The organism is Geodermatophilus sabuli (assembly GCF_010686765.1).
GTDB lineage: Bacteria > Actinomycetota > Actinomycetes > Mycobacteriales > Geodermatophilaceae > Geodermatophilus > Geodermatophilus sabuli_A.
Genome location: NZ_JAAGWF010000022.1, coordinates 56900 through 112034 on the forward strand (window position 1 = coordinate 56900; position 55135 = coordinate 112034).

Genomic DNA, 55135 nt, shown 5'->3' on the forward strand with positions numbered 1-55135 from the left:
GTGGCGGGGGGCAGAGGGGGACCTCCTCAGCCACCGCTCGTGACGGAGGACAGTGCGTTGGTCACCGCGGCGACGATCGCCTCCCGGAACGGGATGAGGATGGCCAGCACCAGCGCCGCCGTCATCACCGTGATCATGACCCAGCCCGGGACGTCGCCCCGCTCGGGATCCTCGCCTCGGAGCCGCTCGGCCAGCGCGGCCAGCGCCGCCAGGACCCCCGTGAGAGTCGGCATCGTGCGTCGTCCTTCCTGTCGTGTCCGCGGGCTCATCGCGCCAGCGAGACGATGCTGATCAGCCCCGGGAACAGGGCGAACAGAACGGTCACCGGCAGCACCCTGCCTGTCCCATACCGTAACGTTGATGCATGACCTCAAAGCGCGTCGTCCTCTACGCCCGACTGTCGACCTCGTCGGACGAGTCGGTCAGCATCGAGCGCCAGCTAGAGGCGGGACGCGACTACTGCCGGGCGAAGGGCTGGGAGGTCATCGGAGAGCACGTAGACGACGGCGTCTCGGCGAGCGCCAACGCCCCAGAACACCGCAGGGGCTGGCAGGCCCTCCTCAACCGCCCGCGTGGGTCCTTCGACGTGGTCTTGATCTGGAAGGTCGACCGACTGGCCCGCAAGGTCATCGACTTCCTGCACGCCGATGAAGCCCTACAGGCCAAAGGTGCGGCGGTCGCATCGGTCAGCGACCCCATCGACATGAGCACGGCCACCGGTCGGGCGTTCGCCACCATGCTTGCCGTCTTCGCGGAGATGGAAGCCGAGGCCATCCGAGCGCGGGTGAAGGCTGCCCGGCGGGCTCTGGTCAAGGCGGGACGGGTCCCTGGCGGAGCAGCACCGTTCGGCTACTACAACGCGCCCAATCCTGACGGGCCGGGCAAGGTGGTGGCAAAGGACCCTGACACCATCGGTTTCGTCACGCAGGCAGCCGCTCGGGTGCTTCGCGGTGATTCGATGAACAGTGTGGCCGCCTACCTGGACGAGGTGGCACCGCGCACGGGCCGAAAGAACTCGGCTGCCTACTGGACCATCACTGTCACAAAGCGCATGTTGCAGAATCCTATTCTGGCTGGCATGACGGCTCACAACCCCGGCAACACCGGCAAGCAACGCGGCACCGAGGTTCTGCGCGACGAGACGGGCATGCCCATCATTCGTGAGGACCTGGCGATTCTCAGCATAGAGGAACACCGGGCACTCACAGCTCGCCTTGCCGTTAGCGAGCCATACACAACACCGAATCCGTCCTACCTGGCCGGCCTGGTCTGGTGCGGGCACTGCAATCGCAGGATGTACCGCAATGCCAAGAGCATGAACGGCAAGAAGGTCCGCGTCTTTCAATGTCAGGGGAAGGAAGGATGCGGCCAGCAAGTCACCAATCTGGAGAGTATCGTCGAGAAGACGTTCTTGGACCGCTTCGGCAGCTTGCCGATGATGAGGTTGGAGCGTAGGGGAAGCGACCGGGACTTGGCTGAGGTCCATCACCAGATTTCCGACACCCTCGCTCGCATGTCCGAAGACGGCGCCGACGACGACGCACTGTTGGAGCGCCTTCAAGCTTTGAAGAGCCTCCGTTCAAAGGCGCCGGAGCCAGACCGCTTTGAGCCCATCCTGGATCAGACCGTCGCAGAGTGGTGGCAAACAGACCGACGAGAGGCATTGCTGAGCTACTTCACGGGCGTTCGACTGACCAGGGGCAAGGGAGGGCGCAACTTCGACCCCACCCGCCTGACCCTCATCGAGACGAGGCGAATTCGCATAGATCCTACGGTTGTCCCAATGGACGACCCGGACGCAATTGCTGCGGCTATTCGGGAGTCAAAGCGGTCCCCAGAAGAGACTTAGGATTGTCCTGATGCCCACCCGGGGCGAAGGTGGCGGCGCGTCAACGGACGGCCCCCGCAAGGGCGACCCATACGACCCGCCACTGAGTGATGAATCGACTCAGGCGCTGAGTCAATCCATTGATGCGTGTTCCTATTATAACGTTGTGGTAACACCTTTCCCTGCGCGCCAGATTGAACACGCGTCAGCCCCGAGCCGATGCAGGTTGACCACTGCTTGTCGTAAGGGAGAACTGCGCCCATCGAGTGAACTGCTTAGACACTAAACGAACCCATCGACTAAAGTCCTAGCTATGAAGCAGAGGTCAACCCGAGTCGTCGCTTACGTCCGAGTTAGTTCGGAAGAGCAGGCGATGTCCGGTCTTGGGCTGGCTGACCAGCGTGCAACCATCCAGCGGGCCGCAGAGCTTCGCGGATGGCCTGACTTGACCTTTATCTCGGACGAGGGGTTCAGCGCCCGGAGCCTCGACCGTCCCGGTATCACCGACGCCCTCGGTCAGCTTGCTCATGGCCAGGCAGGCACTCTCGTGGTTGCCAAGCTTGACCGCCTCTCTCGCTCCCTCCTTGACTTCGCGCAGTTGATGGACACGGCCCGGCGACAGGGCTGGGAACTCGTCGTGCTTGACCTGGCTCTGGACACGAGCACTCCTAGCGGTGCCCTAATGGCAAACGTCATGGCCAGCTTCGCGGAGTATGAACGGGCCCTCATATCGCAGCGGACGTCAGCCGCGTTGCAGATGAAGAAGAGCCAGGGAGCGCGACTGGGCCGCCCACGCAGCTTGGACCCCGCCGTGTCGCAGCGCATAATGGCTGACCGCGCTGACGGATACTCCCTAACGGCCATCGCCAACGCTCTTAACAGTGACGGTGTGCCAACCGCGCGCGGAGGTCGCTGCTGGTTCCCAAGCACAGTCGCCGGGGTTCTGCGGTCAGTAGCGTTAGACCGTGAAGCCCAGGCCCGCTCTGCATAGGGCTAGTTCGGTCGCACGCCCGAGTGCGGCCATGTTGCTTATGAGGTCTCAGTTGCCTTGAATGGCTCGGAGAGATCTGACGGTGACGTCATTCCTGGGGGCAAGTCGTTTGGACCGGCCGGCAATCCAGACGCTTGACGTCGGCGGCGGTTAATCTCCTCCGCGTACCACCACATGGCAAAGATGATAGACTGCATCTGCGCGTCGGATACCCGGACTGGCTCACCCAGGGTAAGTTGCAGGTCTGGGCAATCGGCCAGTAGCCGCGCGTCTGCCGTGCCGCCCCGGTGGGCAACGACGTTTCGATAGCTTTTGGCGATGCGCAGGACGCTACGCACGTTGGCGTCAATGGGGCCGCCTAGGCCGATCGCATCAAGCACGGCTTCGAACTGACCGGCACCGATTTTCGCCGCTGAGCCTTGCTTCCGCTTCAACTCTTCGACGACGTGGCGCTTCTGTTCGAGGGCTCCTAAGGCCAGAAATTGATTCAGTTCAACCTGGATCCTTGGAAACCCATCGGCGGTCACTCGCTCCGGATGAAGGTCAAGCCAAGACACACAGACGTCATCAATCATGGCCTCTAGCGCTCCCCACAAGCCCATCAACGCGTGGTTGTGAAGGAGGGGGAACCCTCGCTCAATTTCTTGCTCCGCAACGTCAGCACTTCGCTCAGCATCTTCGAGTCGAGCGGCATCATCTTGGGTCCATGCTGTAGTGCCCTGGCCAGACAGGTCTTTGATCCGCCGATTGATTTTTCGATAACCAACAACGGCTCTGGCTCCGCGTTCGGTAAGTTCGATCAGAGACATCGTATCCGCCGCGTACCGAAGGAAACCTGCTATCGCTTCCCGAGTCCGTTGCGACCCCGGGGGCTCTGAACTAGCCCCGCCCTGCGCCGCCACAAGTGCGACGGTACCAGCGCTCTATAGCCTGCCGCGACACCGGCTTGCGGCCCGCCGTCTGCTGCCCCAGGCTGCGTGCGGCCTCCTTCTGGATTAGAGGCCTCGACGCCTTCGTCCGCCACCACAGATGGCCTTCTAAGAGCCCACCGATTGGATTGCTACCGTGCGGTTCCGGAACCGGCTCAGCGGCCCTGTTAGCGTAATCGATATGGAACGGGCAAGTCCATTGGCGGCAATTGCACAGGCCGGGTAGGCGGTCCTGAGGCGGCTGGCGAGGCACGCCGTGCGCGTCTTCACCAAGTCAATTCCCTGACCCGCACTGTCTTGTGGGCAGCGCTGACACGCATGTCGAACTCCCGCCCGGCGGGTAGGTCACGGCGCCACCCCGAATCGAGGATTAGGGCAATTGCCCTTTCCCGTTCCTCGTCCGTTAGTTCGTAGCCGGCGCCCATCTTCCCCTTCCAGTGCAGGGCCTCCCGCGCCCGCCGCTCCGCCGCCGAGTCCCCTGGCGGCCTCCCTGCGGGCAGCTTCTCCTTAGCCAGTCGACTAGTTCCATTGATAGTAGTTTGTTGCCTAAGATTATCGTTCCGTAACACCTTCTCTTCCTCAGTTAAGCCAGAGGGTCGGGAGGGCGCGTCAGCGTCCGACCCAACATCATTAATCAATTCAGTGAATGACTCTGGGTGCTTGTTTCCCTGGAACGGCTCCGACGCCGTGGCGTCGGGACGTTTTCCTTCAAGGACTCCTTCACCGGTTGCCTTCTCGGTTCCCTTAACGGTCACCTTTGGTGTTGGTTCTGCAGAGGGGGCGGCGGTTGGTTCTACCGACCCCGGGGAGTTGGTTTCACCGTCACAGGGGGCTGGTTCTAACGGCACCCCGGGGGTTGCCAATTCCGACCCCCTCAACTCATCGGCGGTCAACCAGCCGTCGTGGTCCTCGTCGTCCTGGCCGGTCTCTACCTTGGGCGGAACGTAGGTTGCCAAGACGTCGGCATTCACCTTGTAATGCCACGGCGAATCAGTGATCTTCTTGACCAGCAGAAGATTCTTATCCAATAGACTGCTTTTGGTCTTTCGATAAAGATCTACGCCCATATTCATCTCCTTCATTCCGTTTTCGTTTGACCTCTTGTAGACGCCGCGCGACTCCATCGTCATCAACATGAACTTTTCGTTGCGATTCAATCCGACCGCATCTCGGACATTCCACATAACCTGCACGCGCATGGTCGCCTTGCTGCTCATTTCATTCTCCTAGGGTAGTAACGACAAAGAGCCGACGGGGACCATCCCATCGGCTCTCTGCGTCTTTGCCTACTACCCCTAGTAGAATCTAAGTGCGAGTGTCCTCCTGCATGGTCTCAGTGGTGCTCTAGCTCGTATTCATTGTACAACATTGCGGCTCTTATTACAAGGATCTCTGAGGCGTTCCGGCATTGCCTTGGCTAATACGGTACGGGTGGCAAGGGGGGATGGCAATACCAGGAAATCAATCGACCTAGGAACTTGCCGTCTGGGATTTGTTAGGGGCTCACAGGAGCGCTGAGCCGGTCCAGCCAGCGCCCGGGGGGATCAGCCTGGGAGACGCGACGTCGACTATGCGGGCCGCCGGTACGAACCTCAGCTTAATCGGAGCCGCCGGTCCTGTGTCGCCAATACGGTCCCCTGTCGCTCACCGTGCCCTCTTGGGTTTTCTGCCCGGGGCCGCGTTGTGCTGTTGCTCTGGACGTCGCTGGTGTCAGCGTCGCCGAGCAGAGTTCACCTCTCCCGGGTGACCTGCAGCGTGTCCCTACGGAACGGCGCCGTCCGCCTCGCTACTCTCCGGGCTCAGACGTGAGCGAGGCGGAGGCGGGACGTGGGCAAGTCAGTACGGGTCGAGCAGGGCTGCAGGGACTGTAAGAAGTGCACTAACTCGGGTGCGGCCAACCTGGGGAGGAACACCGGCCGGGCCTCCATGGGGCTGATGACCTTCGGCATGTCCGAGGTCGGCATGCGGGCGTTCGCCAAGAAGTGCCGCATCTGCGATCACCAGCTCAGCCTGCATGAGGGGGCTGCAGCAAAGACGCCGCAGCCGGCCGTCTCGTTCATGGATCGCCTAGCAGCAGCTGCGCCGGCTCTTGCTGCGCCTGCGCCTGCGCCGAGCGGCCCACCGCCCGGGTTCTACACGGATCCTCAGGGTCTTGCGCCCATGCGGTGGTGGGACGGTTACGCCTGGACCGAGCACACCACTTCGGCTCCGCCGCAGTAGCCGCGTCCTACTCTCCGGGCGTGAAGGTCTTCATCAGCTGGTCGGGGGACGAGAGCCGGCAGATCGCGGAGGCTCTCCGTGACTGGCTGCCCATGATGTTCGAGTCGATCGAGCCCTACATGTCCGCGCGAGACAACGACGCGGGTGTCCGATGGGCGAACGTGATAGCGACCGAATTGGACGAGGGCTCGTTCGGCATCCTGTGCATGACGCCGGACAACCTCACCGCCCCGTGGGTGATGTTCGAGGCTGGCGCTCTGGGAAAGGCCGTGGATACGTCGCGAGTGGTGCCGCTGTTGTGGCGACTAAATCCGGCCGACGTCAAGGCGCCATTGACGCAGTTTCACATGAAGCTGGTCGACCGCGATGGCGTCTTTGACCTTATGAAATCGATCAACGCGAGTCTGGACCGCCCCCGACCAGACGTAACCCTAGAGGGGACGTTCAACGCCCTGTGGCCACGTCTCGAAGGAGATCTTGGGAACGTCAAGCCCAAGTCGGCGGAATCGCAGGCAGTCCTTCAGCGGACGGAGCGAGATCTTCTCGAAGAGATTCTGGACCTAGTTCGGGCTGGACAGCAGTCCAACTCTTCCTCATGGACGTTGGCAAATCGGATGAGACACGATCGAGATAGTGCGCGTAACGCGCTGCTTTCCGAGATCCAACAGAACCTTCCGAACGGGATAGACGTACATTCCCTAGCGCGCTCGGGAATGAGTGCGCAGACTATCTTCATTGCAGCAGACGAAGAGTCCGCAAAAGAGGCTAGCGCCATTGTGGGCAGGTATCAGAAACAGGCCAAAGAACTCGACATGTTACTGGAAGTCTCGAAATACGACTAGTGTCTGCGCTCATACGGGCGGTGGCGCGCCTTCGTCCCTGGAAGAGGGCGGACGAGGGCGGTTCCAGTAGGCCGTAAGCAGGGCGGCAGCTGCGACGAGTAGGTCAGGCAGCCGGTTGCCGAGCAAGGCAACGAAATCACGCATAGAAGTTCTACGGAGTTGCGACTCCACACTTATGACGCGTAACTGGATCGTTATCCACTATAGCAAGTTGAGACGGTCTGCCGTCACTGAGCGTAGGGACTTCTCCCCGGGGGCTGACTCGGTGACCTGAGTGAGATTCAGACGCGGTCTGCACGGCTGGTACAGGTAACAACCCGGGCTGGCCGCGCAGATTCGCTTCTGGATAGCTGGTGTCACGGAGACGGAAGCGGTCCGGCTTGATCAAGGCGTCGTACCGGCCGAGACCCCAGTCGTGCCGATGGGTCCAGCTGTGGTCCGCCATCCAGCCCCGGTGGTCATCCTGTCAACGAGCCGAAGCGGGTCGAACAGCTGGCGCTGCAGTAGACGCACGGTTTGGACACACGTTCCAAGCGGCCGCTGCGGGGGCAAGGACACTCGGCTCGCCCGGAGAGGTGAGCGAGTGGTGATCTGCTGCGGTCCGCGATGGACCCTTAGCGGATGACCTTCGCGGCCAGCTGCGCTGCCGTACCACGACGGCGCGCGTGCGGCGGATGGGTTATGTGGTCAACTTCGTGAGCTGGCCGCCCAAGAGGCCACCGAGCTGGACTGGTGGACGTTCCAGGTGACGGGTCCCGAGACCACGACCGGAGCCCATGGGCGGGTCTGGTTTGAGTGGACAGGGACGGTGGCACGTTGGTCGCGTGCCGGCTCCTGAGCTAGTCCTCTCCTACATCCAGACGCTGATCTGGCCGGTCGTGGTCCTCATCGCGCTCTTCCTCTTCCGGAACTCGATCCGGGGTCTCCTCAAGCGCATCAGCCAGTTCGACGCCTTCGGCGTGACGGCGACCATGGCCGAGGAGGCGCGTGACGTCGAGGCTGCGCTGGCCGTCGCTGCCCAACCGGAGACGGACGAGGGGCAGCGCAGAGACGTTCTCGAGTTCCTGGTTCAACAGGCGACACAGTTCGGCCGGGCACAAGAGGCGGCAGGCGGAAAGCCGGTAAGCGTGGCCGTTGACTGGTCCGGGGCCGCGCCGCGTGTCGTGACGGAGGAGCGAGACCTAATCAAGCGCCGCAGGGAGAACCTGCAGTTGCGTCGCCAGCGCATCGCCGAGGAGGCCATCCTGGCGAGGCAATCCGCAGAGATTGTTAAGGCCCAGAGGCTTAACCAGGAGTTGTCCGAGCTGGATGACGCCCTGGAACATCTCGAACAGCAGGAGCGCGATGAGCACGATCGAGGGCCACGTGAAGCCTCGTGACCTGCCTAGTTTGTGGCCCTTCATCTCACTGACAGCCGTACGTGATCACGCGAGACGGCGCTCGATCAGGCTGACGGGATCGGGGCACTGCGGCGGCGAAGTCGACGTGAAGATCCCAACGAGCACCGCGCCGACCGCTGCGCCATAGGACCATGAAGAAGGCTTGTTGCGGATCGGCAGCACTTATAGGCCGACCGGGACCACCGACGCCTCACGGCTTCCCTTGCGTGCGCTCGGCGTTCTGCCGGAGCTCTAGCGGTGCGCCCTCGGCGCGCCGTATGGTTCGGTGACTTGGCTCGGACGACGATGCGGACGCTATGAACTCCCAGGGTCAGCAAGGCAAGTGGCGCGGGTTGTGGGACATCACCAACCATCAAGTGATTGGCGGTCTGGTGGTCGCAGCGGTAGTCGCAATTGTCACCTGGCTATTCCTCAGTAGCGAAACCGAAGTGGAACAGCCAATTGCTGATGGGGCTTCACCATCAACCTCGACATCGGCTGCAACCTCGACTTCAACCTCGCCGAGTCCAACCGGACCCACGGCCCCGCCGCCCACCGCGCCCCCACCTGCGCCTGCAAGGGTGACCGCCGCCGACGAAATCCGATGGGACAGCGGCGGAACGTGGTGGTGGTGGAACGAGACCGTCCAAATGAACGGCCGAGACTACACCCGTGCGCTCATGAATTGCGGCAGCCCCGACAATCCCGCCGAATGCAGTTTCGTTTCCGCGAATTACGGGTCAATGGAGCTCGTTGTGCCTAGTCGGCGCTCTGCGCTTACCGCCATGCTTGGGCTCTCGGATGACTCGTCACAGGACTGCGACGTGGATGTGGCAATTGTACTAAACGGCGAGCCGTGGAGCAGCTTCTCGCTCAGTCGCGGCACCTACGAAGACCTTACCGTACCTCTTGATGGCATCCAGCAGGTTAAAATCGATACAAGGTTCGAAGGTGGTGTCGGTTGCAAAGTCGCTTTCGGTGACGCCACGTGGTCGTAGGCACCGGACGTAGCAACCGACTAGGCCACTCACCTCGGGCCCGGAGTTTGCCCGACTGCCGAGCAGTATCAAGCATCCGGTCCGTTGGGGTCAGCTAAGGCCGGCAGATGACAGATCACCAGCACGAACATGCCGGTTTTGAGACGGGTCGCACCAGTAAGACGACCCGGGACTGCGGTAGCGCGGCGCGCCCCTGTTCTACGAGGCGACGTGCTGGCTCCCAAGAGCCCAGCAGACGTCAGGACCGAGTAACGATACTCGCGTGGACGGATGGGTTTGACAGGTCGATCGCCGACCCAGGCGGGCAAAGATCCGCTCGGCGATGTCGACACTGACAACCTATGCGACGCGCAAGAGCCCCACGACTAGGACAAGGGTCCAGGCCTGCCGTACCGGTGCGGTAGTGGCGACCGATTCGCGTCGGCCGCGCCATCGGGGAAAAATACGCCGATTTCGGCCGCCACCTGCGGCCAGCGCTGCTCGTATGAATTGGCCGTGGTCCGGGCGAACTGCCGAGCGGCCAAGCCCGCCTCGGGATGCGAACCCGGAGATTCCGCTAACAACCTGGCCACATAGGTTTGCAGTCCTTTGAGTGCCGTATATTGGGGATGCGCGGAGTATCCCCAGTTCAGCTGGCGGCCGTGTCGGATAGCAGAGCGGAGCACTCGATAGGACTGACGCAACGCCGCAAGGGCATCCACTTGCGAATCCGTGAGGATGCGCTCAGTCGTGACCTTCACGAGCAGCGCCTCAATCGTGCCCTCCGCCGCAGTGGCCCTTCCGAGAAGTACCCATGGGAGATCAGCTGGCGCCGATGGATCCGCCCCCTCCTTCGAACAGTGAGCATTCCATGTTTTCCATATAGCATAGAACTCGCCGTAGGCGCGGTACAGGTCCGCTAGCGACGCCAGATCCAGCTCGCGCTGCTTCTTGGTTCGTTCCCACCGGTCACTCACGCGCTGCCCAACAAGCCAGCCACCGACAAGCGTGATTAGGACCGCCGCGACAGGCGTAAAGGCACGTATCCACTCGATCATTTTGATGTTGCTCCCCTAGTTCCACGCAGCGTTTGGCAGGTCGCGCGTGTCACTCGCCTACGTTCACGTCACACAGCCGGCACGCTATCTGCACGACGGCCCACCCCGCTGGCTTGTTCTGCTCCGCACATCAGCGACGCGGGAGGGTATCGGTGGTAATGGTGAACATGCTCGTTCCTGCCCCGACTCCGGCTCCGTTGACAAGGTGCTGGTTCTAGACAGGCTGTACGTGGAAGACCACCAGCTCCGAACGCTCTCATACTCTCTACCCACGGCCTTGCCCCCAGGCGAGCCAGGGGCAGCCCACCCCGTCAACCAAGACGAGGCGACGTGACAGGGCATTCGCCCCCTCGGATGTGGGTTCCTCGCCCAAGCCGATCCGCTCAGCGCCAGCTTGTATCGACGCCGCTTCCGGGCCCGTACTGGTCGACTAGACGCTTCCTGGCCCGTTCCCATAATAGGCCTGTCGCCACTTGGACACTGTCGGCGAGTGCAACGGCGGACTGCGCCTGAGCTTCATCCATATACTCTGACCAACCCCTCCGCAGCATTTCGCGACGCATTGTCGCCGGTGGATGGGAACCGAGCTTTTGGGCGCTCTCATCACCATAACGCAATAGCGAGACGGCCCGATCCATAACGTCCATGGCACTAAAGAATAGATCGCCCCCGGAGGCGCTCAACGCGGCGTCGTACCCGTCGCTCGACATCGCTGCGACGGAGAGCACCGACCCAAAGTGGTCGGCCACAATCTCTTGCCGCCACGAGTACTCCAGTTCGTCGGCGGCGAAGTCGCCTTCGGCTGGAATGTCGGGGGTGCTCTGGGGATCGAGGTGCCCTGCGATGACATGGCCGTACTCGTGGCCAAGGACGAACAGCTCCATCGACTCTCGAAAGACGGGAGCCAGGTGCGAATGGGGCCACCCGAGAGCATATTGTGGCGCTCGACTTGGGTCTCCGAAACGCGCGTAAGCGGCTACGGCTTGGAAGAAGCGCTCAGCGACCCCAGGTTCCGATGATATCCGACGCTTGATGTTCTCGGGGTCTGACGAGAATGAAAGATAGTCACCGTCCCCTCGATCCGCGTAAGGCATGGCCGCGGCCACGGCTTTACTGAGTAGGTTGGCGAAAGTGAAGAAGCTGGACTCAAAGAGAATAGCCTTCGCGGCGGATCCTGGCACACGGACGGTCATGGCGTTCACGCGCCCGGTAGGTAGAGTGGCAATCGTAGGCCACTCGGGCGCGCTCCTTAGGATACGACCTCCCGTCTGACGAATGCTTACTGCAAGGTCCTTCGCAATTTTATAGCTCGTTGGGTGCTCATACTTGGTAGGGCACTCTGCAATCAATTCTTCGCTGGATCGCACCCAGTCGTCTATGAACTTCTGGCGGTCGATACCCTTGGGTACCGCACCTACGTCGTACTGTTGCTCAGCCATGCGAGGTGCAATCTGCCGCAGTAGGGCATGGTCTGGCAAGGGGCGACCTGTCCGGAGATACGTCGCTCGTTGCAAATCCTCAACAAATTTCGATACAGAAACGCTCATGATCCCGGCAGCTGCGCGTCAGCTTGCGACTCCAACGTCACTGAGGCAACGTCCGCAGGTATGGCGTTCTCTAGAGCGCGCTGTACCACACTGCCTTCTTGGCCGATCAACTCGCCCGCAACGCCAGTCACCAGCTCAGATGCCTGTCCGAAAAGGCCCTTTGGCTCCTTCACCTCGACTCGCACCAAGCCGGTCGCTGTGATGATCACGATGAGGCCATACACGAGGTCGGGCGACCTGTATATCGCCTTGGGGGCACCATGACGAAGGTCGATGATTTGACCGCCACGCCGACTATCGACTAGATATGCGACCGTTGCGACAGCTGATACTGCGCCGATGATGCACAGACTTACGGTGGCGACGGGTTCGATGCCAACCTGGGGAATCTCCTCGACCGCAACATCATGCTCCCTTGCCACGCCTGACAGGTATGACATTTCATCTGCATCCAGGATGAGGATGCGAGATTCCGTCTCGACGTTCAAGATCAACCCTCCGGGACGCCGGGTCTTAGGATGCTAACGTGCCACGGGTCAAGATCGCAGAAGCATGGGGAGCGGCTGCGCGCGGAAAGACGCGATCAGCCTTCCGCCCGCTGGGTGCCGAGCAGTTCTACGGGGATGAGCAGGACAGCCAAAAGGCTGACGGCCCGCCGGGCCGGTGATCAATGTGGGGCTGTCATGGGGCCGTGGAGCTCACCCTTGGGCGCTGGCCAACGCAATCGTGCCCGTTCTGGACAGGTCGCACGAGGAAGACGACCGGGACCATCATCGCGATCTCCTTCCGGCCGCCGGACTCCAGCAGCCGGCGCTTGCCGGCCTCCCGCACGTCGGCCGCCTGCGCGCGCAGCACCTCGGCCAGCGGGGTGCCGCGCTCGATGGCGACGAGCAGGCCGTCGATGAACCGCGCCAGCGGGTCCAGCGAGGTCCGGTCGGCGACCTGCTGCAGGGCGTCGGCCAGCGGCAGACCGGCTCGGGCCCGCCCCAGCGCGGCGCCCAGCTCGCGCGCCAGCTCACCACCGGAGAGCCGGGTGACCCGCGCGATGGCCGCCGTCGGGCTCTCCCCCGCGGTGACCGCCAGGGCCAGCAGCTCCGCGACCACCGGGAACTCGGCGAGCAGCAGCTCCTCGCGGCGGCGCACCTGCTGGGTGAGCCACCAGTCGCGGCCGAGCACACCGCCGACCAGACCCGCGACGCACAGCAGCGCGGCCGACAGCACGTTGAGGCCGCCGGCCACCAGCGAGCCGACCGTCGCCACGAGCGCCGCCCCGAGCAGTCCGAGGCCGCCCCAGACCACCTGCTCGATGCGGACGTCCTCGACCGTGCCGTCGCCGCCGAGTGCGTCCAGGCGCCGCCGGACCGCCGTCCGGCCGCCCAGCACCCGGTCGACCAGCCGGGCGCCGTCGCCGACCACCGGTCCGAAGACCCGCCGTGCCGCGATCAGCAGGCCCGCCTCCGTCGCGGTGCCGAGCAGCCGGGACGGCGGCGGGGTGTCGTGCACGTAGGGCGCGAGCCGGTCCACCAGGCGGACCGACCGGAACGGCGGCGCGAACGTGACCACGAGGAGCAGCCCGGCCGCTGCGGCGAGCCCCAGCAGCATCCCCGCCAGCGCCCCGCTCACGAGCCCTCCTCGCTGGCGCTCGTCGGCCGCGTTCGCGGCGCTGCTGTGCTCGCCGGTGAGCTCGCGAGCTCGTTCACTGGAGCACCCGCAGGTCCTGCGGCAGCCGGCCGATCCGCAGCATCAGCCGGTAGGCGGCCAGGCAGACCGCCGCTCCGCCGAGCAGCAGCGCCGTACCGGCGGGCGAGTCGTAGGCGTCCAGCGTGGTCGACTGGGTCGCCAGCAGGAGCAGCACCACCCACGGCGCGGCCACCGCCAGCCGGGCGGCCTGCACCACCCAGCCCTGCCGCGTCTCCAGCTCCGCACGGGCGCGGGCGTCCTCGCGGAGGAAGGTGGACAGGGTCCTGAGCACGCGGCCCAGGTCGCTGCCACCGACCTCGCGCGCCACCCGGAGCGTCTCCACGATGCGGTCGCCGACGGGCTCGGCCAGGTCGGCCTTGAGCCGGTCCAGGCAGTCGCCGAACCGGCCGCTGGACCGGTAGTCCGCGGCGAAGCGCGCGAACGGGGGACGCAGCACCTCCGGTCCGCGGACCGACAGGGCCGACAGCGCCTCGGGCAGGGACAGCCCGGCACGGACGGCGGAGGCGAGGTTGTCGACGACGTCCGGCCAGACCTCCCGCAGGTCCGCCCGGCGCGAGGCGGCCAGCCGGCGCACCTGCAGCGCGGGCAGGGCGGCTCCGAACGCACCGAAGACCAGGCTCACCGTGACCGTGCCGGTGGTGAGCAGGACGACGACGAGGGTGAGCAGCCCGAGGCCCACCTGCAGGGCGAGCAGCTGCGCGGCGTTGATGCCGGTCAGCCCGGCCGCGGCCAGCTGCTGCTGCCGCCGCGACGCACCCCGGGGCCGGGACCGCCCCTGCGGCGCCCGCGGACCGCTGCGCCACACCAGCAGCAGCCCGACGCCGAGGAGCAGGCCGATCAGTGCGCCGTCCAGGCTCATCCGGTCCACCGGCCGGACGGGTCGTCCAGCAGCGCGGGCAGGTCGACGCCGTGGGCGGCGAACCGTTCGGGGTGCGGCGGATAGCCCGCTGCCCGGACCAGCCGGCCCTCCCGTGTGGTGAAGACGTCGGCCAGCTCCACCACGCCGTCCTCGGCCCGGCCCGGGACCGCGACGATCTCGCGCACCCGTCGCCGTCCGTCCGGATCGCTGCCGACGTGCACGACGAGGTCGACGCTGGCGGCGACCGTGGGGACGACGAACGCGTGCCCGATGTTCTCCCCGGCCAGCAGCGGCAGCGTGCACATCTTCACGACCGCCTCGCGGGCGCTGTTCGCGTGCAGCGTGCACATCCCGGGCAGCCCGGAGTTCAACGCGATCAGCAGGTCCAGGCACTCCTCCTGGCGCACCTCCCCGACCACGATCCGGGACGGGCGCATCCGCAGCGCCTCCTTGACCAGCCGGCGCAGCGGGATCTCGCCGGCCCCCTCGAGGTTGGGCTGGCGGGTCTGCATGGCGACGACGTCGGGCAGCGGGACGCGGAGCTCGAAGACCTCCTCGCAGGTCACCACCCGCTCCCGGGCCGGGATCGCCGCGCACAGGCAGTTCAGCAGCGTCGTCTTGCCGGCCTGGGTGCCGCCCGAGACCAGCACGTTGAGACCCGCAGCGACCGCCGCCTCCAGGAACCGCGCCGCCTGGACGGTGATCGTGCCGAGGGACACCAGCTCGTCGAGGCTGTGCGCCTGGAGCACGAACTTGCGGATGTTGACCGCCATGTGCCGGCGGGTGATGTCGGGGATGACCACGTGCAGCCGCGAGCCGTCGGGCATCGTCGCGTCCACGAACGGCGTCGACATGTCGATCCGCCGGCCCGAGGTGCGCAGCATCCGCTCGACCAGGTCCGCCAGCTGCCCCGGCGCCAGGATGGTCGTGGTCAGCTCGCTGCGGCCGCGGCGGGCGACGAACACCCGGCCGGGCTCGTTGACCCAGATCTCCTCCACCTCGGGGTCGTCGAGGTGGCGCTGCAGCGGTCCGAACCCGGCCACCCGGTCCAGGACGTCGCGGACCACCGAGTCGGGGTCGCCGATCGGCGGGAGCGCCGAGGTCATCGACCGCTCGGAGTAGTCGGCGACGACGTCCCGGACCAGCAGCCGCACCGGCGCCGGGTCGCTGAACGGGTCCAGCCCGCGGCGGCGGATCAGCTCACGCACCTCGCCGTCGACGACCTCCAGCGCACTGGTCGCAGTCGGCACGGCACCTCCGTCGTCATCCACCTGTCCGGACGACGGACTGTAAGAGAACCGGGCAGTCCGCCGCGGCTCGAGACGACGGTCTGTGGACGACGGCACGCCACGGTCACCCGGTCGGGTGACGACGACCGCGCCGCCGCGGTCGCCCCGTGCAGTCGGCGATCGGCCCGCCGCCGGGGGTCGCGAGGGCGATGCCGCAGGATGGCGGGCGGACCACCGGGCCACGGAGCGGAGCAGACATGGCGCACGACATCGGGCAGCAGCTGGCACGCACCGCGGCGGACGCCGCCCTGGCGCACGCCACGACCATCGGGCTGGCCGTCAGCGTCGCGGTCGTCGACGCCGCCGGCTGGGACGTGGTCGTCGTCCGCGGCGACGACACCCCGGGCTTCACCGCGGGGATCGCCCGCGTCAAGGCGGCCACCGCCGTCGCCTTCCGTCGCCCCACCGGGGACCTCGCCGCCATCAAGGAGTCGCGGCCGGAGGTGATCGACGCCGTCGCCGACCAGCTGTCCTTCCGGCCGACGACGCTGCGCGGCGGGCTGCCGCTGCTGCGCGACGGCGCCGTCGTGGGGGCCATCGGGGTCAGCGGCGGGACCGGCGAGCAGGACATCGAGTGCGCCGAGGCGGCGCTGGCGGCCCTCGACCTCCCGTAGCCCGGCACCCGGCGCGCGGATGATCGGCCGCACCCACCAGCCACGACGACGGGAGGCCGATGGCCGAGCCGCGGACCCCGCGCAGCATCTACCTGGTCCTGGGCTCGCTGATCGCGCTCGGGCCGCTGGCGAGCGAGCTCTACATTCCGGCCCTCCCCGACATGGCGGCGGTGCTGGCGACCTCGCCGTCGCTGGCCCAGGCGACCGTGGCGACGTGCCTGGTCGGCCTGGCGCTCGGGCAGCTGGTCGCCGGGCCGCTCAGCGACCGGCTGGGCCGGCGTCGCCCGCTGCTGGCCGGCGTCGCGCTGTTCGCGCTCGCTTCCGGCCTGTGCGCCCTGTCGACGTCGATCTGGGTGCTGCTGGCGCTCCGGTTCGTGCAGGGCCTGGCCGGCGGGGCGGCCGTCGTCATCGCCCGGGCGGTGGTCCGCGACCTCTACGAGGGACGGCGGGCGGCGCGGGTGTTCTCCCGCCTGATGCTGGTCTTCGGCCTGGCGCCCATCGTCGCTCCCCTGGCCGGCGCCCAGATCCTGCGGTTCACCGACTGGCGCGGCCCGTTCGTGGCGCTGGTCGTGATCGGCGGGCTGATCCTCGTGGGCGCGCGGGCCGCCCTGCCCGAGACGCTGCCACCCGCGGCCCGGCACACCGACGGGTCGGGAGCGCAGCTGCGCCAGCTGGGCCGGCTGCTCGCCGACCGCCCGTTCCTCGGGCACGTGGCGATCAGCGGGCTGCACGGCGCCACCCTGTTCAGCTACGTCACGATGAGCGCCTTCGTGCTGCAGGAGGAGCACGGCCTCAGCGTGCAGGCCTTCTCCGCCGTGCTGGCCGTCAACGCCGTCGGGCTGGTGCTCGGCGCCCAGCTCAACGGGTTCCTGGTCATGCGGCTGGGTCCCGGGCGGCTGCTGATCGCCGCGGTGGCGGGAATCGTGCTCGCCTCCACCGCGGTCGTGGCCGGCGCCCTCACCGGCTCCCTGGTCGCGCTCCTGGTGCCGCTGTTCCTCGCCACTCGTGCATGGGCGGCATCGGGGCCAACAACATGGCGCTGGCCCTGGCGCCGCACGCGTCGGCGGCCGGCTCCGCGTCCGCGCTGCTCGGGATGACCTCCTTCGGGGTGGGCGCGCTGGTGCCCCCGATCGCCTCGCTGTTCGGGGCGACCGGCACGGTCATGGGGACGACGATGCTGGCGATGAGCGCGCTGTCGCTGGTCCTGCTGCTGACCGTCGTCCGGCCGTGGCGCCGGCCGGAGCCGCTGGTGGGCGTGCCGGCCGGGCGGCCGGCCCTGGCGCAGCCGGGGGCCGAGGCACCACGCTGACGTCCCCCACCGGGAGCAGCGCCGAGGAGGAGCACCCATGAGGACGCAGACGTGATCGTCCGCACCTGGACGGGGGTGGTCGGCACCGAGCGCGTGCCGGAGTACCTCGCCTACGTGCGGGCCACGGGTGTCGAGGAGTACGTCCGCACCCCCGGCTGCCGGCAGGCCCTGCTGGTGACCCGCGCCCTGGACGGCGGCCGGTCGGAGGTGGTGGCGCTCAGCGTGTGGGACGACGAGGGCAGCCTGCGCGCCTTCACCGGTCCGGACGTCGACGCGATGGTGCTCTACCCCGAGGACCGCGACTTCCTGCTCGCCGAGCCGACCCTGACCCACCACCTCGTGGACGTCGCCCTCGAGGGCCCCGGTCCGCGCACCGACCCCGTCCGGGAGGACACCACGTGACCGCTCCGCGCGAGATCGCCGAGGCCTTCTCCGGGCACCGCTTCCGCGACGCCTACCCGGCGCTGGCCGACGACGTCCGCTGGATCTCCGTCGGGGAGGGCGAGATCAGCGGCCGGCAGGCGGTGGTGGACGCGTGCGAGGCCACGCTCGCCGAGCTGTCGACGGCGACGACGGACTTCCTCCGGTTCGTCGTCATCGCCGACGGGGACGCGGTCGCGGTCGACGCCGTCGGCCGCTACGTGGCCGCCGACGGGAGCACCAGCGTGGTCTCCTCGTGCGACCTCTACGCGTTCCGGGACGGTGCGATCGCCACCATCACGTCCTACGCCGTCGAACTGGACCCGGCGACGGCGTCGTCGCCGACCTGACCGCGTCCCGGGCGGGGCGACCGCCCCGGCGGGACGGGCGGCTCAGGTGACCGGCACCGCGACCACCACGACGTTGTCGGCGTAGTTGCCGGTGCGCTCGTCGAAGGCCCCGCCGCAGGTGACCAACGCCAGCTGCGGGGGTCCGTCGGCGCGGAACAACTCGGCCGGCAGCGCCGACTTGGCGAACGACGTCCGGGCGGTCACCGCGTAGCGGTGGGTGTCCCCCGTCGCGTCGGTGACCTCGACCAGGTCCCCCTCGCCGAGGTCGAGCAGACCCTCCAGCGGACCGGCGCCGTAGCGGGCGGAGTCGACGTGGCCGGCGATCACCGCGGTGCCCGCCGCGTCGCCGGGGACCGCGCCCGCCGCGTACCAGCCGAGCACCGTCGGGCGCTCGGGCAGCTGCAGCGCGCCGGACGCCAGCACCCCGACCGGCACCAGCGGTACCGGCTCCGGCGCGGCCGGCAGCGACACCGTCACCGGCGCCGCGGCGACCGGCGGCGGAGGCGGCGGGAGCTCCGGTGGCGGCGGCGGGACGGCGTCGGGCGTCTCGCTCGGCAGCTCGGGTGCCGCGGCCGCGGCCGCCACCGGCGGTCCGATGTCGGGCGCGTCGGCCCGGGGCGGCACGCGGGTGAGCGCGAGCCCCGAGCCGACGAGCACCGTGCCCGCGACCACCAGCACCAGGTGCCGGAGCCGCGGCCTGTTCACGCGCTGGTCGCGCGCCGGCGGACGAGGCCCGCCGTCCCGGCCACCAGCGCGACCGCGCCGAGCCCGGTCAGGGCCCAGCCCGTCGTCCCGAGGCCGCCGTCGGCCACCTGGCCGCCGGTCCCGCCGGGCACCGACGTCGGGACGCCGTACTTCCGCGCGGTGTCCCGCAACTGCGTCAGGTGCTGCTCGACGACCGGGGTCGCCGCGCGGGCCAGGTCGAGGACCGTCCCGTCGGAGCCGTTCTGCAGCTCGCGCTGCGTCGCGGCCAGCGTCGTGGAGTGCGAGCCGATCTGCTGGGCGATCCAGGCGGTGTCGAACGCCTGGCCGCTGTTGCGCTGCACGGCCGCCAGCTGCCGCTGCTGCTCGGCCGAGGGCTCGCCGGGCAGCTGGACGCCGAGCTGCTGCGCGGCCTGGGTGAGCTGGGTGTCGAGCTGGGTGTGCATCTGCACGAACATGGCGCCGAGCTCGCGCACCTCGGGGGTGGTGGCGGCCTGCTGCGCGGCGTTGCCGGCCGCGATCTCGGCGAGATTGCTCTGGTGGGCGGCCTGCATCCAGGTGACGTCCTGGTCCGACGGTGCGGCCAGGGCCGGCGCGGCGGTCAGGACGAGCGCGCCGAGCGCCGCCACGGGGAGGAGGACGAGACGGGACAACCTACGCATGCGGGGGACCTCGATGGGCTGGGGCGGGTCACGGCCGAGGCGTGATCGCCTGCCGCCGTCGGGACTCCGGCCGGATACCCGCCCTCCCGTGAGTCACGCCATGAAATGTCACGCAATCATCTGGACCGTGATCAGATCAGGTCGGCACCGGCCCGCCGCCCCGCGCGCCGCCACTCCCCCGGCGGGACGCCGTGCGCCGCGCGGAACCGGCGGATCAGGTAGCCCGCATCGCCGTAGCCGACCCGGTCGGCCACGGCCTGCACGGTCAGGTCGGTCTCGTCCAGCAGCCGACGGGCCTCGGCCAGGCGCCGCTCGGTGATCCACTGCTGCACGGTCCGTCCGGTGCGGCGGCCCACCACCGTCGTCAGGTGACCGGCGGTCAGCCCGACGGCGGCCGCCACGTCGCGCAGTGAGAGCGGCTCGGCGTAGCGCTGCTCGATGACGTCGAAGACGGCGGCCAGCAACGGCTCGTCCCGCAGCCGGAGGTGCCCCGGGACGTCGGCGGCCAGCCGGGCTAGCTCCACCAGCAGCAGGGTCAGCTGGGCCAGCGCGGCGACCGCGGAGCCCTCGCGCCGCTCGAGCAGCTCGCGGTCCAGGTCGGTGAAGCGGCGCACCCAGGACGGCCGGTCGGCCTCGGGCACCGACAGCCGCTGCGCTCCCCCGGCACGTCCGCCGACGAACGGGAACAGCAGCGGGTGCGCCCGCCAGGAGCCGAGCGTGCCGGGGTGGGCGCGCTCGACGGCGTCCGGCGGGAACCAGGCCGACCACACCACCGCGTCCGGCGGCGGATCGGACCACTCCGCGTCGACCACCTCACCGGGGGCGACGACGAAGACGTCCCCGGCCGTGAAGTCCCAGGAGCGGCCGTCCAGCCGGATGGAGCCGGTGCCGCGCTCGACGTAGCCGAGCACGAGGAAGTCGTGCGCGTGTGGCCGGCCCGCCCGGCCGGTGACCGGCCCGGAACCGCCGTCGAAGCGGGAGACGGCGACCGGCGCTGCGCCCGCGGGCCGCGCGTACCCGTACACCGGGACGCCGTGCACCTGGCGTGACAGCACGACCGGGAGGGCCTGCCCCCCACCGGAACTTCGTCCCATCGCACCCGAGGACCGGTCCTTGTCGCCGCGCTGCACGCGGCCGAGAGTAGACGTCGGGACCGGAAGATGGTCCAGCCAGGCGAACGGAAGGCGGACGACATGGGCGGCTCGATCGACACCCGGACGACGGTGACCGGGCAGGAGCGCGAGTTCCTCCCCGGGATGGCCCGGGAGTGGCTGCTCCCGCTCTACGACCCGATGAGCCGGCTGTTCGGCGCGCAGGCGCTGCACCGCCGGCTCCTGTACGCCGCCGACCTCCGACCCGGCCAGGCGGTGCTGGAGATCGGCTGCGGGACCGGCAACCTCCTGCTGGCGGCCAAGGCGGCTCAGCCGGCCGCCACGGTCGTCGGGCTGGACCCGGACCTCGCCGCGCTGGCGCACGCCCGCCGCAAGGCCCGCCGCCGCGGACTGCCCGTCCAGCTGGACCGCGGCTACGCCGACGCGCTGCCCTATCCGGACGGGAGCCTGGACGTCGTGCTGTCGTCGTTCATGCTGCACCACCTGCCCGCCGAGCAGCGCGAGCCGGCGATGCTCGAGGTACTGCGTGTCCTGCGTCCCGGGGGCACGCTGCACCTGCTCGACATGCCCGGCCCCGACCCGGCCGACGCCCACGCCCACGCCCACACCCACGAGCACCGCGGCCGCCGGGGGCACCGGCACCAGATGGAGCGGCACCTCGCCCCCGACATCCCCGGCCTGCTCCGCCGGGTGGGCTTCGGGGACGTCACCGAGACCGGCTCCAGCATCCACCGCCGGATCGGCCGGGCGACGTCCTACCGCGCGGCGCGGTGAGCCCCGCGGCGTCGCCCACCCCCGCTCACGGACGGGCGTCGACGCCGGCCGCGAGCAGCGCGGCCAGCCGGTCCAGGTCGGCCTCCTGGAGCCGCCGGTAGGACGGCGCCAGCAGGCGGGTGAGCGGCCGCAGGATGCCGGTCAGCTCGACGTCGAGCACCGTGGTGACGCGGGCGCCCTCCGGGGCGTCGGACACCTCGCGACTGCCGGCGACCCGCACCGTCGCGCTGCCCCCGGCGTAGGAGGCGGCGGTCGCGGACGCCTGCTCGATCCGGGTCGGCGTCACGAACGTCGAGCCGGCGAAGCGGAGGTGCTCGACGATGCGCTGACCGACCCGGGCGCGGCCGGCGGGCTCGACGTCCATGCGGCGGACCTGGGTGCGCCACTCCGGATCGCGGGACCAGTCGAGCAGCACGGCCGCAGCCGCCTCCACCGACACGGGGACGAGCCTGCTGCTGGAGAGAACGGCCATTCCAGACCTCCGAGTGCTCGGGTGCCGGGCTCCACCGCCCGGCGGGGACGGCACAGACCTTACGACGTCGAACATTTCGACGTCAATGGGTCCGACCTCGAACTGTATGCTGCCGCTCATGCCGGACGCCGTGGACCGCCTCATCGCCCAGTGGCAGCGCGAGCGCCCCGACCTCGACCTCGCCGCGATGGCCACGATCGGCCGGCTGGGCCGGCTGGCCGCGCACGTCGGCCCCGCGGTGGAGGCGGTCCTGGCCCGCCACGGCCTGAGCACCGGGGAGTTCGACGTCCTGGCGGCCCTGCGGCGGGCCGGCGCGCCGCACCGGCAGACGCCGACCGAGCTGGCCGGGTCGCTGATGCTGTCGCCGGCGGCGATGACCAACCGGCTCGACCGGCTCGAGTCCGCCGGCCTGGTCACCCGCGACCCCAACCCCGCCAGCCGACGGAGCCTGCTGGTCTCGCTCACCGACGAGGGGCTGCGGGTGGTCGACGCCGCGGTCACCGAGCACGTGGCCAACGAGGAGGCGCTGCTCGCGGCGCTGTCCCCGACCCAGCGCGCCCAGTTGGACGCGATCCTGCGGCGCCTGCTCGCCTCGTTCGAGCCGCCGGCCGGCTGAGCCGGCGCGGGCCGGTCAGCCGCCCGCCAGGTCCACGACCGCGTCGACCAGTGCCGCACCGTCGAGCAGCACCGGGTCGTTGTGGTCGGCTCCGGGCACCTCGACCAGGCGGTGCAGGCCGGCGGCGGCCGCCGCGACGGCGCGACTCTGCCGGGGCGGCACGATGGTGTCCGCGTCCCCCAGCACGACGGTCGTCGGCACCTCCACGGTCGCCACCCGCTCAGCCACCCGGTAGCGGTCCCGCAGCAGCGCGCGCACCGGCAGGAACGGGTAGTGCTCGCTGCCCACGGCGGCGAGGTCGACGAACGGGGACCGGAGGACCAGGCCCGCCGGCGGGTACTCGGTCGCCAGCTCGGTGACGACGGCGGCACCGAGACTCTCCCCGAGGTACAGCAGCCGGTCGGGGGCGACGGCCTCGCGCTCGGTCAGGTGCGCGCGGGCCGCCCGGACGTCGCGGGCCAGCCCCTCCTCGCTCGGACTGCCGGGGTTCCCCCCGTACCCCCGGTAGTCGAACAGCAGCACGGCCAGACCGCGCGCGGCGAGCGCCCGGGCCAGCGGCGCCCGCGCGGCGCGGTGCCCACCGTTGCCGTTGGCCACCAGCACCGCCGGCGCCGCCGCGTCGGCGCCAGGCACGAACCAGGCGCCCAGCGCCAGGCCGTCGGAGGTCTGGAGGACGACGTCCCGCGCACCGGGGAGCACGTCGGCCGCCGCCGGGACCGGTCCGTCGGCGGGCAGGTAGACCAGCCGCCGCTGGAAGGCCCAGAGCAGTCCGGTCACGAGCGCCAGCAGGACCACGACCACGGTGAGGCCGACCAGCGCCGACCGCAGCATGCGCCGATGATGCCGGTCCGGCCCGTCAGCGACGACCGGGCAGCACGGCGTCGATCAGGTGCGGACCCGGCTCGGCCAGTGCCGCCCGCAGCTGGTCGGCGAGCTCCTCGGCCGTCGTGGCGCGCGTCGCGGGGACGCCCATGCCGGTGGCCAGCGCGACGAAGTCCAGTCCCGGTCCCCCCAGGTCGAGCAGCCGGCCCGCGCGCTCACCGTCGCTGCGCGCCCCGACGTTGCGCAGCTCGTGCTCGAGGATGGCGTAGGACCCGTTGTCGCAGAGGACCGTCGTGACGTCCAGACCCTCACGGGCCTGGGTCCACAGCGCCTGGATCGTGTACATCGCGCTGCCGTCGGCCTGCACGGCGAGCACCGGCCGGTCGGGGCAGGCCACCGCCGCACCGACCGCCATCGGCTGCCCGCCGCCGATCGCGCCGCCGGTCAGGGCCAGCCAGTCGTGCCGCGGCGCGCCCGAGGTCAGCTCGGCCAGGCCGACGCCCGAGGTCAGCGCCTCGTCGACCACGATCGCCCGCTCCGGCAGCAGCGCCCCGATCACCGCCGCCATCGACCGCGGGGTCAGCTCCCCGCTCGGCAGCTCCGGTCGAGCGGCCTCCAGCAGCGCCGGCTCGGCGTCCGGGGCGGCCAGATCGGCCAGCGCCCGCACCGCCGCGACGCCGTCCTCGCCGGGGGCGGAGAGGACGTGCACCGTGCACCCCTCGGGCACCGGCGTCCCCGGCGTCTCCGGGTAGCCGAAGAAGTGCACCGGCGCGGTCGCCCCCGCCAGCACCAGGTGCACCGTGCCGGCGAGGGAGGCCAGCGCCAGGGGCGGCGGATAGGGCAGCTTGTCCAGGTCCGGCAGGCCGGCGCCGCGCACCATCCGGGCGGGGAAGGTCTCCGCCATCAGCCGAGCGCCGGTCCCCGCCGCGACCTGCCCGGCGGCGAGCAGGCCCTCCTCGGAGGCCACGACGTCCCCACCCAGGAACAGCACGGCCGGCTCCCCCGACGCCAGCGCCCCCGCCACCGCGGCCACCACGGACGACGCCACCTGCGGCGCCGGGCGCACGGGCAGTGGGTCGGCCGGTGCGGCCCCGTCCGCCCAGGAGACGTCGGCCGGCAGGAGCAGCGTGGCGATCGCGCCGCGGGCGGCGGCCGCCACCGCCTCCGCCGCGTCCGCGGCCACGTCGGCCGGGGACAGCGACCGCCGCAGCCAGCCCGACACGGTGCCCGCGATCGCGTCGACGTCGGACTCCAGCGGCGCGTCCAGCCGCTTGTGCGACCGCGCGTGGTCACCCACGACGTTCACCACCGGAGCACCGCCGCGCCGGGCGTTGTGCAGGTTGGCCAGGCCGTTGCCCAGCCCCGGGCCGAGGTGCAGCAGGGTCGCCGCGGGGCGGCCGGCCATCCGGGCGTAGCCGTCGGCGGCACCGGTCGCCACGCCCTCGAACAAGGTCAGCACGCCGCGCATCGCCGGGACGTCGTCCAGTGCCGCGACGAAGTGCATCTCGGACGTGCCGGGGTTGGCGAAGCAGACGTCGACGCCGGCCCCGACCAGGGTGCGGATGAGCGCCTGCGCCCCGTTCACCCGCCGGGTCCGGGCCGGCGCCGGCGGCCGGTCACGGGAAGTAGGGCATGCCGGCGTTCACTTCGCGGACGTCGAAGTGGGCGAAGGTCGCCCCGCCGGTGGCGAAGTTGGCGACGTCGGCCGAGGCCGCCTGCCCCTCCGGCGACCCCAGGCCCTTGCCCATGGCCTCCTCCGACTCGAAGTCGAGCTCGACGACGAGGTAGGGAGCCTGCTGCGCGGGGTCCAGGGACCGGGCGTGCCCGACGGTGAACTTCACGACGCCGGGGATCTCCATCGCCAGCGGGGCGTGGGTGTCGCGGTAGTACTCGTCGAACGTCCCCGGGTCGTCGGGCTGTCCGTAGCTGACCACGAGCCTGTGCACCATCGCGGCACCTCCACATCGGACCCGGGCCCCGCTGCCCGGGAGTGGCCCTCACCCTGGCAGGTGCAGGGCCACTCCCGCGACCTCAGAAGGTGATGACCAGGCGCCCGCGGATGCCGCCGCCCTCGAGCAGCCGGTGCGCCTCGGCGCCCTGCTCGGCGGGGAAGGTGCGGGCCACCCGCAGGGTGAGCACGCCCTGTTCGGCGAGCGCCCGGAGGCCGTCCAGCTTCTCCTGCTCCTCGGCGTAGGACCGGATCAGCACGGGGTGCACCCGCAGCCCGCGCTCGCCGTTGCCCTCGTACCCGCGGACGGTCGTCACCGTCCCGCCGTCGGCCACCGCCGGCAGCACCAGCTCGTTCTGCACGGAGCCGTCGGCGAGCCCGTCGACGCCCTGCGGGAACCGCTCCCGGATCCGCTCCGCGACGTCGTCCCCGCGCCGGACGACGACGTCGGCGCCGAGCTCGCGGACCAGCTGCTCGTCGGCCTCCGAGGCGTCGGCGACCACGGTCAGCCCCTCGTGCTTGGCCAGCTGGATCACGTACCCGCCGAACGCCCCGGCCGCACCGGTCACCGCGAGCACCTGGCCCGGCTGCAGGGCCATCAGGTCCAGCGCCAGGCGCGCGGTCAGCCCGTTCATGGGCAGGGTCGAGGCCTCGGCGTCACCGGCGTTCTCCGGCGACCGGGCCACCGACCGGGCCGGGACGACGAGGTCCTCGCGGTACCCGCCGTGCGCGCCCGAGGGGAGCACCACCGCCATCACCCGGTCGCCCACCCGCAGGTCGGTCTGCACGTCCGGGCCGATCTCGGCGAGCGTGCCGGCGGCATCCATCCCGGGGACGTACGGGAACTGCTTGACCGGGTCCCGCTGCGCATAGGTGCCGTTGCGGGCGTAGGTGTCGGTGGGGTTCACCGTCGCCGCCGTCACCCTCAGCCGCACCTGGCCGGGCCCCAGCGGCTCCGGCGGCACGTCCACGACGTGCAGGGCCTCCGGCCCACCGAACTCGGTCACTCCCACAGCTCTCATGTCGGGGCCAATGCCCCGTCCACGGAGCCGATTCCCCCGGCTTCCGCACCGCAGAACGCTTCCCGCCGGCGTCCGTCCGAGCCGGTGACGTCATCGCGATGGCTCCAGACCTTGCGCATGACGTCATAAGACGTCACAGTGACGTCATGGACCTCACGCCCTACGTCGACCAGCTCCGCCGGGAGCTGGCGCTCGCCGCCGAGTTGGGTGGCGAGGAGGCCCGCGTGCTGGCCGAACGGCTGACCGCACCGCTCGAGTCCTCTCTCCGCCTCGCACTGCTCAGTGCGCTGTCCACCGCCGCGGAGGAGATCAGCAGCCAGCTGGCACCCGGCACCGTCGACGTCCGGCTGCGCGGCGGGGACATCGGCTTCGTCGTCACCGCCGCCGTCGCGCCCGCCGAGGACGCCGACCACCGGCCGGAGGCCGACGCGCCCGCCCCGCCCGCGGCCGCCGGCACCGGCGCCGACGACGGAGCCACGGCACGGATCACCCTCCGGCTCCCCGAGCAGCTCAAGACCCGGATCGAGGACGCGGCCGGCCGGGAGGGGTCCTCGGTCAACACCTGGCTGGTGCGCGCGGTGACGCGGGCCCTGGGGTCCGGGCCCACCACCGCCCCCACCGAACGACGACGCGGCCGGTGGTCGGGCCAGCAGTACTCCGGCTGGGTCCGCTGACCCGTCCCGCACCGCTCCCCGGCCGCCCCACACCCCGGAGGTCTGCTGCCATGCCGACGTTCGACACCCCCGCCCCCGTGCACGCCCGCGTCGACGTCTCGGGCGGCTCCCTCCGCGTCCGGGCCGCCGACCGCTCCGACACCGTCGTCGAGGTCCACCCGAGTGATCCGCACAGCTCCGCCGACGTCCAGGCCGCCCAGCAGACGCGGGTGGAGTACGCAGCGGGGAGGCTGCTGATCAGCTCACCCCGGCGGCCACGGCTGCACTTCTTCGGCGGCATGCCCTCGGTGGAGATCGACGTCTGCCTCCCGGCGGACTCGGTCGTGGAGGTCAGCTCCCTGGCCGGGGACGTCGACTGCGAGGGCCGGCTCGGCGACGTCCGGGTGGACGCGCGGTACGGCGACATCCGGATCGACCGGGCCGCCGGCGTGCACGCCCGCACCGCGGCCGGCGACGTCACGGTGGCCGCCGTCGACGGGGACGCCGACGCCGGCACCGCGTACGGCGGGATCCGCGTGCACGAGGCCCGGGGCGACCTCCGGCTCGACTCGTCGTGCGGAGACATCACCGTCGACCGCGCCCTCGGCTCGGTCGGTGCCACCACCCGCTACGGCGAGGTCCGGATCGGCCAGGCCGTCCGGGGCTCGCTGGTCCTCGAGACCGCCTACGGCGACGTCGAGGCCGGCGTCCGGGAGGGGACCGCCGCCTGGCTGGACGTGGCGGCCGGGTCCGGCAACGTCCGCAACCTGCTGACGCCCACCGGCGGACCCGAGGACGCCGAGGAGACCGTCGAGATCCGCGCCCGGACGGCCTACGGCGACATCGTCATCCGCCGCGCCTGACCGACACCCACGAGGAGACCCACCACATGACCACCACCGGCACCCCGGCCATCTCGGTCACCGGCCTGCGCAAGTCCTTCGGCCCGAAGCTCGTCCTCGACGGCCTCGACCTCACCGTCCCGGAGGGGACCGTCTTCGCCCTGCTCGGCCCCAACGGCGCCGGCAAGACGACCACCGTCGACATCCTGTCCACCCTCACCCCGGCCGACGGCGGCGAGGTGCGCATCGCCGGCCACGACCTGCACCGCGAACCGGACGCCGTGCGTGCCTCGATCGCGCTGACCGGCCAGTTCTCCGCCGTCGACGACCTCCTGACCGGCGCGGAGAACCTGCGGCTCATGGCCGACCTGCTGCACGTCGGCCGCCGCGAGGGGCAGCGCCGGGCCGCCGACCTGCTGGAGCGGTTCGACCTCGTCGACGCCGCCGGCCGGGTGCCGAGCACCTACTCCGGCGGCATGCGCCGGCGGCTGGACCTCGCGATGGGGCTGATGGGCGACCCCCGGGTGGTCTTCCTCGACGAGCCGACCACGGGTCTGGACCCGCGCAGCCGCCGGGCCATGTGGGACGTCGTCCGCGGGCTCGTGGCCGACGGCGTCACGATCCTGCTCACCACCCAGTACCTCGAGGAGGCCGACCAGCTGGCCGACCGGATCGGTGTCCTGGACGCCGGACGGCTGGTCGCCGAGGGCACCGCGGACGAGCTCAAGCGGATGGTGCCCGGCGGCCACGTCCGGCTCGAGTTCAGCGGGCCGGAGCCGCTCGAGCGGGCGGCCCACGCCCTCGGCGTGCCGCCCGCCGGCGACGGGGTGCTCGCCCTCGAGGTGACCGGCGACGGCAGCGTCGCCGCCCTGAAGTCCCTGCTCGCCCGCCTCGACGACGCCGGGATCGACGTCGCCGGGCTCACCGTGCACACCCCCGACCTGGACGACGTCTTCCTGGCCCTGACCGGCCACCCGACCCCTGCCGAGGTGACCGCATGAGCACGCTGGCACTGACCGTGCACGACTCCGCGACGATGCTGCGTCGCAACCTCAAGCGCGCCGTCCGCTACCCCGGGCTGACCGTGATCGTCGCGGCGATGCCGATCGTCTTCCTGCTGCTGTTCGTCTTCGTCTTCGGCGGGACGCTCGGCGCCGGGCTGGGACTGCCGTCCGGCGGCCGGGCGGAGTACCTCGCCTACGTCGTCCCCGGCATCCTGGTCCTCGCCATCACCGGCGGGGCGCAGGGGACGGCGATCGGCATCGCCATGGACATGACCGAGGGCATCATCGCCCGGTTCCGCACCATGTCGATCGCCCGCGCGTCGGTGCTCACCGGGCACGTCGTGAGCGCGGTGATCCAGACGATGGCCGGCCTGGCGATGGTCGTCGCCGTCGCGCTGCTGATCGGCTTCCGGCCGGAGGCGAACGCGCTGGAGTGGCTCGGGGTGATCGGCGTCCTGGCGATGACCAGCTTCGCGCTGTCCTGGCTGTCGATCGCGATGGGCCTGCAGACGAAGACCGTCGAGGCGGCCAGCAACCTGCCGATGCCGCTCATGCTCCTGCCCTTCTTCGGCAGCGGCTTCGTGCCGGTGGAGTCCATGCCGGCCGGGCTGCGCTGGTTCGCGGAGAACCAGCCGTTCACCCCGATCATCGAGACGACGCGTGGGCTGCTCACCGGGACGGCGATCGGCTCCAGCGGGCTGGTCGCGACGGCGTGGTGTGCCGCCATCGCCCTGGTCGGCTACCTCTGGGCGCGCACCAACTACGAGCGCCGCCCGGCTCGCTGAGTGCGAGGGACTCTCGGCGGCGAGAGTCCCCCTTGCGCCGGGACCCTCGGTGCCGGGAGTCCCGGCGTGTCGGCCGTGTCGCGGGAATGTCGTCCCCCCGCCCGGCGCTGAACGGAGCAATCCGCCGCACGACCGCGAGAGGTGCCGCATGCCCGCACTCCTGCAGGACCGCCCGGCCGCCCTCCCCGCCGACGACGAGACCCGCCCGCGTCCGTCGCGCCGCATGCGTCGTGTCCGCCGCCGTCTGGTCGCCGCCGGGATCGGGCTGGCCGTGCTCGTGCCGGTCGGCGCGAAGGTGGCCGACTGGCTGCCCGACAACCCGTTCGGGCAGGACACCGTCGACCGCAGCACCACCCCGCTGCTGGTGGCCCTCGAGGACCTGCAGGAGTACCACGCCGCGACCGGCACCTTCCAGGTCGTGGTCGACCGTGAGGTCGACACCCGCTACGTGCCCTCGGTGATCAGCGGCGAGCGGGTCAGCTTCCTCGCCACCGGGACCACGGACGCCTACGTCGACTTCGCGGGCCTGGAGACGGGCGCGGTCGCCCTGTCCGAGGACGGCACCTCGGCGACCATCGAGCTGCCGGCCCCCCGCCTGGACGAGGTGCGGATCGACCCCACCGAGAGCCGCGTCCTCGACCGCGACCGCGGGCTGTTCGAGCGGGTCGGCGACGCCTTCGGCGACAACCCGGTCGACGACACCGAGCTCTACGCGCTGGCCGAGGACCGGCTGGCCGCGGCCGCTGCGAGCAGCGACCTGCGCGAGCGCGCCGAGGAGAACACCCGCACCATGCTCACCGGCCTGGCCCGGTCCCTGGGCGTCGACCGGGTGGAGATCCGTTTCGACCAGCCCGCCGAGTAGGCCCCGCGCAGGGGGCCCGCCGCGAGCGGTGCGGGCAGGGGGCCCGGTCGTCAGCGCTGGCGGCAACCCCACCGCCGACCCCCCGCGGACTTCCGGCGCCGAGAGTCCGCGGGGGTCGGCTGACCCGCCTCAGCGCTTGAGCGCGTACTCCTTGAGCAGCCCCCGGCTGATGATCGTCTTCTGGATCTCGCTGGTGCCCTCACCGATGAGCAGGAACGGGGCCTCGCGCATGAGCCGCTCGATCTCATACTCCTTGGAGTAGCCGTACCCGCCGTGGATGCGGAACGACTGGGTGGTCACCTCGGCGCAGTACTCGCTGGCCAGCAGCTTGGCCATACCGGCCTCGACGTCGTTGCGCTCACCGCGGTCCTTGAGCCGGGCCGCGTTGACCATCATCAGGTGAGCGGCCTCGACCTTGGTCGCCATCTCGGCGAGCTGGAACGCGATGGCCTGGTGCTGGGCGATCGGCTTGCCGAAGGTCTCCCGCTGCTGGGCGTAGGCCACCGCCAGCTCGAAGGCCCGGATCGAGATGCCGCAGGCGCGGGCGGCGACGTTCACCCGGCCCACCTCGACGCCGTCCATCATCTGCGCGAAGCCGCGGCCGGGGACCCCGCCGAGGACGTCGTCGGCTGAGGCCCGGTAGCCGTCGAACACCAGCTCGGTGGTGTCGACGCCCTTGTAGCCCATCTTGTCGATCTTGCCGGGGATGGTGAGCCCGGGGAGGACCTCCCCGAAGCCGGCCGGCTTCTCCACCAGGAACGTGGTCAGGTTCTGGTGGGCCTTCTCCGCACCCTCGTCGGTGCGCACCAGCGCCGCCACCAGGGTCGAGCTCCCGCCGTTGGTCAGCCACATCTTCTGGCCGTCGATGACGTAGCCGCCGTCGGCCCGCTCGACGGCCTTGGTGCGGATGCCGGCGACGTCGGAGCCCAACCCCGGCTCGGACATCGAGAAGGCACCGCGCACCTCGCCGGTGGCCATGCGGGGCAGGTAGTACTCCTTCTGCTCCTGCGTGCCGTGCTGGCGCAGCATGTAGGCGACGATGAAGTGCGTGTTGATGACGCCGGAGACGCTCATCCAGCCGCGGGCGATCTCCTCGACGACGAGCGCGTAGGTCAGCAGCGACTCGCCGAGACCGCCGAACTCCTCGGGGATCATCAGCCCGAAGATGCCGAGCTCCTTGAGCCCGTCGACGATCTCCTGCGGGTAGACGTCGCCGTGCTCGAGCTCCTGGGCGTGCGGGATGATCTCCTTGTCGACGAAGCTCCTGACCGTCGACAGGATCTCCTGCTGGATGTCGGTCAGGTCGGCGGTCTGCGCCAGGCGGGTCATCGCGTCGCTCCTCCGGGGGCTCCGGTGTCCGGTTACCGGTGAGTATGGGCCCCGCCGCCGGGCTACCCGGTCCCCCGCCGGGGCGGGCTACCGTCGCGCCGGTGAGGTCCCGCCTGGCCGCCGCCGTCGCCGCCGCCGTCCTGCTGCTGGCCGGCTGCGGCAGCGACCCCGGGGACGGCGGGACCGCCACCCCCACCGGTGACCCCTCCCCCGCCCAGGCCGAGCAGTCGGCCGCGGCCGCCGCGGACCCGGCGGCGGCCGACACTCCCGCGGCGGCGGCCCTCGCGGTCGCGCTGCGGGCCGCGGACGTGCCGGCGGGCTGGTCGGTGCAGGCCAACCCGGTGCCCGACGGCGACCTCTCCGACGACCCGAGCCTCGACGGCATCTGCGGGGTCGCCTTCGCCTCCGACCAGCGCCGGACGGCGAAGTTCCCGGTCGTCGGACTGGACCCGGCCGGCGACGCGCTGCTCGCGTCGGAGGCGATCGCCTACGACTCGGCCGAGGCCGGCGCGCTCGCCCTGACCGAGCTCCGCGACGCCTTCGAGTCCTGCCCGGCCGAGGACCGCACCATCGTCGACCCGCCCGTCGTCGAGGGACTGGCCGGCACCGTCGTCGCGGTGCGCGTCCAACTCGCAGACGGGGCCGTGCAGGACGTGATCGCCCAGGGGCGTGGCGCGGTGGTCAGCGTGCTGATCGCGGAGGATGCTGCGGCGGGCGCGACGGCCGCCCAGGGCATCGCCACCCGTCTGGTCGCGCTGCCCGGGCCGGCGATCGGCCTCTGACCCCGCCCGAGAGGACCCAGATGACCAGCGACGACGGCCTGTACCGGGGCGACGCCGCCAGCCCACCGCCGCCGCAGTACGCACCGGTCGGCCCCGCGCCCGGCTACGCGCCACCTGCGGGCTGGGGCCCGCCACCTGGCTGGGGCCCGCCCCCCGGCTACGGCCCGCCCCCCGGCTACGGCCCGCCACCGGGCTCTCCGCTGCCCGGGTACGGCTACCAGCGGCCGACCAACACCCTGGCCATCCTCGCCCTGGTGATGGCGTTCGTCTTTGCCCCGGCCGGGCTGGTCCTCGGGATCGTCGCGCGGCGGCAGATCCGGGAGACCGGTGAGGAGGGCGACGGCCTGGCGCTGACCGGGATCATCGTCGGCGGCATCGTGTGCGGATTCGTCGTCCTCGCCATCGTGGGCTGGTTCGTCGCCGTGGCGTCGCTGGCCGGCGCCTCGTTCGGCCCCTGAACGGGACCCCCTGCACGGGAAGGGGGTCCTCCTACTCGGGCGGGGTGAACGAGGACGTCCGGGACATCCCGGCGGCTCGGCCCTTGCCCGCGATGACCAGGGCCATCTTGCGGCTGGCCTCGTCGATCATCTCGTCGCCGAGCATCGCCGACCCCTTGGCGCCGCCGGCTTCCGACGTGGCCCACTCGTAGGCGTCGAGGATCAGCTCGGCGTGGTCGTAGTCGGCCTGGGACGGTGCGTAGATCTCGTTGGCCGCGTCGATCTGGCCCGGGTGCAGCACCCACTTGCCGTCGAACCCGAGCATCGCCGAGCGCCGGGCCACCTCCTCGAACGCCGGCACGTCACGGACCTGGAGGAACGGGCCGTCGATGGCCTGCACGCCACAGGCCCGGGCGGCCATGAGGATCTGCATGAGGATGTAGTGGTACGGGTCGCCCGGGTAGTCCGGGTGCAGCGCCCCGACCACCAGGGACTTCATGTTGATGCTGGCCATGAAGTCGGCCGGGCCGTAGATGATCGTCTCGATGCGGGGGCTGGCGGCGGCGATCTGGTTGACGTTGATCAGCCCCCGCGCCGTCTCGATCTGCGCCTCGATGCCGATCCGGCCCACCTCCAGGCCGTTGGCCTTCTCGACCTGGGTGAGCAGCAGGTCCAGCGCCTGCACCTGGCCGGCGTCGACGACCTTCGGCAGCATCAGGCAGTCGAGTTCCGCGCCGGCGCCGCCGACGACCTCGATCACGTCGGTGAAGGTCCACTCCGTCGTCCAGTCGTTCACCCGGACCGTGCGGATCTTCTCGCCCCAGCCGCCCTCGTTCAGCGCCGCGACGATGTTCTTGCGCGCACCGGGTTTGGCCAGCGGCGCGCAGGCGTCCTCGAGATCGAGGAACACCTGGTCGGCCGGCAGCCCCTTGGCCTTCTCCAGGAACCGGGGGTTGCTGCCCGGGACGGCGAGGTTCGAACGGCGGGATCGGAGCTCGGCCACGCCCGGAGCGTAGCCACGACGGCCATCGTGGCCACGATGGCCGGGATCGGACCTCAGGTCGCGGGCTCGACCAGGGTGGACGGGCGGCTGGCCCGCACCACCAGCGCGACGCCGGCCACCACCAGGGCCACCCCGGGCAGGGCCAGCAGGGGCGGCACCTGCTGGAGGAAGACCAGCGCGAACAGCAGCGCGCCGGGGACCTCCAGCAGCACCACCAGGCTCACCACGGTCGGGCCGACCGAGGACAGCACCAGGTTGAGCAAGGTGTGCCCCAGCAGCTGGGCGCAGACGGTGATCGCCGCGATCAGCAGCCAGTCGCGGCCGCTGAACCCGCCCAGCGGGGCGTCCACGACGGCGGCCGAGACGGCGATCGCCACCGCGCAGACCGAGTAGCACACCACCGCGTAGGCCGACGTGGACAGCCGCTGCCGGGCCCGCGCGCCGGCCAGCACGTACCCACCGGCACAGATCGCGCCCAGCAGCGCCAGACCGTCACCGGCCAGGGCCTCGAGGCTGACCCGGACGTCGACGCCGGCGATGAGGCCGACGCCGAGCACCGCGAGCACCAGGCCCCACCAGATCGCCGCGGGCAGCCGCACCCCGCTGAGGCGGGCGGCCAGCGCGGTCCAGACGGGGGTGGTCGTCACCAGGGCCGTCGAGGCGGCGACGGTCGTCATCGACAGGCTGGGCAGCCAGGCGGCGAAGTGCGCGGCGAGGAAGAGCCCGGCGAGGACCGAGCTGCGCAGGTCGCGCAGCCGCAGCCCGGCCAGCGTCGAGCGCTCCCGGAGGAGCAGGACCGGCAGCAGGACGGCGGCGCCGCCGACGTTGCGCCAGAAGGCCAGCGCCAGCATCGGTGCGGTGACCAGGGTGGTCAGCGGCGCCGAGAGCGAGATGCCGACGACCGCCAGCGCCATGATGGCGACGTCCCGCCCCCCGGGCCGGTGCACCGCCCACGCCCCCGCCCCGGCCCCTTCCAGAGGCTCACGCCGAGCGGAGCGTGCAGGAGGAGCCACTCCTCCCCGCCCCTCGCACCCTCGGGCCCGGCCCCGGGAGTGGGCCTGAGAGGGGTCCTCTCTCAGGAGGGCACCCGGATGCGGCCGCGGGCGATGGGCACGACGGCACCGTGCGTGGTCGCCCCGACCGCGCGGCCACCCGAGGCGGTGACCGTGCACGAGAGCACCGACGGCCGACCCAGCCGCTCGCCCTGGCGGACCACGTAGGACGACGTCCCGTCGCCGGCGACCAGCCCGGCGGCCGCCAGCCACACGCCGGTGCCCAGGGCGGCCGAGCCGGTGGCCGGGTCCTCGCCCCACTGCAGGTCGGCGGCGAACACCCGGGCGTAGGCGGTCGCGCCGTCCCACGACAGGACCGAGACCCCCTCCCCCACGCCCAGCTCGCCCAGCAGCGCGGGGTCCGGCCGGGCCGCGTCGACCACCTCGGGCCGGACGGCGAGGAAGGTGAACGGCAGCCCGCAACCGGCCACGTGCGCCGGGACGCCGACCGCGTCGGCGGCCGACAGGCCCATCGCGCGCGCCAGCACCGCGGGGTCGGGACCGTCCTCGAGGGTCGGCGTCCCGCCCGACAGCGTCGCTCCCTCGTCGTCCACCACCAGGTCGAGGACGCCGACCCCGCACTCCTGCCGCAGCCGGCCCGCGGGCAGCCGGCCGGTGCGGACCAGCGTGTGCGCGGCGCCGACGCTCGGGTGACCGGCGAAGGGCAGCTCGGCGTAGGGCGTGAAGATCCGCACCCGGTAGTCGGCCGCCGGACCGCCGGCCGGGCCGGGGTGACCGTCACGCCCTGCCCGTGGCGCGCACAGGAACGAGGTCTCCGACAGGTGGAACTCGTCGGCCAGCGCCTGGCACTGCTCGGTGCTCAGGTCGTCGGCGTCGAAGACCACCGCCAGCGGGTTGCCCGCGAAGGCACGCGGGGCGAAGACGTCGACGACCTCGTAGTCGAGCTCTGCTCCGGGGGACGACACATCGGCGACGGTAGCCTCAGGACCCGTGACCGAGCTCGCGAGGTCACGCAGGGAGACAGCACCCCGGTCACGGGGCCGACGAGCTCGCGAGGAGGACCCGTGACCACGGTGACCAGGGCGTACGTCTCGCGGCTCGCCGGGCTGACCGTCTTCGACCCCAACGGTGACCGCGTCGGCAAGGTCCGCGACGTGGTCGTGGCGCTGCGGGTGGGGTCGGCCGCGCCGCGGGTCCTGGGCCTGGTCGTCGAGGTGGTCGCCCGCCGCCGGATCTTCGTGCCGATGGGCCGGATCACCGCACTGGACCCCGGTGCGGTGGTCCTCGGGTCCGGCACGCTGAACCTGAAACGGTTCGAGCAGCGGGCCGGCGAGACGCTGGTCCTCGGCGAGCTGCTGGACCGGTCGGTGCAGATCGCCGAGTCCGGCCGCCCGGCGCACGTGGTGGACGCCGGCATGGAGCAGCTCCGCACCGGCGACTGGGTGCTGTCCCGGCTGGCGGTGCAGGAGCCCGGCCGGATCGGCCGCCGGGGCCAGCTGCACCAGCTGGCGTGGGACGAGGTGCAGGGCCTGGCGCTGCCGCAGACCGGGCAGGGCGCCGAGACGCTGATCGCCACCTACCGGGAGCTCAACGCGGCCGACATGGCGCACGCGTTGCAGGAGCTGCCGATCAAACGCCGCCACGAGGTGGCCGAGGCGATGGACGACGAGCGCCTGGCCGACGTGCTCGGCGAGCTCCCCGAGGCCGACCAGATCGTCATCCTGGGCACGCTGACCGAGCACCGGGCCGCCGACGTGCTGGAGGTGATGGACCCCGACGACGCCGCCGACCTGCTCGCCGAGCTGTCCAACGTCGACCGCAACCGGCTGCTCGAGCTCATGGAGCCCGACGAGGCCGAGCCGGTGCGCCAGCTGCTGCAGTACTCCGAGGACACCGCCGGCGGGATCATGACCAGCGAGCCGGTCATCCTCACCCCCGACGCGACGATCGCCGAGGCCCTGGCCCGGGTGCGTGACCCGGAGCTGACGCCGGCGCTGGCCAGCCAGGTGTACGTCTGCCGGCCGCCGTCGGCGACGCCCACCGGCCGCTACCTGGGGCTGGCGCACATCCAGCGGCTGCTCCGCGAGCCGCCGTCCACCCTGGTCAGCGGGTCGCTGGACGACATGGAGCCGCTGCGGCCGGAGGCGCCGCTGGCCGAGGTGACCCGCTACTTCGCGACCTACAACCTGGTGGCCGCGCCGGTCGTCGACGCCCAGGGCCGGCTCGTGGGAGCGGTCAGCGTCGACGACGTCCTCGACCACCTGCTGCCCGACGACTGGCGCGAGCGGGCCCGTCGTGGTTGAGGGCCGCCGTCTCGACGTCCCGCGCGGGGCACGCGGCTTCGGCAGCGTCCTGCGGCTGGACCCCGACGCGATCGGCCGCTTCGCCGAGGGCATCGCCCGGTTCCTCGGCACCGGCCGGTTCCTCGCCGTCCAGACGATCATCGTCATCGTCTGGATCGCCCTGAACGTCTTCGCGGTGCAGCTGCGCTGGGACCCCTATCCGTTCATCCTGCTCAACCTGGCCTTCTCCACGCAGGCGGCCTACGCCGCGCCACTGATCCTCCTGGCGCAGAACCGGCAGGCCGACCGCGACCGCGTGCAGTCCGAGGAGGACCGTGCCCGCGCGGCCTCCACCCGCGCCGACACCGAGTACCTGGCCCGCGAGCTGGCCGCACTGCGGGTCGCGATCGGCGAGCTGGCCACCCGGGACTTCATCCGCGGCGAGCTCAGCCGTCTGTCCGACGACGGCGGCGAGGACGGCGAGCGGCGGGAGAAGAAGTCGAAGAAGAAGCGCGACCCCGTCAGCTGAGGACCGCGCGCAGCACGTCCAGCCCGGAGCCGGCCAGCCAGGTGGCCGGGGCGAGGCAGACGAGCGCCCACAGCCGCGTCCGGCCGTGCCGAGGGAGCACCACGACCACGACCGCGGCGACCAGCACGTCGGCGACCGCCTGCACGGGGTGGGCACCCGGGCCTGGGAGCACCGCGCCGCCGGCCAGCACGATCCCCGCCGCGCCGGCCAGCAGGCCCCCGGGGAGCGGGCCGGCCCGCCGGGTCGCCCACTGGGCCGCCGCACCCACCGCCGGGACCGCGGTGACCGACAGCAGCAGCCAGGCGCCGAGCAGCCGGTTCCAGCCGAACCCGAGGACGAGGGCGGCCCACGCGTAGTAGGCGACGCTCATCGCGGCGAAGAACACGGCAGCGCGGACCGCGGCCGCGCGCGGGGTGGCTGCCGCGCGCCCGATCACCGCCACCGCGAGGACCCAGCTGGCCGGGTAGGAGCCCAGGTCGGCGGCCCAGGCCAGGCTCGACTCGTCGGCCGCCTTGGCAACGCTCCCGGCGAGCAACCCCAGGACGGCGAGCAGCGGCAGCACCGTCGCCGTCCGCCGCCCCGCCGGCGCCGAGGTGACCGTCATCCGGAGCCCTCGAGCGGTTTGCCCAGGTGTACCAGCTGCACGGAGTCGCCGAGCCAGGACCGGCGCTCCTCGACGTAGCCCAGGCGCCGGTACAGCGCCAGGTTCTCCTCGCTGTCGGCCCCGGTGAACAGCGTCGCCCGCCGGGCCACCGGTGCGGCCGCGGACTCGAGCGCGGTCAGCAGCGCGGTGCCGATGCCGCGCCCCTGGCAGTCCGGTGCCACGGTCAGCCGGCCGATCGCGACGACCCCGTCGGACACCCTGCCACGCACCGAGCCGACGATGCGGGCACCGCGGACGGCGACCAGCGCCAGCACCTGCCCCAGCTCCGCCGTCAGGTCGTCGAGGTCCTGGACCAGCGGCGGCAGGTCGAGGTCGCGGTACCGGCGCGCCTCGGGGACGTAGGCGGCCCGCTGCAGGGTGAGGACCTCGCCGGCGTCCTCCGGCGTGGCACGGCGCAGCACGACCCCGGCGGGCAGGGGGTGGACGGCCGGGTCGTCGGTCACGGGACTCCTCTCCGGGCGCTGGGACGGCCCGGGCACCGTATGCCTCAGCCGGCGAGCACGTGCACCAGCGCGCCGGTCGCCCCGGCCAGCACGAGGACGACGATGAACGGCGCCCGCATCGCCAGGGCCAGGGCCGCCACGGCCAGCCCGGCCAGCCGCCCGTCGAGGACGAGCCGGTCGTCGGTCGTCGCCGCCTGCACGGCCACCAGCGCGGCCAGCAGCGCGGCCGGCACGAAGTCGACGACGCGGGTCACCCACGGCCGCTGCACCCAGGCCGACGGCACCGACAGGCCCGCCAGCTTGAGCAGGTAGCAGCCCAGCGAGGCGACGAGCACCACCGTCCACAGCGTGCCGCCGCTCACGAGGTCACCGCCGCCGGCCGCGGCCGGCCGGCCAGTGCGACCGCGACGGCAGCCGCGACCACCTGGACGCCGGGCGGCACGACCGGGGTGAGCAGGAGCGCGACCGCCGCGCCGGCCAGCGCCACCCGCCGCTGGACGGCGGCCTCGGGGTACCCGCGCTGCAGCCGCGGCCACAGCAGCGCCAGGAAGGCGGCCGGCACGACGGCGTCCAGCGCCGCCCGCGCGGTCTCGCCGAGCGCGGCCGCGCCCAGCGCCCCGGCCACCGTCGTCGCGTTCCAGGTGAGGTACAGCGTGGCACCGCCGACGACGAAGGCCAGCCGCGCCTGCCGGCGGTCGGGGGCGGCCACCGCCAGCGCCGTCGTCTCGTCGATCACCCAGTGAGCGGCACCCAGCCGCCGCCACCACCCCCGCGGCTCCAGCAGCGGGAGCAGGCGCACGCCGTAGAGGGTGTTGCGGGTGCCGAGCAGCAGCGCGCTGCCGATGGCGGCCGGCCCGCCGCCCCCGGCGCCGAGCACCCCGACCAGCGCGAACTGCGAGGCGCCGGTGAACATCAGCGCGGAGAGGACGACGGCCTGCCACACGGCGAGCCCGGCGGCGTCGGCAGCGGCACCGAACGCGGCACCGTAGAGCCCGACGGCCAGCCCCAGCCCCATCGCGTCGCGCAGGGTGGCGGAACGGGCGTCGGACACGGCGACGAGGCTAGTGACCACCGCCGACCGTCCCGGTGAGTACCGGATCACCCCTGCTCGCCCCGGGTCCCCGCCGGCTCCGCAGTACAGTGGGGAGAGGACCCGTGTGCGCAGGTCGCCGCCGCCTCGCGGCTGACCGGACCGGGTGCTCCCGCCGAAGGAGACAGACGCAACCATGTCCGCCCCGCTGACCGGCACGCCGGCGCTCGACGCCGTCACGGCCGCTCTGGCCACCGTGCAGGACCCGGAGATCAACCGCCCGCTGACCGAGCTGGGCATGGTCAAGGACGTGCAGATCGATGCCGACGGCACCGTCCGCGTCGCGGTCTACCTCACCGTCTCCGGCTGCCCGATGCGCGAGACCATCACCAACCGGGTCACCCAGGCGGTCTCCGCCGTCGCCGGGGTCCGCGCCGTCCAGGTCGAGCTCGACGTGATGGACGACGAGCAGCGCGCCGAGCTGCGCCGCACCGTGCGCGGCACCGACGCCCCCGACCCGGTCATCCCGTTCGCCCAGCCGGGCTCGCTGACCCGCGTGTACGCCGTCGCCTCGGGCAAGGGCGGTGTCGGCAAGTCCAGCGTCACCGTCAACCTGGCCGCGTCGCTGTCCAAGCGCGGCCTGTCGGTGGGGGTCGTGGACGCCGACATCTACGGCCACTCCGTGCCGCGGATGCTCGGGGTCGACGACAAGCCGACCCAGGTCGACAACATGATCATGCCGCCGCAGGCGTACGGCGTGAAGGTCATCTCGATCGGCATGTTCACGCCCGGCAACACCCCCGTCGTCTGGCGCGGGCCGATGCTGCACCGGGCGCTGCAGCAGTTCCTCGCCGACGTGTGGTGGGGCGACCTCGACGTCCTGCTGCTGGACCTGCCGCCGGGCACCGGCGACGTCGCGATCTCGATCGCCCAGCTGCTGCCGAACGCCGAGATCCTGGTGGTCACCACGCCGCAGCTCGCCGCCGCCGAGGTGGCCGAGCGGGCCGGGGCCATCGCCACCCAGACCCACCAGCAGGTGGTCGGGGTCATCGAGAACATGTCGTGGATGGACCTCCCCGACGGCTCGCGCGTCGAGGTCTTCGGCTCCGGTGGTGGCGAGGCCGTCTCCGACGCACTGACCCGCACCCTGGGTGCCCGCGTCCCGCTGCTCGGTCAGATCCCGCTGGACACCCGGGTGCGCGAGGCCGGCGACGCGGGCGCCCCGGTGGTGCTGGCCGAGCCGGAGTCCCCCGCGGCGAAGGCCCTGACCGCGATCGCCGACGGGCTGGCCAGCCGGCAGCGCGGCCTGGCCGGCATGTCGCTGGGGCTCAGCCCGGTCCGCCGCTGAGAGAGGACCCCGTCCTCCCCGCCCTTCGCGAGCTCAGGGCGGGACGGGACGGGGCCACCCCCACCGCTCGCGCGCTGGGGCCCTCGAGGTGGCCGCGGCGTCGTCATCCCGTGCGCGGCTCGGCGTGCGGCCGTCCCTTGAGCTCGTGGAACCCCTCGGTGGCCGTCACCAGGAGGGTGCCGTCCCACAGCCGGCCGGCCGCCTCCCCGCGCGGGACGCGGGACACCACCGGGCCGAACCACGCCGTCCGGCGGGCATCCGGCCCCTCCACCGCCACGATCGGGGTGCCCACGTGCGGGCCGACCAGCCGCACGCCGGCCGCGTGCGACGCCCGCACCACGTCGTCGGACCCGGCCGAGCCCATCACCGCGGCCAGGTCGGCGGGCAGACCGAGGCGCGCCAGGAGCCCGGGGACGTCCGGCCACTCACCCCGCTCGTGCACCGCCTCGCCGTAGGAACGGTAGAGCGCCGCCAGGGAGTCCTGGCCGTACCGCTCCCCGACGACGGCGAACAACCGCACCGGCTGCCAGAGCCACCCCTCGGGATCCCCCTCGGGGTCGTCGTCGCGCCCCTCGTTGAGCACCGCCAGGCTCATCACGTGCCAGCGCGCCCGCACCGGCCGCACCTGCTCGACCTCACGGAGCCAGCAGGCGGTCAGCCAGGTGTAGGGGCAGCTCGGGTCGAACCAGCAGTCGACGACCACCCCGTCCACGTCTAGGGAGCCTGCCAGCCGGGCGGGGCTGTGGACCGGTCGCAGGGCCGGGGAGTTCCCGGCCCGGACGCGCGCAGGGGCTCAGCGCGGACCGGGACGGCACGTGGCCGCGGGGTCGTCCGGAGGACGACGGATCACGTCGCGTCGGGGTCGAACGGGGGCGGGGTCCCGGCGTCGCGGGAGCGGACCGCCGTGGCCCCCGAGGACGCCTTGGTGAGGCCGACCGAGCCGTTGGTGCCGCCGCGGCGGACCGGGGGGGCGTCGTCGTCGGCCAGCAACTGGTTCCGGATGAACGTCTTCGGGTGGTACTGGCGGAGGTCGAGGTCGCGCAGGTGGGCGAGGTCCTCGCCCAGCGACTCGTCCATCTGGGCCCGCATGCCGGTGATCGCCGAGCGGGCCTTCTTCAGGCCGGCGGCCGCGTCCTTGGCCAGGTCGGGCAGACGCTCGGGACCGAAGATGAACAGCGCGGCGAGCGCGAGGACGATGATCTCGCCCCAGCCGATCGAGTCGAACACGCTCCGCTCCCCTCTCCCCACGGATCCCCTGCGCCCGCGGACCCCAGCCTAGGTGCGTTCCCGCCCGGAGTCAGTGCCCACATGGGGGGGCCTCAGGCCTCGTCCAGGACCGCCTCGACGGTCTGCGACGAGCCGTTGCGGACCAGCTCGACGCTGATCGTCTCGCCGGGCTCGTGCGCGTCGACCGCGACCACCAGTTCCTCGGAGCTGCCGACGGCGTCCCCGTCGACGGCGATGATGACGTCCTGCTCGCGGATGCCGGCCTCGGCCGCGGCGCTGCCGGGCTCGACGTTGACCACCAGCGCGCCGTCCCGGGCGCTGTCGGTGACCGAGCGGGCGTTGACGCCCAGGGCGGCGTGCACGGCGCGCCCGGTGCTGATCAGCTGCTCGGCGATGTCCCGGACGGTGTCGATCGGGATGGCGAAGCCCAGGCCCACGCTGCCGCCGCCCAGCGACGCGATCGCGGTGTTGATGCCGATGACCTCGCCGGCGCCGTTGACCAGCGCGCCGCCGGAGTTGCCCGGGTTGATGGGGGCGTCGGTCTGCACGGCGCTGATGACCGCGTTGGTGTCACTGCCCTCGCCGGAGAGGCGGACCGGCCGGTCCAGGGCGCTGACGATGCCGCTGGTGACCGTGCTGGCCAGGCCGAGCGGGGAGCCGATGGCCACCACCGGGTCCCCGACGACGACGTCGCCGGAGTCGCCGAGCGCGGCCGTCAGCAGGGCGGGCTTCTCGACCTTGAGGACGGCGACGTCGCTGGCCGGGTCGCGCCCGACGATCCGGGCGGCCGACCCGCTGCCGTCGAAGAACACCGCGCGGATCTCGGCGCCCTCCACCCCGTCGGCCCCGGAGATCACGTGGTTGTTGGTGACGATGTAGCCGTTCGCGCCGTCGATGACGACCCCCGAGCCGGTGGCGCCGGCCTCGCCGAGGCGCACCTCCACCGAGACGACCGCGGGGGTCACCCGCTCGGCGATGTCGGAGACCGAGCCCGGTTCGCGGGCCACGCCCTCCTCCGACTCGTTGAGCTGCGTGCCCGGCGCCAGCAACGGCGACTCGTCCGCCGTGCGGGTGAGCAGGTAGCCCGCCGCACCGCCCAGGGCGCCGATCAGCAGGACGGCGAGGACCACCAGGACCGAGAGCCGGATCGACAGGTCGCGCAGCCGCAGCCGCTTGCGGCCCTTCGGGTCCACCACGATCGGCCCGGACTGCTCGTCCTCCTCGAACACCGCCGGGCCGGTGAGCCCCGCCGGGGCGTGCGGGTCCCGCCAGGGGTCGGCGCGCGCGTCGGCCTTCCACCACGGACCGGTGGCGGTGCGCCGGCGCCCGGGGCGACCGCCCGGAGGCTCCTGGAGCCCGCGCGCGGCGGCCACCGGCGGCGCGAACGCACGCAGGACGGCCTCGGGCGGGGGCGGCGGGACGGGCGGCGGCGGTGGCGTCGGGCGATCGCCGGCGAAGCTGCCGTCGACCCTGGCGGGGCGGCCGAAGGCGGCCTGCTGGGCGGGGCTCGTCGCGGGCGGTGAGACCAGCACGGGTCTCGGGGCGTCGTGCGGCGGGTCGAAGCCGCCGACGCCGTCCCGTGGGCGCGAGAAGACCTCGTCGGGGACGTCGGCCGACGGCGCCGGGACCGCGCTCTGCGGGTCCTCGGGCAGCGGGTCCTCCCCCGTCGGGGTTCCGGTCGGGCGGTTCAGGGCGTCCCGCCCGTGCCGGTGTTCCGGGAGGTGTCCACGGTGACGGCCCGGACCACCGGCGGCACGATCTCGGTGCGCTCACCCGGGGAGGGACCGGCCACCGACGCGGGCGGCGTCCGGTCGCGGTCGATGCCGTCGGCGGGCAGGTTCAGGGCGAGCGCCGTGACGCCGAGACCGAGCCCGGCGAGCGCGCCCGCGACGCCGCGGCGCAGCCAGCGGGCCTGGCCCGGGTGGCCCGGCGCGACCGGAGCCGGGTCCAGCGGGACCGACCACGACCCGGAGGCACCGCTGACGGTCAGCTGTCCCCGGCCCACGCTGAGGGCGCCCGGGCCGCCCCCGATGCCGGGGACGTCGGTGGTGAAGGGGATGGCGCGCAGCCGGGAGAGCAGGTCGCCGGGCACGGTCACGTCGGCACAGGTGTGCAGCGCCTCCTTGGCCTCCCGCTGGGCCTGCACCGCCATGCGGCACTGCGCGCAGCCGGTGAGGTGCCGGGCGGCGCGGGCAGCGGGACCGCCGGCCAGCTCGCCGTCCACCAGGGCGGCGATGGCCTCCTGCGCCAGGTGGCTCTCCGGGATGCTCACCCCAGCCCTCCGTCGGCGGCCACCGGACGGCGCGGGGCCAGGTGCGCCAGGGCCTCGCGCAGCTGCACCCGGCCGCGGTGGATGCGGCTGCGGACCGTGCCGAGCTTGATGCCGAGGGTCGCCGCGATCTCCTCGTAGGTGAGGCCCTCGATGTCGCAGAGGACGACGGCGACCCGGAACTCCGGGGAGAGCGCGTCGAGGGCCGCCTGCACCTGCGGGTCGAGGTGGGTGTCGGAGTAGACCTGCTCCGGGCTCGGCGCGGTGCCCGGCAGTCGCTCGGTGTCCTCGGGCAGCGCGTCGAACCGGATCCGCTGGCGCCGGCGGACCATGTCGAGGAAGAGGTTGGTCGTGATGCGGTGCAGCCAGCCCTCGAAGGTGCCGGGCGAGAAGTCGGCGAGGGAGCGGAACACCCGGACGAACGTCTCCTGGGTCAGGTCCTCGGCGTCCTGCGGGTTGCCCGACAGCCGGTAGGCCAGGCGGTAGACCCGGGCGGAGTGGTCGCGGACGACCTGCTCCCACGTCGGCGCCACCCAGGGCTCGACGCCGGCGCCGGTGGCAGCGGCGTCGTGGCCGGGGAGAGGGGCGTCGGGCACGCCTCCAGGATCGCAGACGGAGGCAGTGGCGGCCCCTCCGACGTCGGCGGGTCGGGGGGTCGCGGCTCGCTTGGGGCGCACGTCGGGGACAACGGGCCGGAGTCGATGTCGTGTTCCCGTTCACAGGGAGCTCACAGCTGGCCGGTCGCACGGGCGGGACCCCGACCGGCCACTACCCTCGCCCGGTGATGAGCGCCGAGGCACCGGGGCCGGGGAGGGACGTCGCCGCGTACGCCGACCGCTTCGCGACCGAGACGCCGGCCCTCCTGGCCGCCCGGGCACGCGCATCGCGGCTGTCCGGACCGCCCCCGGTGGGGCCCGCCGTCGGAGCCACCCTCGCGGTGCTGGCGGCCGGTGGCGCAGCCCGGTCGGTGGTCTCGATCGGCAGTGGTGGCGGGGTGGTCGGGCTGTGGCTGCTGCAGGGGATGCGTCCCGACGGCGTCCTCACCGCCCTGGACGGCGACCCCGAGCAGCTGCGCGCCGCACGGACGGCGTTCGCCGAGGCCGGCTTCGCGCCCGGGCGGACCCGGATGATCTTCGGCACGCCCGGGGAGGTGCTGCCCCGGCTGTCCCCCGGCGCCTACGACATGGTGGTCTGCGCGGGAGCCCCGACCGAGTACGCGGCGCACCTCGGCGCGCTGGTCGAGCTGGTGCGGGTGGGCGGCACGCTGACCCTGCACGGCCTGCTCGACGGCGGCCGGATCGCCGACCGCTCGGCCCGCGACGAGCAGACGGTCACCTGGCGGGAACTCGCTCGCCGGGTGCGGGAGCACGAGGACCTCACCGCCGCCGTCCTGCCGATCGGGGCTGGCCTGCTGGTGGCGACCCGGCGCCGCTGACGGACGCGCGGGGAGGCCGGCGCTCAGCCGAACGGGTACGCCGCGACCGCCTGCCACGGGCCGCCGAGGTAGCGCCACAGGCCCAGGCCGCGCGCCGGCACGGCGCCGGGGACGAACCCCTCGGCCAGCCGGTCCCGCAGCCCGCGGGCGACCGCCGGGTCGACCTTGTTCTGCACCGTGACGTGCGGCGCGTGCCGCTGGCGGTCCTGCGGGGTGAGCCACGGGTGCCACGCGGCCGCGAGCCCGGCGCGCAGGGCGGCGAGCTCGGCCGACTCCAGGGTGTAGGCGACGCCCCGGCCGAGCAGCCGCAGCCCGGTGACGGCGACCTCGAACGGCGGACGTGCGGCCGCGGCCTCGAGGTCGGCGGCCACGGCGTCCACCCGGTCGCCCGGCAGCGCGTGGAAGAGCGTGACGTGCGCGCCGACGTGGTTGCGCTCGGGAGGGAAGTGCGCGGCGCGCAACCGGTCGAACCGCGCCTGCGCCTCGTCCCCCAGCAGCAGCGTCACGATCAAGGGCTCGGACACGCGGGCGTCCTCCGGTGGCGTGACGGGCGGCCGGCCACTCTGCAGGGAGCCCGCCCCGAGCCTGCGAGCGGTGGGGGGCAGCGGGGTCCTACACGTAGGCCCGGGCGCCCTTGCCCAGGACGGTGACCCCACCGGCGCTGACGTGGTAGCGATCGGCGTCGCCGATCACGTCGACACCGATCCGGGCCCACGGCGGGACGACGACGTTCTTGTCGAGGATGGCCTTGCGGACGTAGGCGCCCTCGCCGACGTAGACGCCGTCCATGAGCACGCTGTCCTCGACGCGAGCCCCCCGCTCGACGCGGACGCCCGGCGCGATCACGGAGTTGTGCACCGAGCCCCCGCCGATGATCGCGCCGGCGCTGACCATCGACTCCTCCGCCCGCCCGCCCAGCACGAACTTCGCGGGGGGCAGCTGCGGAGGGAAGGTCAGGATCGGCCAGCGGTCGTTGTAGAGGTTGAAGATGGGCGTGACCGAGACCAGGTCCATGTGCGCGTCGAAGTAGGAGTCGATCGTCCCGACGTCCCGCCAGTAGCCGTGGTCACGCTCGGTGGCGCCGGGGACGATGTTGGTCGAGAAGTCGTAGACCCACGCCTGCCCCGCGTCGGCGAGCATCGGCATGATCGAGCCGCCCATGTCGTGCACCGAGTTCTCGTCCTCCGCGTCGGCGCGCAGCGCCTCGAGCAGCGCGTCGGTGCTGAAGACGTAGTTGCCCATCGAGGCGAAGCTCTCCTCGGGCGAGTCCGGCAGCCCCGGGGGCTCGGCCGGCTTCTCCAGGAACCCGCGGACCCTGCCGTCGGCGTCGGCGTCGATGACGCCGAACTCGGTGGCCTCCGCCCGCGGGACCCGCAGGCCCGCGATGGTCACCCCCGCCCCGGTCTGCAGGTGCTGGTCGATCATCTGCGCCGGGTCCATCCGGTACACGTGGTCGGCACCGAAGACCATGACGATGTCGGGCCGGGCGTCGTAGATGAGGTTGAGGCTCTGGAAGATCGCGTCGGCGCTGCCGGTGTACCAGCGCGGCCCGAGCCGCTGCTGCGCCGGCACCGGGGTGATGAAGTTGCCCAGCATCTGCGACAGCCGCCAGGTCGTCGTGATGTGCCGGTCGAGGCTGTGGCTCTTGTACTGGGTGAGGACGGCGATCTGCCGGATCTCGGCGTTCACCAGGTTGGAGAGCACGAAGTCGATGAGCCGGTAGTTGCCTCCGAAGGGCACCGCCGGCTTTGCCCGGTCCTGGGTGAGGGGGGCCAGCCGCTTCCCCTCACCGCCCGCCAGGACGATGCCGAGTACCCGAGGACCGCCACGCATGTGACGCAACGTAGCCGCTGGTGGGAGCGGGCGCCGCATGCCGGTGCGCGCGGCTCCCTCCAGGGCACCGCCACGAGCCTGCGAGGGAGCGAGGACCTCCCTGCCCCCCACCGCTCGCACGCTCGCGGCGGGCCCCTGCAGGAAGGCCTTGGCGGAAGCACTCTCCTAGGGTGAGCCGCATGCGCATCGGCATGGTGACCCGGGAGTGGCCGCCGGACGTCTACGGCGGCGCCGGGGTGCACGTGGAGCACCTCGTCGCGGCGCTCCGGGCGCTGCCGGCCGGGCCGGAGATCGACGTCCACTGCTTCGGCGACCCGCGCTCCGACGCGACCGGGCACGCCGTCCCCGCCGGGCTCGCCGGCGCCAACGGCGCCCTGCAGGCCATGGGGGTCGACGTCGAGATCGCCGGTGCCCTCGGCGATGCCGACCTGGTGCACAGCCACACCTGGTACGCCAACGCCGCCGGTCTGCTCGCCTCCCTGGTGCACGGTGCGCCGCACGTGGTGACCGCCCACTCCCTCGAGCCGCGGCGCCCGTGGAAGGCCGACCAGCTGGGCGGCGGCTACCGGCTGTCGTCCTGGGTGGAACGGACGGCCTACCTCGCCGCCGACGCCGTGGTCGCCGTGAGCCGGGGGATGCGGGCCGACGTGCTGGACGCCTATCCCGACCTGGACCCCGCCCGGGTGCACGTCGTCGGCAACGGTGTCGACGCCGAGGCCTACCGCCCGGTGGACGCCCCGGACGTCGTCCGCAGCCTCGGCGTGGACCTCGACCGCCCGTACGCGCTGTTCGTCGGCCGGATCACCCGGCAGAAGGGTGTCGGGCACCTGCTGGCAGCGGCCGAGCAGCTGCCGCCCGAGGTCGGGCTGGTGCTCTGCGCCGGCGCGCCCGACACCCCGGCCGAGCGGCAGCAGGTCGCCGACGCGGTCGCGGCCCTGCAGGCACGGCGCGGCGGGGTGGTGTGGATCGAGGCCATGCTGCCCCGCGAGCAGCTCGTGCCGCTGATCACCGCGGCCACCGTGTTCGTGGTGCCGTCGGTCTACGAGCCGCTGGGCATCGTCAACCTGGAGGCCGCCGCCTGCGGCACCGCCGTCGTCGCCAGCGCCGTCGGAGGGATCCCGGAGGTGGTCGCCGACGGGCGGACCGGGCTGCTCGTCCCGTACGACCCCGCCGACCCGGCCGCCTTCGAGCGCGGCCTCGCGGAGCGGATCACCGAGCTGGCCCTGGACCCCGATCGCGCGGCGGTCATGGGCGCGGCCGGCCGCGAGCGGGTGCTGTCGGAGTTCGGCTGGCCGGCCATCGCCCAGCAGACCGTCGGCGTCTACTCCGCCGTCCTCGACGGCCGCGGCTGACCCCTCCGCCCCCTGGTACCGTCCGTCCGCCGGCCACGCGCCGGTGACGCACGCGCAGCGAAGTCCGGTGGAAACCCGGCGCTGTCCCGCAACTGTGAGGGTCCCCTGCGGACCTGAGCCAGATCGCCTGCCGTGCGTCATGTCACGACCCTCGCGGCAAGGGTCGCGCATCGGGCGTCGGGCGCCCCGTGGGCGGCGTGCGCCGCCTCTCCAGGAGGCCCCCGTTGCCCAGCCCCTCCCCCCGGACCGTGCGGCGTCGCTCGCTGCTCACCGCCCCGCTCGCCCTCGTCCTGGCGCTGTCGGCCTGTGGTGGGGACGGCGGGTCCACCGGGGACGGCGGCGGCAGCGCCGCCCCGGCCGCGGCGGACTTCCCGGTCACCGTCACCGGCGACGCCGGCGACGTGACGCTGGAGGCGCGGCCGGAGACCATCGTCTCCATGTCCGCGTCGGCGACCGAGATGCTCTTCGCGATGGGGGCCGGCGACCAGGTCGAGGCGGTCGACAGCACGTCGGACTTCCCTGCCGAGGCCCCGACGACCGACCTGTCGTCCTTCACCCCGAACGCCGAGGCGATCGCCGGCTACTCCCCCGACCTCGTCGTCCTCAGCGACGACCTCAACGGGATCGTGGACGCCCTCGACGCGCTCGCGGTGCCGACCCTGCTGCTGGGCGCGGCGGACACCCTCGAGGACAGCTACGCGCAGATGGAGACCCTCGGCGAGGCCACGGGGCACGCCGAGGAGGCGGCCGACGTGGTCGCCGAGGTCCAGGACCGGATCGACGCCGCCGTGGAGTCCGTGCCCGCCGAGGCCCGGGGGCTGCGGGTCTACCACGAGCTGGACCCGAGCTTCTACTCCGCGACCAGCGACACGTTCATCGGCGGCGTCTACACGCTGTTCGGGCTGGAGAACATCGCCGACGGGGCCGCCGACACCGCCGGGGGCTACCCGCAGCTCTCGGCCGAGTACGTCGTCGGGCAGGCGCCGGACCTGGTGGTCCTGGCCGACACCCTGTGCTGTGGTGAGAGCGCCGCGACGTTCGCCCAGCGGCCGGCGTTCGACACCGTGCCGGCGGTGCGCGAGGGCCGGGTGGTCGAGGCCGACGACTCCGTCGCCTCCCGGTGGGGCCCGCGGGTGGCCGACTTCGCCGAGTCGGTCGCCGCGACCCTGCGGGGCTGAGCAGGCGCACGGTGACGGCCACCACCGGCGGCACCCGGGCAGCGCCCCCGGCCGGGACCCGGCGGGTACGCCGCCGGACGACCCTCGTCCCGTGGGGCGCCGGCGCGGCGCTGGTGCTGGCGATGCTCGGCGGCATCTGGGTGGGCGCCCTCCCCCTGCCGCCGGGCGCCGTCGTGGCCACCCTGGCCGACCGCGCCCTGGGGCCGCTCGGGGTGGAGGTGCCGGGCGGGCTGGAGGGCACCGGCGCGGCAGTGCTGCTGCAGCTGCGGCTGCCGCGGGTGGTGCTGGCCGCCCTCGTCGGGGCGGGCCTGGCGATCGCGGGCGCGGCCTACCAGGGGGTCTTCCGCAACCCGCTGGCCGACCCCTACCTGCTGGGCGCCGCCGCCGGGGCCGGGCTGGGCGCCACCCTCGTCATCGCCTACGCGCCGGGGACGTCGCTGGGGCCGGTCGGCGTGGTCCCGCTCGCCGCGTTCGCCGGCGCGCTCGTCGGCGTCGGCTCGGCGCTGGCCCTCGGCACCGCGGCCGGCGGATCGCACAGCGCCACGCTGCTGCTCGCCGGTGTCGCGGTCGCCTCCTTCCTCGCCGCCGCGCAGACGCTGGTGCAGCAGCAGAACACCGACGACCTGCGCGAGGTGTACGGCTGGCTGCTCGGGCAGCTGGGCCGCGCGCAGTGGAGCGACGTGGTGCTGGTGCTGCCCTACCTCGGCACCGCCTGCGTCGTCCTCCTGCTCTGCGGACGTGCGCTGGACGTCCTGGCGGTCGGCGACGACGAGGCCCGGTCCCTGGGCGTCCACCCCGGCCGGCTGCGGCTGCTGGTCATCGTCGCCGCCTCGCTGGCCACGGCGTCGGCCGTGGCGGTCAGCGGGCTGATCGGCTTCGTCGGGCTGGTCGTGCCGCACATCGCCCGGCGGCTGGTCGGCGGCTCGCACGCCCGGGTGCTGCCGGTCGCCCTGCTCACCGGTGGCGCGTTCCTCGTGCTGGCCGACCTCGTCGCCCGGGTGGTGCTGGCCCCGGCCGAGCTGCCGATCGGCGTGGTGACCGCCTTCGTCGGCGCCCCGTTCTTCGCCGGGCTGCTGTGGACGGGGGCGCGGCGGCGGTGACCGGGCCGGGCGGTGCGCGGGTGGAGGTGGTCGGGCTGACCGCGGCGTACGGCCGCACCCGCGTCCTCGACAACGTCCGGCTGGACGTGGCCCCGGGCGGGTGGACGGCGGTCATCGGGCCGAACGGGTCGGGCAAGTCCACCCTGCTGCGCTCGGTGCTCGGCTTCCACCCGCACGCGGGGCAGGTCCGGGTCGACGGTGTCCCGACCACCGGGATGCCCCGCCGGGAGCGCGCCCGGACGCTCGCCTACGCCCCCCAGCGCCCGGTGGTGCCCGAGGGGGTCACCACCGGGGACTACGTGACCCTCGGCCGGACACCCCACCGGGCGCTGCTCGCCGCTCCCCGGACGGTGGACCGGCAGGTGGTGGCCGACGTCATGGCACGGCTCGAGCTCACCGAGCTGGCCGGGCGCTTCGTCGCCACCCTGTCCGGAGGTGAGCAGCAGCGCGCCGTCCTGGCCCGGGCGCTGGCCCAGCAGCCCCGGGTGCTGCTCCTCGACGAGCCCACCGCGGCCCTCGACCTCGGGCACGCCCAGCAGGTCCTCGACCTCGTCGACCGGCTGCGCCGGCAGGACGGGCTGACCGTGCTCAGCACGCTGCACGACCTGAGCCTGGCCGGGCAGTACGCCGACCGGCTGGCTCTCCTCTCGCAGGGCCAGGTGGTGGCCGAGGGCCGGCCGGCCGACGTCCTCACCGCCGAGGCGCTGCAGAGCCACTACGGCGCCCGCGCCGAGGTGGTCCCCGGGCCGCACGGCCCCGCCGTCCTGCCCCTCCGCGGCCCCGAACGCCACCGGGCCTGATCGACCGGGCCTCCCGGTCGGTGCGGCCGGCCGAGCACGGTCACCCGGTGCCCGCCCACGGAGTGGCGCATCATCGGCACGTGACCATCGCCGAGCGCTTCACCGCCGCGCTGGGCTACGACTCCGACCACGCCGCCGGGCCGGAACTCCTGCCGGTACGGCTCTCCCGGGCCTGCGCCCAGACCCTGCGCGTCGACGGCGCCGGCCTGAGCGTGCTGGACCGCACCGGCCGGCGCATCCCCCTGGGGGCGAGCTCGGCCGAGGCGTCCACCGCCGAACGCCTGCAGTTCACCGCCGGCAGCGGCCCCTGCGAGACGGCACAGGAGAAGCGGGAGCCGGTGTTCGCGGTGTTCGAGGACCTCGACCGCCGCTGGCCGACCTTCGCCGGGCTGCTGGCCGAGCAGACGCCCTACCGTGCGGTGGTCGCGCTGCCCCTGGGTGAGACCCTCGCCGGCCGGGGCGCGCTGGACCTGTTCTTCGTGGACGAGTCGACGGTGACCGACCTCGACGTCTTCGAGGCCGTCGCCGTCGGTGACCTGGTCACCTCCGCGCTGTCGGAGGCGGCCGTGTGGTCGCCGTGGTCGGAGCACGGCGGTCCGGCGTGGCTGCACGGGCCGGCGGCGCAGCGGCGTGCGGCGGTGTGGGAGGCGATCGGCCGGTTGACGATGGCGCTCGAGGACGACGCGCCCGCGGCTCTGGACCTGCTCCGGGCCGCGGCCTGGTCGGCCGACCGGTCGGTCGACGACCTGGCCGAGGACGTGGTGGCCGGCCGGCTGGACCCGGCCACGCTCCGCGCGGGACGTGACGACTCGTAGCGCTGTGACCCCCGCAGTCCTCACGCTGCGTCACCGGACGGTCGCGCACACCCCCGCGATTGGGGGTCGGCCACCCCCGCCGTTCGGCTGTGTCGCAGCCTGTCTGCGGGTGCCCCCGGTTGCGACACTGTGGGCCGCGGACCAGCCTCCCGGCGCATGATGCCCCAGCGCCGGTGGGTACGGTCTCCGCTCGGTTCCGTCCGACCGGGGTGACAGAGAAGGAGGTGACGCGTGATCAAGGTGCTGCTGGCCGACGACCATGCGTTCGTCCGGGACTCCCTGGTCGAGCTCTTCACCGCCAGCGGGGACGTCACCGTCGTCGCCCAGTGCGAGGACGGCGAGCAGGTGCTCGACGCCGCCCGCCGGACCCAGCCCGACGTCGTGCTCCTCGACCTGTCCATGCCGCGGGTGACCGGGCTGCAGGCCGCCCGGCAACTGCTCTCCGACGATCCGGACACCCGGATCGTCGTGCTGACCGGTTCCCTGACCCCTGCGCTGGTCAGGGAGGCCCAGGAGATCGGGGTCGTCGGATACCTGCTCAAGGGCGACGACCCGGGCGCGCTGCCCGACCACGTCCGCACGGTGGCCGCCGGGGGAACCGCCTGGAGCGACGCGGCCGCCACCGCCTCGGCGAGCGGGTGAGACACACTCCAGGGTGACGAGCGTGAACAGCGGAACTTCATCGTTCCGTACACGCAGAGTATCGACACACTCAGGGCCTCCCCGATCGTGGGGGGACCTTGGTCACGAAAAGTCACATGACCCCTGGTCAGAAGGCCCTCGCGTCAGGTCATATGGGTGCGCTCCAGTCGGGTGGCGTGGAGCATGGACACGACGGGGGCTCCCATGGCAATGGCGCAGCTGGATCCACAGGCCGACATCGACCATGCGCGCGTGCTCGTGGTCGACGACCACAAGACGTTCGCGGAACTGCTCTCCGGAGCGCTGGCGTCGGCCGGGATGCGAGCGGTGGGCGTGGCACACTCGGCCGCGCAGGCGGTCGCCATGGCACGGGACCTGCAGCCCGACATCGTCGTGATGGACATCGAGATGCCCCGCCAGGACGGCCTGGCCGCCACCCGCCGCGTCCGCGAGGTGGCTCCCCACGCCGTCGTGGCCGTGGTCACCGCCCACCGGGACCCCGACTGGGTCGTCCGGGCCGCCCAGGCCGGCGCCTCGGCGTTCATCCCCAAGGACGGCTCGCTCGCCGAGATGATCGACGTGCTGACCCGGGTGCAGCCGGGGCAGATGCTGGTGGCCCCCTCCACCTTCGCGGGCGGCCCGACCTGCGCCCCTGCCGCCTCACCCGGCCAGGGCGCGCCGCCGCAGCTGACCCGCCGCGAGCAGGAGGTCCTCGACTGCCTGGGCCGCGGCATGCAGGTCAAGGCCATCGCCCGGGTCCTGGGGATCACGCTGGAGACCTGTCGCGGCTACGTGAAGTCCCTGCACGCCAAGCTCGGGGTCCGCTCCCAGCTCGAGGCCGTCGTCAAGGCGCAGCAGCTGGGGCTCCTCGGCTCCGTGAATGAGGACTGAGCCGCCCAGCTCCGACCCGCCCGGCACGACCGGCTTCCTGACGCAGGGTCGCAGAGGCGCCTCCCGGCCTGCCCGGCCCCGCCGGGAGTTGCTGGCCTTCTGCGCCACGGCCCTGCTCGTGCTGCTGGTGGTGTCGGCGGGGAC

General features: G+C 72.3%; 64 protein-coding genes and 1 riboswitch (1 of these 65 only partly in view). Of the genes, 32 read left to right on the top strand and 32 right to left on the bottom strand.

Features of this window, described 5'->3' with window-relative positions; translation table 11 throughout:
* Positions 1–26 precede the first annotated feature (26 nt).
* Entirely contained in the window at positions 27–233 is a 207-nt protein-coding gene (locus GCU56_RS18765) for a hypothetical protein (RefSeq protein ID WP_163483275.1), read from the bottom strand.
* A 131-nt stretch (positions 234–364) separates the two neighbouring features.
* Between GCU56_RS18765 and GCU56_RS18770 the strand changes: the two genes are divergently transcribed.
* Positions 365–1849: a recombinase family protein gene (locus GCU56_RS18770; RefSeq protein ID WP_163483276.1), complete on the top strand. Its 1485-nt coding sequence runs from the start codon at positions 365–367 to the stop codon at positions 1847–1849.
* Between the two features lie 292 nt (positions 1850–2141).
* Complete coding sequence (locus GCU56_RS25525; RefSeq protein WP_163483277.1) at positions 2142–2819, top strand: recombinase family protein; 678 nt, start codon at positions 2142–2144, stop codon at positions 2817–2819.
* 38 nt (positions 2820–2857) lie between these two features.
* Here the strand turns inward: GCU56_RS25525 and GCU56_RS18780 are convergent, their stop codons facing one another.
* Together GCU56_RS18780 and GCU56_RS18785 are read right to left on the bottom strand one after the other, a co-directional pair.
* Complete coding sequence (locus GCU56_RS18780) at positions 2858–3628, bottom strand: hypothetical protein (protein WP_163483278.1); 771 nt, start codon at positions 3626–3628, stop codon at positions 2858–2860.
* A 386-nt stretch (positions 3629–4014) separates the two neighbouring features.
* The gene (locus GCU56_RS18785) at positions 4015–4965 is read right to left on the bottom strand and encodes a hypothetical protein (RefSeq protein ID WP_163483279.1); all 951 of its coding nucleotides are present in this window, start codon (positions 4963–4965) and stop codon (positions 4015–4017) included.
* Positions 4966–5806: 841 nt separating this feature from the next.
* Here GCU56_RS18785 and GCU56_RS25530 point away from each other — a divergent pair.
* The 4 genes from GCU56_RS25530 (at position 5807) to GCU56_RS18805 (ending at position 9187) form a co-directional block, all read left to right on the top strand.
* The gene (locus GCU56_RS25530) at positions 5807–5968 is read left to right on the top strand and encodes a DUF2510 domain-containing protein (RefSeq protein WP_163483361.1); all 162 of its coding nucleotides are present in this window, start codon (positions 5807–5809) and stop codon (positions 5966–5968) included.
* A 20-nt stretch (positions 5969–5988) separates the two neighbouring features.
* Complete coding sequence (locus GCU56_RS18795; protein ID WP_163483280.1) at positions 5989–6810, top strand: TIR domain-containing protein; 822 nt, start codon at positions 5989–5991, stop codon at positions 6808–6810.
* A gap of 824 nt (positions 6811–7634) precedes the next feature.
* Entirely contained in the window at positions 7635–8189 is a 555-nt protein-coding gene (locus tag GCU56_RS18800) for a hypothetical protein (RefSeq protein WP_163483281.1), read from the top strand.
* 581 nt (positions 8190–8770) lie between these two features.
* Complete coding sequence (locus tag GCU56_RS18805) at positions 8771–9187, top strand: hypothetical protein (protein ID WP_163483282.1); 417 nt, start codon at positions 8771–8773, stop codon at positions 9185–9187.
* 365 nt (positions 9188–9552) lie between these two features.
* Here GCU56_RS18805 and GCU56_RS18810 read toward each other — a convergent pair whose 3' ends face one another.
* The 6 genes from GCU56_RS18810 to GCU56_RS18835 form a co-directional block, all read right to left on the bottom strand.
* The gene (locus GCU56_RS18810; protein WP_163483283.1) at positions 9553–10224 is read right to left on the bottom strand and encodes a hypothetical protein; all 672 of its coding nucleotides are present in this window, start codon (positions 10222–10224) and stop codon (positions 9553–9555) included.
* A gap of 383 nt (positions 10225–10607) precedes the next feature.
* On the bottom strand, positions 10608–11663 hold the full coding sequence (locus GCU56_RS18815; RefSeq protein ID WP_163483284.1) for a hypothetical protein: 1056 nt from the start codon (positions 11661–11663) through the stop codon (positions 10608–10610).
* Positions 11664–11767: 104 nt separating this feature from the next.
* Positions 11768–12259 carry a hypothetical protein gene (locus tag GCU56_RS18820; protein WP_163483285.1) on the bottom strand — a complete coding sequence of 164 codons (492 nt, stop codon included), beginning with the start codon at positions 12257–12259 and terminating at the stop codon, positions 11768–11770.
* A 193-nt stretch (positions 12260–12452) separates the two neighbouring features.
* Positions 12453–13394 (bottom strand): type II secretion system F family protein, encoded by a 942-nt coding sequence (locus tag GCU56_RS18825; protein WP_163483286.1) that lies wholly within the window; start codon positions 13392–13394, stop codon positions 12453–12455.
* Positions 13395–13467: 73 nt separating this feature from the next.
* The gene (locus tag GCU56_RS18830) at positions 13468–14331 is read right to left on the bottom strand and encodes a type II secretion system F family protein (protein ID WP_163483287.1); all 864 of its coding nucleotides are present in this window, start codon (positions 14329–14331) and stop codon (positions 13468–13470) included.
* A complete protein-coding gene (locus GCU56_RS18835; RefSeq protein WP_163483288.1) occupies positions 14328–15581 on the bottom strand; it encodes an ATPase, T2SS/T4P/T4SS family in 1254 nt (417 codons plus the stop codon). Before GCU56_RS18835 ends, GCU56_RS18830 begins: the two co-directional genes overlap by 4 nt.
* Before the next feature lie 236 nt (positions 15582–15817).
* Here GCU56_RS18835 and GCU56_RS18840 point away from each other — a divergent pair, with 236 nt between their 5' ends.
* The 5 genes from GCU56_RS18840 to GCU56_RS25320 are packed head-to-tail and all read left to right on the top strand — an operon-like array spanning position 15818 to position 18313.
* Positions 15818–16234, top strand: coding sequence for a GlcG/HbpS family heme-binding protein (locus GCU56_RS18840; RefSeq protein ID WP_163483289.1), 417 nt, complete (start codon positions 15818–15820; stop codon positions 16232–16234).
* Positions 16235–16293: 59 nt separating this feature from the next.
* Positions 16294–17331 carry a multidrug effflux MFS transporter gene (locus tag GCU56_RS18845; protein WP_163483290.1) on the top strand — a complete coding sequence of 346 codons (1038 nt, stop codon included), beginning with the start codon at positions 16294–16296 and terminating at the stop codon, positions 17329–17331.
* The gene (locus tag GCU56_RS18850; protein ID WP_163483291.1) at positions 17328–17543 is read left to right on the top strand and encodes a hypothetical protein; all 216 of its coding nucleotides are present in this window, start codon (positions 17328–17330) and stop codon (positions 17541–17543) included. Before GCU56_RS18845 ends, GCU56_RS18850 begins: the two co-directional genes overlap by 4 nt.
* Before the next feature lie 51 nt (positions 17544–17594).
* A complete protein-coding gene (locus tag GCU56_RS25315) occupies positions 17595–17945 on the top strand; it encodes a hypothetical protein (RefSeq protein WP_163483292.1) in 351 nt (116 codons plus the stop codon).
* Positions 17942–18313, top strand: a complete 372-nt coding sequence (locus tag GCU56_RS25320; RefSeq protein ID WP_163483293.1) for a nuclear transport factor 2 family protein — start codon at positions 17942–17944, stop codon at positions 18311–18313. Before GCU56_RS25315 ends, GCU56_RS25320 begins: the two co-directional genes overlap by 4 nt.
* A gap of 42 nt (positions 18314–18355) precedes the next feature.
* Here the strand turns inward: GCU56_RS25320 and GCU56_RS25325 are convergent, their stop codons facing one another.
* The 3 genes from GCU56_RS25325 to GCU56_RS18875 form a co-directional block, all read right to left on the bottom strand.
* Positions 18356–19018, bottom strand: a complete 663-nt coding sequence (locus GCU56_RS25325) for a sortase domain-containing protein (RefSeq protein WP_163483294.1) — start codon at positions 19016–19018, stop codon at positions 18356–18358.
* Positions 19015–19677 (bottom strand): DUF4142 domain-containing protein, encoded by a 663-nt coding sequence (locus tag GCU56_RS18870; protein ID WP_163483295.1) that lies wholly within the window; start codon positions 19675–19677, stop codon positions 19015–19017. Before GCU56_RS18870 ends, GCU56_RS25325 begins: the two co-directional genes overlap by 4 nt.
* A 131-nt stretch (positions 19678–19808) precedes the next feature.
* Entirely contained in the window at positions 19809–20807 is a 999-nt protein-coding gene (locus GCU56_RS18875) for a helix-turn-helix domain-containing protein (protein WP_204332412.1), read from the bottom strand.
* A 63-nt stretch (positions 20808–20870) separates the two neighbouring features.
* Here GCU56_RS18875 and GCU56_RS18880 point away from each other — a divergent pair, with 63 nt between their 5' ends.
* Positions 20871–21563, top strand: coding sequence for a class I SAM-dependent methyltransferase (locus GCU56_RS18880; RefSeq protein ID WP_163483296.1), 693 nt, complete (start codon positions 20871–20873; stop codon positions 21561–21563).
* Positions 21564–21588: 25 nt separating this feature from the next.
* Here GCU56_RS18880 and GCU56_RS18885 read toward each other — a convergent pair whose 3' ends face one another.
* Entirely contained in the window at positions 21589–22179 is a 591-nt protein-coding gene (locus GCU56_RS18885; protein ID WP_345771937.1) for an SRPBCC family protein, read from the bottom strand.
* On the opposite strand from GCU56_RS18885, the gene GCU56_RS18890 reads away from it, so the two are divergent.
* Positions 22154–22651 (top strand): MarR family winged helix-turn-helix transcriptional regulator, encoded by a 498-nt coding sequence (locus tag GCU56_RS18890; RefSeq protein WP_163483298.1) that lies wholly within the window; start codon positions 22154–22156, stop codon positions 22649–22651. The genes GCU56_RS18885 and GCU56_RS18890 overlap by 26 nt on opposite strands.
* Before the next feature lie 15 nt (positions 22652–22666).
* On the opposite strand, the gene GCU56_RS18895 is transcribed toward GCU56_RS18890, so the two are convergent.
* From GCU56_RS18895 to GCU56_RS18910, 4 genes are all read right to left on the bottom strand, one after another.
* Positions 22667–23482: an alpha/beta hydrolase gene (locus tag GCU56_RS18895; protein ID WP_204332413.1), complete on the bottom strand. Its 816-nt coding sequence runs from the start codon at positions 23480–23482 to the stop codon at positions 22667–22669.
* Between the two features lie 25 nt (positions 23483–23507).
* Positions 23508–25058, bottom strand: a complete 1551-nt coding sequence (locus GCU56_RS18900) for an acetolactate synthase large subunit (RefSeq protein ID WP_163483299.1) — start codon at positions 25056–25058, stop codon at positions 23508–23510.
* 31 nt (positions 25059–25089) lie between these two features.
* Positions 25090–25422, bottom strand: coding sequence for an EthD family reductase (locus GCU56_RS18905; RefSeq protein WP_204332414.1), 333 nt, complete (start codon positions 25420–25422; stop codon positions 25090–25092).
* Positions 25423–25504: 82 nt separating this feature from the next.
* Positions 25505–26428, bottom strand: a complete 924-nt coding sequence (locus GCU56_RS18910; RefSeq protein ID WP_345771938.1) for a quinone oxidoreductase family protein — start codon at positions 26426–26428, stop codon at positions 25505–25507.
* A gap of 161 nt (positions 26429–26589) precedes the next feature.
* Here GCU56_RS18910 and GCU56_RS18915 point away from each other — a divergent pair, with 161 nt between their 5' ends.
* From GCU56_RS18915 to GCU56_RS18935, 5 genes are all read left to right on the top strand, one after another.
* Positions 26590–27117 (top strand): hypothetical protein, encoded by a 528-nt coding sequence (locus tag GCU56_RS18915; protein WP_163483301.1) that lies wholly within the window; start codon positions 26590–26592, stop codon positions 27115–27117.
* 50 nt (positions 27118–27167) lie between these two features.
* Positions 27168–27959, top strand: a complete 792-nt coding sequence (locus GCU56_RS18920) for a DUF4097 family beta strand repeat-containing protein (RefSeq protein WP_163483302.1) — start codon at positions 27168–27170, stop codon at positions 27957–27959.
* Positions 27960–27985: 26 nt separating this feature from the next.
* The gene (locus GCU56_RS18925) at positions 27986–28939 is read left to right on the top strand and encodes an ATP-binding cassette domain-containing protein (protein ID WP_163483303.1); all 954 of its coding nucleotides are present in this window, start codon (positions 27986–27988) and stop codon (positions 28937–28939) included.
* Positions 28936–29727: an ABC transporter permease gene (locus GCU56_RS18930; RefSeq protein WP_163483304.1), complete on the top strand. Its 792-nt coding sequence runs from the start codon at positions 28936–28938 to the stop codon at positions 29725–29727. The genes GCU56_RS18925 and GCU56_RS18930 overlap by 4 nt, the downstream gene beginning before the upstream one ends.
* Before the next feature lie 148 nt (positions 29728–29875).
* On the top strand, positions 29876–30589 hold the full coding sequence (locus tag GCU56_RS18935; protein ID WP_163483305.1) for a DUF4230 domain-containing protein: 714 nt from the start codon (positions 29876–29878) through the stop codon (positions 30587–30589).
* Positions 30590–30718: 129 nt separating this feature from the next.
* Here the strand turns inward: GCU56_RS18935 and GCU56_RS18940 are convergent, their stop codons facing one another.
* Positions 30719–31918, bottom strand: a complete 1200-nt coding sequence (locus tag GCU56_RS18940) for an acyl-CoA dehydrogenase family protein (RefSeq protein ID WP_163483306.1) — start codon at positions 31916–31918, stop codon at positions 30719–30721.
* Positions 31919–32019: 101 nt separating this feature from the next.
* Between GCU56_RS18940 and GCU56_RS18945 the strand changes: the two genes are divergently transcribed.
* Together GCU56_RS18945 and GCU56_RS18950 are read left to right on the top strand one after the other, a co-directional pair.
* Positions 32020–32700 (top strand): hypothetical protein, encoded by a 681-nt coding sequence (locus GCU56_RS18945; protein WP_163483307.1) that lies wholly within the window; start codon positions 32020–32022, stop codon positions 32698–32700.
* Between the two features lie 20 nt (positions 32701–32720).
* Positions 32721–33158: a DUF4190 domain-containing protein gene (locus GCU56_RS18950; protein ID WP_163483308.1), complete on the top strand. Its 438-nt coding sequence runs from the start codon at positions 32721–32723 to the stop codon at positions 33156–33158.
* Between the two features lie 31 nt (positions 33159–33189).
* On the opposite strand, the gene GCU56_RS18955 is transcribed toward GCU56_RS18950, so the two are convergent.
* The 3 genes from GCU56_RS18955 to GCU56_RS18965 form a co-directional block, all read right to left on the bottom strand.
* On the bottom strand, positions 33190–34140 hold the full coding sequence (locus tag GCU56_RS18955; RefSeq protein ID WP_163483309.1) for an aldolase/citrate lyase family protein: 951 nt from the start codon (positions 34138–34140) through the stop codon (positions 33190–33192).
* A gap of 53 nt (positions 34141–34193) precedes the next feature.
* The gene (locus GCU56_RS18960) at positions 34194–35087 is read right to left on the bottom strand and encodes a DMT family transporter (protein WP_345771939.1); all 894 of its coding nucleotides are present in this window, start codon (positions 35085–35087) and stop codon (positions 34194–34196) included.
* 128 nt (positions 35088–35215) lie between these two features.
* Positions 35216–36118: a PhzF family phenazine biosynthesis isomerase gene (locus GCU56_RS18965; RefSeq protein WP_163483310.1), complete on the bottom strand. Its 903-nt coding sequence runs from the start codon at positions 36116–36118 to the stop codon at positions 35216–35218.
* Positions 36119–36217: 99 nt separating this feature from the next.
* On the opposite strand from GCU56_RS18965, the gene GCU56_RS25330 reads away from it, so the two are divergent.
* Together GCU56_RS25330 and GCU56_RS18975 are read left to right on the top strand one after the other, a co-directional pair.
* Positions 36218–37456 carry a magnesium transporter MgtE N-terminal domain-containing protein gene (locus GCU56_RS25330; protein WP_163483311.1) on the top strand — a complete coding sequence of 413 codons (1239 nt, stop codon included), beginning with the start codon at positions 36218–36220 and terminating at the stop codon, positions 37454–37456.
* Positions 37449–37964 carry a DUF1003 domain-containing protein gene (locus GCU56_RS18975; RefSeq protein WP_163483312.1) on the top strand — a complete coding sequence of 172 codons (516 nt, stop codon included), beginning with the start codon at positions 37449–37451 and terminating at the stop codon, positions 37962–37964. Before GCU56_RS25330 ends, GCU56_RS18975 begins: the two co-directional genes overlap by 8 nt.
* Here the strand turns inward: GCU56_RS18975 and GCU56_RS18980 are convergent.
* From GCU56_RS18980 to GCU56_RS18995, 4 genes are read right to left on the bottom strand one after another with little or no spacing between them, the layout of a single operon-like run.
* Complete coding sequence (locus GCU56_RS18980; protein WP_163483313.1) at positions 37957–38568, bottom strand: DUF6518 family protein; 612 nt, start codon at positions 38566–38568, stop codon at positions 37957–37959. The two genes, GCU56_RS18975 and GCU56_RS18980, sit on opposite strands and share 8 nt — an antisense overlap.
* On the bottom strand, positions 38565–39071 hold the full coding sequence (locus tag GCU56_RS25335; RefSeq protein WP_204332415.1) for a GNAT family N-acetyltransferase: 507 nt from the start codon (positions 39069–39071) through the stop codon (positions 38565–38567). Before GCU56_RS25335 ends, GCU56_RS18980 begins: the two co-directional genes overlap by 4 nt.
* Positions 39072–39115: 44 nt before the next feature.
* On the bottom strand, positions 39116–39433 hold the full coding sequence (locus GCU56_RS18990; protein ID WP_163483314.1) for an AzlD domain-containing protein: 318 nt from the start codon (positions 39431–39433) through the stop codon (positions 39116–39118).
* On the bottom strand, positions 39430–40122 hold the full coding sequence (locus GCU56_RS18995) for an AzlC family ABC transporter permease (RefSeq protein ID WP_345771940.1): 693 nt from the start codon (positions 40120–40122) through the stop codon (positions 39430–39432). Before GCU56_RS18995 ends, GCU56_RS18990 begins: the two co-directional genes overlap by 4 nt.
* 175 nt (positions 40123–40297) lie before the next feature.
* Between GCU56_RS18995 and GCU56_RS19000 the strand changes: the two genes are divergently transcribed.
* A complete protein-coding gene (locus GCU56_RS19000; protein ID WP_163483315.1) occupies positions 40298–41449 on the top strand; it encodes an Mrp/NBP35 family ATP-binding protein in 1152 nt (383 codons plus the stop codon).
* Positions 41450–41552: 103 nt separating this feature from the next.
* Here the strand turns inward: GCU56_RS19000 and GCU56_RS19005 are convergent, their stop codons facing one another.
* From GCU56_RS19005 to sigE, 5 genes are all read right to left on the bottom strand, one after another.
* The gene (locus GCU56_RS19005; RefSeq protein WP_204332416.1) at positions 41553–42161 is read right to left on the bottom strand and encodes a mycothiol-dependent nitroreductase Rv2466c family protein; all 609 of its coding nucleotides are present in this window, start codon (positions 42159–42161) and stop codon (positions 41553–41555) included.
* A gap of 134 nt (positions 42162–42295) precedes the next feature.
* A complete protein-coding gene (locus GCU56_RS19010; protein ID WP_163483316.1) occupies positions 42296–42676 on the bottom strand; it encodes a twin-arginine translocase TatA/TatE family subunit in 381 nt (126 codons plus the stop codon).
* A gap of 92 nt (positions 42677–42768) precedes the next feature.
* On the bottom strand, positions 42769–44208 hold the full coding sequence (locus tag GCU56_RS19015) for a S1C family serine protease (protein ID WP_345771941.1): 1440 nt from the start codon (positions 44206–44208) through the stop codon (positions 42769–42771).
* A 155-nt stretch (positions 44209–44363) separates the two neighbouring features.
* Positions 44364–44948 carry a zf-HC2 domain-containing protein gene (locus GCU56_RS19020; RefSeq protein ID WP_163483317.1) on the bottom strand — a complete coding sequence of 195 codons (585 nt, stop codon included), beginning with the start codon at positions 44946–44948 and terminating at the stop codon, positions 44364–44366.
* Positions 44945–45541 carry an RNA polymerase sigma factor SigE gene (sigE, locus tag GCU56_RS19025; protein ID WP_163483318.1) on the bottom strand — a complete coding sequence of 199 codons (597 nt, stop codon included), beginning with the start codon at positions 45539–45541 and terminating at the stop codon, positions 44945–44947. Before sigE ends, GCU56_RS19020 begins: the two co-directional genes overlap by 4 nt.
* Before the next feature lie 188 nt (positions 45542–45729).
* On the opposite strand from sigE, the gene GCU56_RS19030 reads away from it, so the two are divergent.
* The gene (locus GCU56_RS19030; protein WP_163483319.1) at positions 45730–46380 is read left to right on the top strand and encodes an O-methyltransferase; all 651 of its coding nucleotides are present in this window, start codon (positions 45730–45732) and stop codon (positions 46378–46380) included.
* Positions 46381–46403: 23 nt separating this feature from the next.
* Here GCU56_RS19030 and GCU56_RS19035 read toward each other — a convergent pair whose 3' ends face one another.
* A complete protein-coding gene (locus GCU56_RS19035) occupies positions 46404–46904 on the bottom strand; it encodes a 2'-5' RNA ligase family protein (RefSeq protein ID WP_345771942.1) in 501 nt (166 codons plus the stop codon).
* Positions 46905–46992: 88 nt separating this feature from the next.
* Positions 46993–48213 (bottom strand): glucose-1-phosphate adenylyltransferase, encoded by a 1221-nt coding sequence (gene glgC / locus GCU56_RS19040; protein ID WP_163483321.1) that lies wholly within the window; start codon positions 48211–48213, stop codon positions 46993–46995.
* Between the two features lie 179 nt (positions 48214–48392).
* Here glgC and glgA point away from each other — a divergent pair, with 179 nt between their 5' ends.
* From glgA to GCU56_RS24810, 8 genes are all read left to right on the top strand, one after another.
* Complete coding sequence (glgA, locus tag GCU56_RS19045; protein WP_163483322.1) at positions 48393–49565, top strand: glycogen synthase; 1173 nt, start codon at positions 48393–48395, stop codon at positions 49563–49565.
* A 35-nt stretch (positions 49566–49600) separates the two neighbouring features.
* Positions 49601–49736, top strand: a riboswitch (adenosylcobalamin (AdoCbl) riboswitch).
* Positions 49737–49789: 53 nt separating this feature from the next.
* Complete coding sequence (locus tag GCU56_RS19050; RefSeq protein ID WP_204332417.1) at positions 49790–50743, top strand: ABC transporter substrate-binding protein; 954 nt, start codon at positions 49790–49792, stop codon at positions 50741–50743.
* Positions 50744–50754: 11 nt separating this feature from the next.
* A complete protein-coding gene (locus GCU56_RS19055; RefSeq protein WP_345771943.1) occupies positions 50755–51843 on the top strand; it encodes a FecCD family ABC transporter permease in 1089 nt (362 codons plus the stop codon).
* A complete protein-coding gene (locus GCU56_RS19060; RefSeq protein ID WP_345771944.1) occupies positions 51840–52643 on the top strand; it encodes an ABC transporter ATP-binding protein in 804 nt (267 codons plus the stop codon). The genes GCU56_RS19055 and GCU56_RS19060 overlap by 4 nt, the downstream gene beginning before the upstream one ends.
* 80 nt (positions 52644–52723) lie before the next feature.
* Positions 52724–53458: a GAF domain-containing protein gene (locus GCU56_RS19065; protein WP_163483324.1), complete on the top strand. Its 735-nt coding sequence runs from the start codon at positions 52724–52726 to the stop codon at positions 53456–53458.
* A 231-nt stretch (positions 53459–53689) separates the two neighbouring features.
* On the top strand, positions 53690–54100 hold the full coding sequence (locus tag GCU56_RS19070; protein WP_163483325.1) for a response regulator: 411 nt from the start codon (positions 53690–53692) through the stop codon (positions 54098–54100).
* 252 nt (positions 54101–54352) lie between these two features.
* Complete coding sequence (locus GCU56_RS19075; protein WP_163483326.1) at positions 54353–54991, top strand: response regulator; 639 nt, start codon at positions 54353–54355, stop codon at positions 54989–54991.
* Positions 54981–55135, top strand: partial view of a sensor histidine kinase gene (locus GCU56_RS24810; protein ID WP_163483327.1) — the beginning only. The gene runs 1210 nt beyond the window's last position; only the first 155 of its 1365 coding nucleotides appear in the window; the start codon lies at positions 54981–54983; its stop codon lies beyond the right edge, outside the window. The genes GCU56_RS19075 and GCU56_RS24810 overlap by 11 nt, the downstream gene beginning before the upstream one ends.

Coding starts and splice junctions, on each gene's coding strand:
- GCU56_RS18930 (WP_163483304.1), top strand. CDS start 28,936: ATGAGCACGCTGGCACTGACCGTGCACGACTCCGCGACGATGCTGCGT.
- GCU56_RS18925 (WP_163483303.1), top strand. CDS start 27,986: ATGACCACCACCGGCACCCCGGCCATCTCGGTCACCGGCCTGCGCAAG.
- GCU56_RS18765 (WP_163483275.1), bottom strand. CDS start 233: ATGCCGACTCTCACGGGGGTCCTGGCGGCGCTGGCCGCGCTGGCCGAG.
- GCU56_RS18810 (WP_163483283.1), bottom strand. CDS start 10,224: ATGATCGAGTGGATACGTGCCTTTACGCCTGTCGCGGCGGTCCTAATC.
- GCU56_RS25530 (WP_163483361.1), top strand. CDS start 5,807: ATGGATCGCCTAGCAGCAGCTGCGCCGGCTCTTGCTGCGCCTGCGCCT.
- GCU56_RS18890 (WP_163483298.1), top strand. CDS start 22,154: ATGCCGGACGCCGTGGACCGCCTCATCGCCCAGTGGCAGCGCGAGCGC.
- GCU56_RS18870 (WP_163483295.1), bottom strand. CDS start 19,677: ATGCGTAGGTTGTCCCGTCTCGTCCTCCTCCCCGTGGCGGCGCTCGGC.
- GCU56_RS18780 (WP_163483278.1), bottom strand. CDS start 3,628: ATGTCTCTGATCGAACTTACCGAACGCGGAGCCAGAGCCGTTGTTGGT.
- GCU56_RS18815 (WP_163483284.1), bottom strand. CDS start 11,663: ATGGCTGAGCAACAGTACGACGTAGGTGCGGTACCCAAGGGTATCGAC.
- GCU56_RS18845 (WP_163483290.1), top strand. CDS start 16,294: ATGGCCGAGCCGCGGACCCCGCGCAGCATCTACCTGGTCCTGGGCTCG.
- GCU56_RS18940 (WP_163483306.1), bottom strand. CDS start 31,918: ATGACCCGCCTGGCGCAGACCGCCGACCTGACCGACATCCAGCAGGAG.
- GCU56_RS18785 (WP_163483279.1), bottom strand. CDS start 4,965: ATGAGCAGCAAGGCGACCATGCGCGTGCAGGTTATGTGGAATGTCCGA.
- GCU56_RS19000 (WP_163483315.1), top strand. CDS start 40,298: ATGTCCGCCCCGCTGACCGGCACGCCGGCGCTCGACGCCGTCACGGCC.
- GCU56_RS19030 (WP_163483319.1), top strand. CDS start 45,730: ATGAGCGCCGAGGCACCGGGGCCGGGGAGGGACGTCGCCGCGTACGCC.
- GCU56_RS18920 (WP_163483302.1), top strand. CDS start 27,168: ATGCCGACGTTCGACACCCCCGCCCCCGTGCACGCCCGCGTCGACGTC.
- glgA (WP_163483322.1), top strand. CDS start 48,393: ATGCGCATCGGCATGGTGACCCGGGAGTGGCCGCCGGACGTCTACGGC.
- GCU56_RS18895 (WP_204332413.1), bottom strand. CDS start 23,482: ATGCTGCGGTCGGCGCTGGTCGGCCTCACCGTGGTCGTGGTCCTGCTG.
- GCU56_RS18980 (WP_163483313.1), bottom strand. CDS start 38,568: ATGACGGTCACCTCGGCGCCGGCGGGGCGGCGGACGGCGACGGTGCTG.
- GCU56_RS18880 (WP_163483296.1), top strand. CDS start 20,871: ATGGGCGGCTCGATCGACACCCGGACGACGGTGACCGGGCAGGAGCGC.
- GCU56_RS25525 (WP_163483277.1), top strand. CDS start 2,142: ATGAAGCAGAGGTCAACCCGAGTCGTCGCTTACGTCCGAGTTAGTTCG.
- GCU56_RS18770 (WP_163483276.1), top strand. CDS start 365: ATGACCTCAAAGCGCGTCGTCCTCTACGCCCGACTGTCGACCTCGTCG.
- GCU56_RS18905 (WP_204332414.1), bottom strand. CDS start 25,422: ATGGTGCACAGGCTCGTGGTCAGCTACGGACAGCCCGACGACCCGGGG.
- GCU56_RS18830 (WP_163483287.1), bottom strand. CDS start 14,331: ATGAGCCTGGACGGCGCACTGATCGGCCTGCTCCTCGGCGTCGGGCTG.
- GCU56_RS18885 (WP_345771937.1), bottom strand. CDS start 22,179: ATGAGGCGGTCCACGGCGTCCGGCATGAGCGGCAGCATACAGTTCGAG.
- GCU56_RS18850 (WP_163483291.1), top strand. CDS start 17,328: ATGACCTCCTTCGGGGTGGGCGCGCTGGTGCCCCCGATCGCCTCGCTG.
- GCU56_RS18935 (WP_163483305.1), top strand. CDS start 29,876: ATGCCCGCACTCCTGCAGGACCGCCCGGCCGCCCTCCCCGCCGACGAC.
- GCU56_RS18950 (WP_163483308.1), top strand. CDS start 32,721: ATGACCAGCGACGACGGCCTGTACCGGGGCGACGCCGCCAGCCCACCG.
- glgC (WP_163483321.1), bottom strand. CDS start 48,213: ATGCGTGGCGGTCCTCGGGTACTCGGCATCGTCCTGGCGGGCGGTGAG.
- GCU56_RS18915 (WP_163483301.1), top strand. CDS start 26,590: ATGGACCTCACGCCCTACGTCGACCAGCTCCGCCGGGAGCTGGCGCTC.
- GCU56_RS18840 (WP_163483289.1), top strand. CDS start 15,818: ATGGCGCACGACATCGGGCAGCAGCTGGCACGCACCGCGGCGGACGCC.